The sequence below is a fragment of the Streptantibioticus ferralitis genome, from assembly GCF_029223525.1.
In the GTDB taxonomy this organism is placed as follows: domain Bacteria; phylum Actinomycetota; class Actinomycetes; order Streptomycetales; family Streptomycetaceae; genus Streptantibioticus_A; species Streptantibioticus_A ferralitis.
The window spans coordinates 1-48,550 of the sequence record NZ_JARHTQ010000045.1; the positions used below are offsets into that span (position 1 = coordinate 1).

The window sequence follows — 48,550 nt, forward strand, 5'->3', positions numbered from 1 at the left end:
GACCGGCTCGACAGCCGGGGTTTCCTTGTCTGCCATGTCCGTCCGTCCCGGCTGGTCAAGGCCCCAGAGCTGGGCCTCGGCCAGCCTGTCACATCACGGACTTACACGATCTTTCAGACACGCTCCTGACGGTCGCCTCAAGTCGCCGCAACTACCGCGGTTGTGAGTCAGGTGGTGGTTCGTGCTGCTGCTTGGGTGAGGGTGGTTGCGGTGTGTACGGCGCTGTCGACGGCCTCGTCGGGGGTGAGGCGGCACAGATCGGTGAGCGTGAAGAGCGCCTCTGCGCTTACGACCACGGCGAGGTCTCGCTTGAGCTGGGCGAACGCTTGCGGATCCGTTGCTCCCAGGGTGCTTTGGAGCGGCTGGAGGGCGTGGTCGATCAGGCTGAAGCGGATGCCTGGACGTGCGGTCACGTTCTCGGGCCGGGTGATGGTGGCGGCGATCATCGCCCGGACCGCGCCTTGGTGGACGAGGATGCCGCGGAGCAGGAACTTGCAGGCGAAGGCGACGCGCTCGACGGGGTCGGTGGACTCGGCGACCGGCGCCAGCGCCTTTGCCGGAGGTGGCCAGACGCCGGAGAGTGCCTCGCTGATCAGCGAGGGGAGATCGGGGAAGTACCGGTAGGCGGTGGCTTCGGAAACCAGGGCCGCGCGGGCGATCAGGGGCATGGTCACCTCTGTGCCGGTGCCGATCAGTTCCCGTGCGGCCGCCAGGATCGCCGTGCGGGTGCGCTGCTTCTGGTTCGTGCGACCGCTTGCGGCCTGTGCTGCCGTCATCGTGAAGCCCTTCTGCTGTAGGTACCGCCATCATCGTAGGCCTGACTCTCTTTATGGGAGAGTACTTGCGTGACGGGGGTCGGCTAATCTACTCTCCTGAGAGTCCGCTCTCATGAAGGAGTCAGTCATGACAAGGGTTTCCGTGGTCGGTCCTGACGATGGTGAAGCCATCCAGTTGGGTCCCACGCGCATGCGCATCCTGGAGGACGGCACCACGACCGGGCACCGCCTGGGCATCGGCGAGATCACCATCGCTCCCCACACCGAGGGCCCGCCCCAGCACCGGCACGCCCAGCATGATGAGGGCTTCTATGTCGTGTCCGGCACCGTGCACTTCACCGTCGGCGAGACGACGCATGTGGCGCCCGCCGGCACCCTGGCGATGATCCCGCCCGGCGCACCGCACACCTTCGCCAACCTCGGTGACACGCCCGCGGTGATGCTGAACACCTTCACGCCCGACCTGTACGTGCAGTACTTCCGCGACCTGCGGGACATGATCGCCGCCGGTCAGGAGCTGACCCCCGAGTCGACCGTCACGGTGATGAGCCACTACGCCACCGAGCCCGCGACCGACTACGCCTGACCCACGCCCCGTCCATGCGGTCGGCGACGACGGCCCTCATGGGCAGCCCTCGTGGCGACAACCAGCCTGAAACACAGCCCACTTGAGGAGCAGCAGATGACCAGCACCCACGCTCTCACGCTCGAACAGGGCACCCTCGGCGTCACCGTCGAGCAGTCCGGTGACCGGGGGCACCCCTTCCTCCTCCTGCACGGAGGCGGCGGCCCGCAGACGGTGCTGCCGTTCGCCGGGCTGCTCGCCGAGCAGCGGCCGGCCAGGGTGTTCACTCCCTTCCACCCCGGCTTCGGCGGCAGCGCACGTCCCGAATGGCTGACCGACGTCGCGACGCTAGCCCAGGTCTACGCGCGGCTGCTCGACGTCCTCGATCTGCGGGATGTCGCCGTCGTGGGCAACTCCATCGGTGGCTGGATCGCCGCCGAACTGGCGGCACTCGGCAGCGACCGGATCAGCAGTGTCACTCTCGTCAACGCTGTCGGTATCCGGGTCGGCGGCCACCCGATAGCCGACACCTTCTCGCTGACGCCCGTCGAGCTGTCCCGGCTCTCGTTCCACGACCCCGCCAAGTTCCGCTTCGACCCCGGCGCGCTGGACGACGGGCAGCGCGCGGTCCTGGCCGCGAACCGTGCTGCTCTGGAGGTCTACGCGGGTGCGTACGCCATGGCCGATCCCACCCTGAGCGGGCGCCTTGCCAAGGTCGACCACCCGACCCTTGTCGCGTGGGGCGCGAGCGACCAGGTGGTCGACGCCGACTACGGGCGGGCGTACGCGCGGGCGATACCCGGCGCCGAGTTCCGGCTGCTGGAGGGCACCGGCCACATGCCGCAGGTGGAGACCCCCGATCAATTCCTGCCCGTGGTATGGGACTTCGCCGACGCCCACGCCACGGACCGGCTCGACCGGCCGCGGCACTGACGGCCCGGGACCGGTCCACATGCCCGAACCCGGCCGCCGCAGAAGGGCGTTGGTCCTCGCCGTCTGCTGTATGAGCGTGCTGCTGGTCAGCCTCGACACCACGATCCTCAACGTCGCCCTGCCGGCCGTCCAGCACGACCTGCACTGCTCGGTACCCGGCCTGCAGTGGACCCTCGACGCCTACACCATCGTGCTCGCCTCGCTGCTGATCCTGGCCGGCTCCACGGCCGACCGCCTCGGGCGCAGGCGCGTCTTCCTGGCTGGGCTTGTGCTGTTCACCGGCGGTTCGGCCCTGTGCAGCCTGGCGCCGGGCCTTGGCTGGCTGATCGCTTTCCGTATGGTGCAGGCGCTGGGCGGCTGCATGCTCACACCGGTCGCCATGGCCATCCTCGCCAACTCCTTCCCCGAGCCGCGGGAGCGGGCACGTGCCATCGGCGTGTGGGGCGGTGTGGTCGGCATCAGCATGGCGTGCGGACCGATCCTCGGCGGTGTGCTGGTGCAGACGGCCGGGTGGCGGTCGGTGTTCTGGCTGAACGTGCCGATCGGACTGGCCGCGCTGCTGCTCACCGTCGCCTTCGTCCCGGAGTCCCGCGCACCACAGCCCCGCCGGATCGACCCGGTGGGCCAGCTGCTGGTGATCGCGGCGCTCGGTCTGCTGACCTACGCCATCATCGAAGCGCCCGGCCGCGGTTGGACGGCGCCGGTCATCGTGGCCTGCCTCGCCGCCGCGGCGGGCGCCCTCGTCTGGCTCGTACCGTACGAGAACCGGCGCGCCGAACCGCTCATTGATCCCCGGCTCTTTCGCAGCCCGTCCTTCAGCGGCGCCACGGTGATGGCGGTGTGCGCATTCAGCGCGCTCGGCGGTTTCCTCTTCGCCAACTCCCTGTATCTCCAACAGGTACTGGGGCTCAGCGCCCTGGAATCGGGCGTGCGCCTGCTGCCGATGGCCGTGCCGTGCCTGGTGTGTCCGCCGCTGGCCGGACGGATCGTGGGCAGTCACGGCACCCGCATCCCGCTGCTGCTCGCCGGGCTGGGCATCACCGCGGGTGGCGCCCTCGCCGTGCCGGCCACCCACTCCGCGGACCACGCCGGCCCGCTCCTCTGGGTGGCGTACGCGCTCTTCGGGCTTGGCTTCGGGTTCGTCAACGCGCCCATCACCGACACAGCCGTCGCGGGCCTGCCGCGCGACCAGGCAGGCGTGGCCGCGGCGATCGCCGCGACCAGCCGCCAGGTCGGCGCCGCACTCGGCATCGCGGTGATCGGCGCCCTGATCGCCGCCGGAGCGCGGCAGGCCGCCTGGTGGACCATCACCGGCTGCGGGCTTGCCATCCTCGCCCTCGGCGCGCTCTCCACACGCCCCCGGCCGGGCACCGGTGAACCGGGTCCACACATGTCCCATGGACATCACAAGCCCCGACCCATCGGGCCGGACCGCGCCACGAGCGTCCACGAACGTACCGTCTCGCGCCGAAGCCCGAGCGCGCACGGACGGCACGAAGCACCAGACGGCACGAAGCGCCACCCGACACATCAACTGTCAAAAGTCACCATTCAACAGTCAACAGGAGTCAACACAGCATGAGTTCGTCATGAGGCAGAACCCCGGGACGGGGCAGGACACTGTGGACATTGCTGTCCGCCCTGGTGCTGGCCATAGCGGGCCTGGTCGTCTGGTGACGGATTTATGGCGTGCTGGGCGAGTGCGCGAGCCGCAGGCGTGGAGCCGGCGGCAGCGGTGCGGGCGCTTCCTTCTCTGGTGCGGCGCGGAACGCTTCGATCACGTAGGCGGCGAAGCGGCGGGAAGCCGTGAGCCGGGCGGCACGCGGCACGTCCTGGACGCCCCGGTGGGCCATGAGCATCAGGTCGTCGATGACGAAGCCAGGTCGCAGCTGGCCGCTCTCCTGGGCACGGCGGGCAAGTTCGGCAACCGCGCGTGTAGTCCGCTCTCGGTCGGCGGCGAAGTCCATGGCCTCGGGGAAGGTCGTCATGAAGGCGTCGGCGAATCCCCGGCTGTGCGCGTGGAGTTCGCAGATCCACTCGATCAGGCTGCGGAATCCGTACCACGGGTCCGAGTCCGCGAGAGCGTCGCGGACGGCTGCTTGGCAGGCTCGCCGCTGCTCGGCGAAAGTCTCCACGATCAGTGCCTGCTTGGTCGGGAAGTGCCGGTACAGCGTGGCGGGGCCGACACCTGCGTGCCGGGCGACCTCGCGCATAGGCGCACTCAAGCCCTCCTCGCCGAACACCGCGCGGGCGGCTTCCAGGATGCGGGCCCGGTTGTCGCGGGCGTCGGAGCGCACAGCGTGAGGCAAGGGGTCGGTCATGGCCTCTCATTTCAGCCAAGCGGACGGGGGCGTCCGTTACGGTCCGATGGCGGTGCCCCCGCCCCGTCCCGCCATCCTGCTGGTGGTGCCTCGGGCCGTGGGGCCGGCTCGCCGCCCATGGTCGCAGCGCTGTGACCTGTCCGTTCACCGACCCAAAGAGCAGAGATGAAAGCCGTCGTGATCAGGGAGTTCGGAAACGCCGATGGTCTGGAAGTCGTCGACTTGCCCGTGCCCGTACCTGCCCCGGGGCAGGTACGGATCGCCACGGAGGCGATCGGGGTAGGCGGTGTAGACGCCGTGATCCGCCGGGGAACGCTCGCCCAGTACGGCTTCCGGGAGGGCCATCTCCTTGGCAGCGAGGTAGCGGGAAGCGTCACCGCGCTGGGAGAGGGCGTGGACGCCTCGTGGATGGGGCGCCGGGTGTGGGCCTTCACCGGCCTGGCCGGTGGGTATGCCGAGCAGGCCGTCGCCTCGGTCGAGGACGTCCTTCCGCTGCCTGACGGCCTGACCGGTGCCGATGCGGTGACTCTGGGCGGCTCCGGTGTGGTCGCCCACTTCGCCCTGGACCGAGCCCGTTTCGCGCCCGGCGAGACGGTGCTCGTGCGCGGTGCGGCGGGCAGCATCGGGATCACGGTGGTCCAGCTTGCAGCCAGGGGCGGTGCGGGCGCGGTGGCGGTCACCACCTCGTCGGCGGAGCGTGGCGCCCGCCTGCGGGACCTGGGCGCGACCCATGTCCTCGACCGCTCCGGCGAGGGCGGCTCTGACGCGCCGTCGGGTTTCGACGTGGTGATCGATGTCGTGGCAGGTCCGCAGCTTTCCCTTTTCCTGGACAGGCTGAACTCCAACGGGCGGTACGTGGCTGTCGGTGTGGCCGGTGGGCGGCCGTCGGCAGACTTCGGCATGCGGCTGATGGACGCCTTCCGCAGGTCACTGTCGTTCGCCACCTTCAGCGCGGACACCGTGCCCGGCCCCGACAGGCAGGCCGTGCGGTCGTCCCAGTTCGTGGATGCCGCACACGGGGAACTGCGCACGGTCACGCACGAAGTGCTACCGCTGGACCAGGCGGTGCTGGCCCACCGCGAGATGGACGCGGGCAAGGTGTTCGGCAGGGTCGTGCTGACTCCCTGAGCCAGGCAGCAACTGCTGAGCATGGCCAGAACAACGAGTCGCCGGCCGAAGGGGCACCCTTTCACACGGCCGAGACAGCGGCTTGCACTTCACTGAGGGTCTGACGGGCGATGTCACGGTATTCATCGGTGTTGTCCACGTCGCTCCACCGCTCGTAGGTGACTTTCAGGGCGAGTGTGCTCAGCTCTGCGGTTACTCGGGCGGTGAGGACGGGGATTCCGCGGCGCGCAATGGCCTGGGCTACCGAAGCGGTGAGGCTGATGCCTTTCAGGGCTTCGCGTTCCTGGAGGTCGGGATGGGCCTCGATCACCGCTCGCCTTCGGATGCTGAATGCGCGGTGAGCGGGTGTGAAGACGTTCTGTCCGAGCGCGTCGATGCCGCGCGCCACCGTTTCGAGGGGGGTGGCGCCGGTGGGCGCCGCCGCAATTGCGGTGACGAGCTGCTCGGTCAGCGCATCCTCACCGAAGAGCACCTCCCGCTTGTTCTGGAAGTGCCGGAAGAAGGTGCTCTTGCCAAGTCCGGCGCGTTGCGCGATGTCGAGCACGGTCGTGTTGTCGTAACCGCGCTCCGCGAACAGTTCGAGGGCGGCGTCAGCGAGCCGTTGCGATGCATTGGGTTCCCAACGAGCCATGCGCACAGCTTACGGGACTTCGTCTCGTCACCGTGTACAGTGATAGGACAAAGTCCCATCACTCGCTGTGGAGGCACGTCATGAGCCGAGCCGTTGTGTACGACACGTTCGGAGGACCTGAGGTACTGGAGCTGCGCGAAGTCCCGGAGCCGCACGCGGGAGTGGGCGAGGTCCGCGTACGTGTGGCCGCCGTCGGCCTCAACCCCATGGACTGGGTCCTCACCTCAATGCCGGAGATGGCGCAGCAGTTCGGCATCACCCTGCCGTCCGGCTTCGCCACCGACTTCGCCGGCACCGTGGACGAGGTCGGTGAAGGAATCTCCGACTTCGCCGTGGGCGACCGCGTCTACGGAGCCGCGACGGGCCGGGCCGCCGCTGACTTCGTGGTGGTCGACCCCTCCGGGGCGGATACGCTCCGTCGCACTCCGGCAGGGATCAGCGACGCGGTGGCCAGCACGCTCGCGGTGGCGGGAATGACCGCCTCGGCGGCGTTGGCGGCGGTTGGCGTGAAGGCAGGCGACACCGTTTTGATCGGGGGTGCCGCCGGCGGCGTGGGCGTGTTCGCCATCCAGCTCGCCAAGCTCGCAGGTGCTCGGGTGATCGGAACTTCCTCCGAAGGCACTTTCGACTTCCTGCGGCAGTTCGGGGTGGACCCGGTCGCCTACGGTCCCGGCCTGGAGGACCGCGTGCGGGCGATGACCTCCGACGGCGTCAGCGCGGCGGCTGACCTGTTCGGTACGGAAACAGCCGAGGCGGCGCTCGCGCTTGGCGTCCTCCCGGAGAGGATCTCCACGATCGCCGCCCCCAACCCTCCCGAGGGCGTGCGCGCGACCGGCGGCATCAACGCGCAGCCGCAGGACCTGAAGCGGATCACCGACGCCGCCGTTGCCGGGGAGCTCACCGTGCCGATCGCCGCCACCTTCCCCATTGAGCAGATCCGGGAAGCCGTGCAGCTGCAAGCAGGGCGCCGCGTCCACGGAAAGATCGTGGTCAACCTCTGACTACGACAGTCACCGGCCGCGTGCGGACAGCCAGTCGACGAACCCGTGTGTGCCTCCGCCGGAGTCACAGCCGATCAGTGTCCGGCGTCCGCGCCGGTACGTCCTCGGCAGCTGTGCGGGAGCCAGGGCTCCTTGTTGCGCGCCGCTCCCTCCACCGACGACCTTGTCAAACGGAACAGTGTTCCGTATCGTTCCGGAACGAGGTTCCGCTTGTCCATGGTGTCAGAGCAGGAACCCGACAACCAAGCCATGCATCGCCACCACGCTTCACCCGCAATGGAGGAACACGGTCATGCAGTACCGCACCTTGGGCCGCACCGGTGTGCAGGTCAGCTCCCTCGCGCTCGGCGCGATGAACTTCGGCAAGATCGGGCGCACCACCCAGGACGAGGTCACCGCTATCGTCGACGCCGCTCTCGAGGGCGGGATCAACGTCATCGACACCGCCGACGCGTACAGCGGTGGCGAGTCGGAAGAGATGGTCGGCAAGGCCATCGCCGGCCGCCGCGACGACATCGTCCTGGCCACGAAGGCGAGCCTGCCGATGGGCGACGAGCGCAACCATCAGGGCAGTTCGCGCCGCTGGCTGGTCACCGAGCTGGACAACAGCCTGCGCCGTCTGGGTGTCGATCACGTCGACCTCTACCAGATCCACCGGTGGGACCCGAGCACCAGCGACGAGGAGACGCTGTCGGCGTTGACCGACCTGCAGCGCGCGGGAAAGATCCGTTACTTCGGCTCCTCGACCTTCCCGGCATACCGCATCGTGCAGGCACAGTGGGCCGCCCGCGAGCACCGCCTGGGCCGTTACGTCACCGAACAGCCCAGCTATTCGATCCTGCAGCGCGGGATCGAGACCCACGTCCTGCCCGTGACCGAGGAATACGGGCTCGGTGTGCTGGTGTGGAGCCCGTTGGCCTCGGGCTGGCTGTCGGGTGCGATCCGCGAGGGCCGGGAGATCACCAGCAACCGCTCAGCGTTCATGCCGCAGCGTTTCGATACCACCGTCCCCTCCAACCGGGCCAGGCTCGACGCCGTCGAGCGGTTGGTCAAGCTCGCCGACGAGGCCGGCCTGACCATGATCCAGCTCGCGCTCGGTTTCGTGACCGCGCATCCCGCCGTGACCAGCGCGCTCATCGGCCCCCGCACGCTGGACCACCTGCGCTCGCAGCTCGCCGCCGCCGACACCGTGCTCTCCGCCGACGTGCTCGACGCCATCGACACCATCGTCGCCCCCGGTGTCGACCTGGCCGCGCACGAGAAGAACGACACTCCGCCCGCCCTGCTCGACCCGGCGCTGCGGCGCCGCTGACCGCCGGGCCCGCCCCGCCAACCACCCAAAGAAGCCGGGGCGCCTTACACCCTCGCGGGGGTCCAGGCGTGATGCGTGCTCGGATCCTGGATGTCTCGGATGATCTGGTCTGGTGCCGCCGTACCTGCTCGCGGCGCAACTGCTCTCGGCCGATATGACAAGCCCTGACCCCGTACCGAAGTTGCGCTGACACGCTTTCTCGTCCTGCACGGCTACGGCATGGGCGGTGTGTGGTGTTGGCAACCCGTCCACGGGGGCCGGGCTGCCTGGGCCGGCCGTGTGGCGGTCCAGGCAGCCCGGTGGGGTTTCAGGGGTTTACCACGCTCCAGCGTTCGGCGGGGAGTCCTCGCATTTGTAGAGGGTGACGTTGCCGTGGTCGGCGTCGGGGGTCGGCCGGCCAGGTCACCCGCGTGAGCCCCCTGCGGTGTGCTGGTGGGCACGGATAGAGGTGGAGTCGATGTTGATGTTCCAGTCGACATCGCCCCTTGCGTCGGTGAGGGCCTGGACGTGCTGGAGCAGCCGCTCCCAGGTGCCGTCGGCCGACCACAGCATGTGCTGTTTGTGAATGGTCTGCCAGGGGCCGAATCGTGCGGGTAACTGGTGCCACTGGCAACCGGTCCCGAGCTGATGGATGATCCCGTTGATCACTTGGCGGCGGTCCCGCCATCGGCATCGGCCGCACCGGTTGCTACTCCTGGGGAGTAGCGGCTCAAGCACTGACTACTCGTCATCTGTGAGATCCCCCCTGCTGGGCATGACCAGATCGCTCCTCTAGGCGGCGATGCTGTCCGCGAGCTGGTCGGCGACGCTGCGCGGCTCACGGCCGAGCAGTTCCGCCAGCAGAGGGTCGACGCCGGCGAAGCGACCCTCGCGGGCCGCCTGGAATGTGGTGGGCGCCATCCGTGCCATCGTCTCCGGCGTGCCGGTTGCGACCTTGTCCGCGATCCACTCCTCATCGTCCATCACGATGCGCTTGACCTCACGGTCACTGATCTTGGATGCCATGGCGGCGATGTCGTCGAACGTCACGGCCTGGCGTGCGGTGAGCGTGACCGGACCGTCGAACGTCCCGTCACCGGCCAGGATGACCGCTGCCGCTTCGGCGGCGTCGGCGCGGTCGGTCCAGGAAATGGGCCCGTCGGCCGGGGCCGTGATCGTGCCGGTCTGCTGCCAGGGGCCAAGCAGCCAGCCCAGGCTGTGGGCGTAGAAGCCGTTGCGCAGCGAGGTCCAGGCGACGCCGGAGTCGGCGAGGAGCTTTTCGGTGGCGGCGTGGTCGCGCGCCGGGTGGAAGGGGCTGTCGGCGCCGGCACCCTGGTGGCTGGTGTAGAGGATGCGCCGGGCTCCCGCTGCGACGGCGGCCTCGATGCCGACGCGGTGCAGGGCGACCGCGTCGGCGTACGGGTCGTTGGAGGAGACGAGCAGGACCTGCTCGGCGCCCTCGAAGGAGTGGCGCAGCGCGGCCGGGTCCTCGTAGGAGCCCTGGCGTACCCGTACTCCGCGGTCGGCGAAGTGCGGTGCCTTGGCGGCGTCACGGACGCTGACACCGATCTGCTCCGCGGGGACTCGTTTGAGGAGGTGCTCGACGGTGGCGCCGTTCAGTGCACCGGTTGCACCAGTGACAACGATCATGATCGCTCCTTTCGTACCCGCTCCGCGCTCAGCGCGTGCGGGTTTGTCCCATTAGCCGCGCAGGAGCGGCAGGAGGATGTCGTCGACGAGGTGCTCGACGAAGCGTTCGTCGCACCGCTCGCCGGCGACGACGACGCGGTGCACGATCACGGCCGGTGCGACCTCGGCAAAGAGCTCGGCGGCCTGGGGCGCCAGTTGTTCACCGTGCCCGATCGCTTGGCGCAGCGGCTGCTCGGTCGCGGCCTCGTCACGGCGCAGAATGCGGCGCATCTCCTCGGCGAGCCTGGGGTCGCTGCGCATACCGGCGAACAGCGCCCCGAGCAGTCCGATCTCCTGCTCGGCGATCTGTTGCGCCAGCCACGCGACGAGCGAGAGCAGGTTCTCGCGAAGGTCGCCCTCAGCGAGCCCGGGCGGAGTGGCGTGCGAGCGGTACTCGACCGCGGCGGCGACGAGAGCGGCCTTGTCACGGTAGCGGCGGTAGATCGTCGTCTTCGCCGCCCCGGAGCGGCCAGCGACCGCCTCCATGGACAACTGCTCGTAACCACATTCAGTCAGCAGGGACAGTGTCGCGTCGAGGATCGCCACGTCACGGCCAACTCGGTGGACTCATCCACGAATACTCGCAGTCGCATAGGGTGACACAATTTCCGACACTCACACCCTCACCGCGGCTTGGATCTGCGGGCGCCACAGGACGATCCGAACACCCTCCCCCCTCCTCGCCGCCACAATCAGATGGCGTCGAGTGCTCGGCGGATCCCTGAACGAATACCATCCCGCACCACCGGGCCGTCCAACCACACACCGAAAACCCGCAGTTCAGCTGCCTGAACGGAGTTTTTCACCCTTCAGCAAGCATCAGTACCGGGCGCTGCGAAGGTTCTGCCACGCCTGTTCCGGATGAGCGTCCCAGTGCTGACGGAGAGCTTCTTCCCGGGCCGAGTACCGGCCCTGGTGGCACAGGCCGCTGTGGAAGATGTTGATGTTCATGCTCAGCGGAGTGTCACCGGTCACCCAGTGCGGCGTCAGGGCGTGGCTCCACAGCATGTCGCCCGGCTCCATTTTGGCGGACAGTCGTTCGGCGGGGTCATGGGCCGGAGGTACCTCGGCCGCGATCTCGGCGTTGACTACAGCCGAGGCCGGCGCCATCCGGTCAGGGTCTCTGTAGCTATTGAAGATCTTGGTGCCCTCCACCTGCCACACCAGTCCGTTCGGGTTGTCCACGTGGTAGGTGGAGCTGCACCTGTGGCCCGATATGAAAAGTGCGGGGGCGCACCGTTGCCAGGTGAAGCCCTGGGCGGCCAGGAACGTTCGCCACGGGATCATGACCTTGGTCTGGAAGTCGTGAAGCCAGTTGCCGTAGAACCGGCTGAGGTTGAAGTGGACGAGTCTGAAGGGCCAGGTTGCGATCTCTTCGACGGGCGCGGTGCGGACGGCCAGGACCCTGGCCGTCCGCACCGCGGGTTCGCCGTCGCCCAGAATCGTGATCTTCGTTTCCGGGTCCTTTCGGAGGAGATCAAGCACCTCCTGTGCCGGGGGGAACGTGTACGCGAACGGGATCATGGTGGGGGCGATCCTGAAGTTCGGCGGAGTCCGCCAGCTCGCGGTGAATTCCTCACGTGTCGTCACTAGTCGTAGCATCAGGCGGGCTCCAAGGATTCGGGCAGCACAGTGGAGGCGTCATCTTGTCGACCGGATGAGTAATGGGTGACGGCGCTGCCGGCCGCAGGCGGACCGGCCGCTGCGGCGACCACGGTGATGGGACGGTTCACCGTCCACAGGTCCCCGTCGCATACGACGGCGGCACTCAGGTAATAAACACCCACAGGTGTCTCCCGATCCACCGCTACGGTCAATTCGAACGACGGCATCGAATGCTGGCCCGGCAGAAGGCAGATTTCGGCCTCCGGACCGCCCGAACCCATATTCCACGGGACATGGGCGAATACCAGCCGGGCGGCGAGTTGACGGACCTCACCGGTCGGGGACTGCTCGAAAACACCGTCCAACCTGTACGTGGTGCTCTCACCGGCCCGGCAGGTCGCAGGCCCCCGCAGGGAGAGCAGCCGAATTCCGTCGGAGGTGTCCGCCACCGGGCCGCAGCCGGAACAGGTTGTTCTGCGCCGCCGGTGCCCCGAACCTGGCAGGAAGACCTCGGAACTGTCCTGTGGGGAACCGCAGTAGGGACACCTGCCCTCCTCGTCCCACTGCGCGAGCAGCACGGCCTCGCGCTCGTAGAGGAAGCTGAGGACGGGGCCGCGATCCCGGCAGTAACGGGTGGTGAAGTCAAGTAGTGCCCGGTGCAGTCCAGTCCAGCGCTGCGCCTCGTCGACGGCGAGCCCGGTCAGATGCGACACCGTACCGTTGAGCAGTGGTGCCCCCTTCGACGAGGCGGCCAGAGCCGCCGCGTGGTATCGCAGTTCCCAGGACAATTCCGCTTCCAGGGCTTCTGCCCGGCCCGGATCGGTAGCACCGTCCTCACGGGCGAGTTCGACCATGCGCAGCGACGAGCGCAGACCGGCGAGCCGACTCCAGACGGACTCGACCATGCGTACCGCCGCCGGGGCCTGCGCCCGGTCGTCCGCCCGCAGGGTGACCTCGACCGACTCGGCACCCGTGTACAGGAGGACGCCTCGCTCCGAACCACGGATGCCGCGCAGCAGCAACCGCTCCTGTTCGACCGGTCGGCCCGCACCGGGGGCGGCGGTGAGGTAGCAGGCGGTTCCGTCGGGAAGTGCCAGTACCCGCAGGTCGCCGGGGGCCAGGGTAATCCGGGCAGGTGGGCCCCCGCCCCTGCCTGTGTTCCGGAGGTCGACCGGTCCTTCGTGTCCTGCGTCGTCAGGGGACCGCCAGTCCGGGTCGCCGTAGAGCATCCAGGGCGCACCAGCACCATTGCGCAAGGTGGCCCGGTTCAGTTCGAGGCAGACGTCACCGAGCCGGTGGCCGGCGCGGTTCAGCGCGAGCGCGTACAGCAACAGCGAATCGTCGGCCTCCACACTCCTGAACGGCGTGAGGACGTTGTGGACGTTGTCTCTGGCGAGGAGCTGGTGGATAAGGGCGTACTCGACGTCGAACATCCAGCCGTCGCCGGGCCCGCCGAAGCAGGTCTGCCATACCAGGACTTCGGCGGCGAGACGGCGCGGGTGAACGAGCGGTGGATCAACGAGCACACTGCCGTTCCGGTGGGCTCGTGCGCAGGGGCCTCCGGCGACGCAGGTCGGGTGCCGCCCGTCGAGCACCGGAACACTGTGGCTGGTCGGCCGGCGTCGGTCGTCAGCCAGTGGGCAAAGGACGCCAGTGCCGAGAGGTGCGTCCAGGCCGTTGCTGTGGGTGGCCAGTCCGAGGAGCCGGTACCCGCGAGTGGCTTCGTCCGCGCTGCGTGGATCGTCGAAGGCCCGGATACGCAACCACTCGCCCGCACCGGGCTCGGTCCCGGAGAAGCCGAACTGACTGGTAGCCGTCGCGCCGGAAAGAAATTCCCGCCCAGTGACCCCGGCCAGCCGGTCGAGTCGGCGCCGCACCGCACGCCGTCCGCCGGTCGTGGCGATGAAGCCGATACGGCGGTCCATGCTCGTCGCGGCTACCAGGAATTCGTGCAGTCGGCCCGTCGGGGTGTCTGGGGAGAGCGCGAGAAGGACGACGTCCTCCTCCTTGCCGTGCTTCAGCGGCAGGTTGCGGATATCGCCGGATGGGCAGGCCACCACACGGTGGATGTTCGGGTCGGCTGCCTCCCTCACGGAGTCCAGCGCGGCGCCCATCACGTGAATGGTCTTGCGTTGGTTGTCGATCTCGGTCTCCAGGACGAGTGGACGGCGGCACGAAGCCACGACTATGGGCTTTCCCGGCCGACTCCCGTCGGCCGGGAAAGCCCTTGTCGGGTGGGCGGTGGTCCCGGATCAGGTCGTCGTGATGCTCACGACGCAACCTGACGCGGAAACCGGGGGCTTACCAGAAGCACAGGGGCGTGACGATTTCGGCCTTCTGCGAAGCGCTGGCCGACACCTGCTGGCCCTGCTGCGGGTGGGGCGTGGCGGCGCGCGCCGTGGCCACCGGGATCGCGGCCAGCGCGGCCACACCCGCAGCGATCGCTGTGGCGCGGGTAACAGATTTCTTGAGCTGAGAAATATTCATGTCAACCGGACTCCTTGGTGATCCGTTTCGACGGTTTTCGTCGAGAGACCCGATAATCATTCGCCGCAGATGGATATGGCGCCCGAATAATCAGGGCCACTCGACGGAATTTACATTAGCCATCGACTTTGCATTACGCAAGCCGAATTCTCGGAAAAGCGGGCAGCGCGTTTCCTGTCCTCGGGTTTCTGACTTCTTTACTGAATTCCGCTTCCAGAATCTCCGGGGCTTATTCCATGGCTGCCTCCGAGGCTTGACGTGCCCCGCCGGACCTGAACACCACTGCGGCGTTCCCGGAGAGCGCGGCGCGTGCCACGGCGTACGGAGCGCCAAGGGAGCCGGATCCCACAGCGGTGCGGTCAGCCACGATAAATTCGGCGATCTCCCGCTTTGCGGCGGGTCCGACCGGTTCCGCGGCAAAAGTGACGGCCACCTGTCGGCGTACTCGGCCGCCGATTGCCGCGCGCTGGAGCCGGGGTTCAAGGGCGATCACGTCCCCGGGGCCGGTCTCGATCGCCCAGCCGGGTACCTCCGCTTCAGGGAAATCGTCGATCCGGTAGCTTCCGGGTGACCGGTGCGACCCGGGCAGGACCAGCACTGCCCCGTCCCGCGCGCCGAGGGGGCGATCGTGTAGTACGAACGTGACCAGCCGAGCGCTCCGGAGCAAGGTGCCGCCGTGCCAGGAGATGTCACCGCGGTATTCGCTCGCCTCTCCGAAAAGGCAGAGGACGGAGGAATCGAGAAGGCCGGCGGCAATATCGGCGAGACCCGATGCCGAGACGGCCCTGGTCAGAGCCGGGGAGGCGCCCGGATGATCCACGATGGACCGGTGTTCGGTGTTTTTGCTCAACCGATTCCCCACCGGGGAACCCTCCTCGATCTCGCGGAAGACATCTCCGGCGAAATCACCGAGCAGCCCCGGGAAGACCTCGAATCCGAAGAGCTCGTACCGCGCGCGGCGCCGAGTGACCTCTTCCGCCGATTCGTTTGCTTCGGCCATGTCAGGAGAACCTCACAGAGCCGCTCACGAAGCGGTTGAGGATGTACCGGGCAGTGGCCCTGCGTTCGGGTTCGCTCCGGGGCGGTCGGGTGAAGTTCCAGGCCCATTGGCGCCGTGCCGCGCCGCCCCAAGCGGAGTGGAGGATGTTGGTGTTGAAGACGATGACATCGCCCGGCTCGCAGTCGATGACAGTGGCGGGAATCTCCTCGCCGGCGAGGCCGAGTTCGCTGTCGTGCCGCATCAGCGTGCGGACGGCGGCTCCCTGCCAGCCCGAGCCAGGCAGATGGGATCCCGGGATGACTCGCAGCGCGCCGTTGCCGGCATGCAGCCTCTCTCCGTAGACCACGGCCCGCAGGTACAGGCCGTGGTCGTAGAAGCCGTCGGAGTGCCAGTACGAGTCTCCGACCAAGCGGTTCACATCGCTGGACACCATGGAGACGGCCTGCGCCGCCGTCAGGACCTCCCTCAGCGCGGGCGCGCGTCCGATGACGGCCATGCGCTCGTCACGCTCGACGGCATGGAAGCAGGTGGAGCGCCTGACCGGGCTGGGATCCGGCAGGAGTGTGCGGAACACCTCGTCCAGCGTCAGCAGGAGGGGGGTCGCGTCGCCCGGCAGTACGCAGAAGCCGAACCTTTCGAGCTGCCTGGTGCGCTGCCTGGCCGGAGTCGCAGTCGCGGCCGTGGTCACTGAGTCGCCTTTCCGGTCGCGTACCGCAGGACAGCGCTGTACTCGGCCATTTGCTGTGGGGTACGGGGCGCTATGACGACCGCCCACGGGTCGTATCTGGACACGGTGGCGTGGAATGCCTCGCCGATCAGGCGGATCCGGCGTTCGGGCGGAAGCCCGTCGAAGGCGGCACCGCCGGAGAACAGGCTCCGGACGATGAGGCGGTGTCCAGCGTTGGCAAGGCGCACTGCGAGCCCCCGCCGTCGGTCGAGCAGGGCGGCCTCGACCATCACAGGCATAGGCACCGGCACCGGCACGTCCAGCAGCAGCTCGACCTCTTCTCCGGTGAGGACCGAGGCGCCCAGTGCGTCGGCCGGTCCGTTCACGACCATCAGTTCGTACAACTGCCTCCAGTCCAACGACCGCAGGACCTCCGCCGTGGGGTTGTGGACGAAGACGCACTCAACCGACGTCCGTCGAAGCCGTCGGCAGGACCCCTGCAACGTCGCCAGCATGCCGGGAACGCTGTAGTCCAGCCGGGGCAGAACTCCGCCGATGTCCACCCCCACCTTGGTCCACACCCGGGAGGCGGCAGGGCCACCGGACCGGCCGAGATCCCACTCAGCCTGGCCGCGGGCGTAGACCGGCGCCGTGTCGAACAGGTCCACCCCCAGGTGACGGGCCGCGTCCAGCAACCGTGACGCCCCTACGGCGTCACGGTTCAGCACCATCAGGCCGTCGAAGTGCCCGGACATTCGCATCGTGCCGAGGGCTATGTGTGGCACTGTCCGTCCTCCCCGCAGACAAGCGCGCAGGTAGGTCCCACGGGCGCCGGCGATCGCCTCATGGCGGCCAGCGAGTCCCGGATGGAATCGCGCGGCCGTAGCACGGAGACCTCGTGTCGCCGGTCGTATGGGCACAGCCGCAGCATCCCCCTCGGCGAGACATAGCCGCGGGTGCTGACGCAGCTCCGGTGCTCGTTCTGCGATGGTCCGCCGCAGATGGCAACCGCCGGGCACCGCTCGCAGTCCTGGAAGGGATAGAGCGTCTTGGCGGCACGGCCCAGTTTTGCGTTGTCTGCTCGGATCTCATCCAGGGTGAATATGAACCGAGGATCACGCCAGTTCAGGTCCAGTACACTGATACGTCCCCCGGGCAGGAGCGCCACATTGACTCCGCCGTCCTCCTGGATGTGCTCGTACACCCGAGGCCGACGGGAGTCCAGGCTCTGGTAGATGCGGTCCAGGTGAGAGAAAAGCATGCCGCCCTGGGAGATTGCCCGCATCCGGGCCTCGAAGAGGTTGCGGGCAAGGTCGGGGCCGTGTGCTATCCAGGCCCCGTGAGAGGGGATGGGCGTATTGACGTAGATGAATCGGATGCCGAGGGACATCACGTAGTCGACGATCTCGGTGAGATTCCCCACGTTCCAGTCCGTGGGGGTGACATTGGCGCCGACGTGCACACCGGAGTCGATCATGCGCTTGATGTTGCGGTGGATTCGTTCGTCCGCCGGTTTTCCGGACAGCAGGACCCGCTCAAGACTGTTGGTGGCGGGTGGTCCATCGATGGAGACGCCGACACCGTATCCGTACTCAAGGAAATGGTCGATCAACTCGGGGCGTATCTGCGCACCATTGGTCACCACCGTGGGCTGGATCCTGGCGACACCCTTTTCCGCGGCGAGTTCGCGGGCGTAGGCGTCGCCGGCTCGCATGAGGTCGTGCCTGATCGTCGGCTCTCCGCCGAACCACTGGTATGTGACCTCCGCACGCCCCTGGTTGACCTCGAACAGCAGGTCGAGACCTTGACGGAGTTGCTCCTCCGTCATGTCCGGGTTGCCGGTGTTGGTGTCCACGAAGCAGTAGCTGCACTTCATGTTGCAGCGGTCGGTAACGACGATCCGGTATCCGGCGATATGGCTGGGAGCTGAGCGTATCCCCATGTCCTGAAGCCGGTTTGTGACGGATTCTGAGAAATTTGCGGGTGGGGCAGCCGAGTTGGGCGGGGCGAATCCGAAGCGGGCGAGATCCGCGACGATCGAGTCGCCGGACTCCCGGACTGCGGTGGTCTCGTCCTCCGTGAGGTAGACGGTTTCCAGGCGCACCGGATCGAACATCGCCGCGCCGTTGCCGAGGCCGATGAGAAAGTAGTTTCCCCACACCTGCTCGATCTCATGGGGTGCCGTGGTCATGGATGAACTCCCTCGCCGAAAAATTTCCTGCCACCGGACTGCCCTGGCGCCGGAGCCAGCCGGAGGACGCGCGAGGCCGGGCGACATCCCGGTCTCGCGCGGCGCGGTACCCCGCCGACTCCCGGCCACGTGCTGACGCAGGGTCAGCCCTGGGCTGCCTCTTCCTGGCCCTCGATCGACAGGCCGAGCCCGGATATGACCTCGGCGACCTTCTCGGTGTAACGGGACTTCAGGACCTCGCTGTTCTCCGGCGTGGCGCCGTCCGCGAGCACGATGATCCCCGGGAGAGAGGGGTTGGGCGCCATGACGACGATGCCCGGCGGATCGATGCTGACAGCCATGATGGCACCGTCCAGGGTGACCCAGTCGATGTTGTCCTTCAGCTTTTCCATGACGACGCTCTGGTGTGTTTGGAACGCCTCACGCTCCCCGAACCAGACGCCCGACTTCCCTCGCGAACCAACCGCGTCCGCGTAGAGCAGATGATTGTCCTTGTGCTGACGTGAAATCGCCATCTACCCACTCCTTAGTCGGTCCATTTCACCGGGGCGCGACTATTGTCTCCATCCGGTGCAGGAAACCGGGGAAGATGTGTTCCGCCGGCCCGAGAAACTCTGCGCATCCACCGGATCCCCGATAATGCAATCAAACCAATGGCACGCGAAGGGCGCCAGGAAGTTCACCCGGAGGTTTCACCGGAACCTCACGGTCGTGACTCGGCTCTGGAGTTGAGCGTGTCCTTGATGACCGCCGCGGTCTCCCGCACCGCCACGGTGTCCGGATGCCCCGGGCCGAGCAGCCGAGTCCGCCGCGCCAGAACGTCCTCGGCGAGCCGCAGCGCGTCCCGCTGCCGACCTGCCGTCGCCCAGCGCGAGGCCAGGCCGTGGGCTGCGAGCAGCGTGTCGGGGTGATCCGCGCCGAGCACCCGGCGGCGGCGCGCGAAGACGTCCTCAGCCAGGGAGCAGGCGCGGGTGGGGTCACCGGCGGCGTCGGCTGCGCGGGCCAGGTACGTCATGGTCCGCCAGGTGTCCGGGTGGTCGAGGCCGAGTTCCCGGCTCCAGATCCGGTGCAGTTCGTCGAGCCGACCCAGCGCGCGGCAGTGGTCACCGCGGTCCATGGCGTACCAGCATGCCTCACGGGCCACGTCGTGAGCGCGGCTGTCGCTCAGCACTGCGGGATCCACCGCCAGAAGATGCGGCAGCAGCCTGGCCCAGGTCGGCCATGTGGCGGGGTCGGACACCTGGCCGGGCGCGGCGGCGATCAGCAGCGCCCGCACCTCGGCGTCGGTCACGGACGGCACATGACTGTCGACGTATGAGCGCCGGCTCCGGCCTCGCAGCAGGACCCGGGTGAGCGGATAGAGGGTCAGCGAACCGTCGCGGGCCTGCGCGAGTGCGTATCGGTCGAGGGTGGCCAGCGCCTCCGCGACCGCAGCTCTGGTTCGCGGCAGGCGCCCCGACTTCCGTTCGGCCGGGAGGGCTGGCACGCACGCACGCAGCGGGAAAGGGTCGGGGGCCAGCATCGCGCAGGCACTTAGCACGGTTGCCGCGCTCGGGTGCCGTAGCGACAGTTGTCGCAGTGCCACCACGGTCCGAGCCGTCTCCAGGACGGAGTGGGCGTCGGGTCGGCCCTCGGTGCGGACCTCTTCGACCACCTTCGCCGGCAACTCCCGGTGCCGACGTGCCGTCAGCCCGTCGCCCCGCAGCGCGGCCACCTCCGCAACGCGCCAGGGGGTCGTGTCACCGGTCGGGGGCATCTGGCTGCTCCAACTCATAGAGGCGGACCAGATCGCGTACCCGGTACCGGGGCGCTCCGCCCTGCGTGGCGGCAGGCTCGACGGTGGCCAGCCAACGGTCGACCAGCCGTTCGGCGGCGGTTTCAGTCTGATGGTCGGCTAGGCCCAGTCTGGCGGCCACCTCGTCACTCGCCCAGGATCCACCGGGTATTCGACTCAAGGCCCGTAGCACGCGGCGCTCGATCGGAGAGAGACTGCCGTGGCTCAGGGCGAGACTGTCCCGTATGTTGAGATCCCCGATCTCCAGGCGGTCCAGTCGGTACCGCTCGTCGGCTAGCAGTGCGGCCAGCTCGGCGAGCGTACGGTGCGGCCGGACGGCGAGCCACTCGGCGGCGATCCGCAGGGCCAGCGGCAATCCCGCGCAGTGATGCGCGATACAACGCACGGCTGCCGGATCCTGGCCTGCCCGATCGCCGAGCAGCGTCCGCAGGAAACGGTCCGACGCCGCGCCGTCCAGTTCCCGTAGTTCGACGGTACGGCAGCCGAGGGCGACCAGTCGGCGGCGGCTGACCACGATGAGGGCGCTTCGCTGACTGTTCGTCAGCATAGGGCGGATCTGGGCTTCGGAAGCCGCATTGTCGACAACGAGCAGCACCTGACGGGCGGCCAGTTGGGACCGTACGGCGGCTGCTCGCTCTTCGAAACTGTCCGGGACCCCGGGCACGGCCAGCGAGCGCAGCACTCTGGCGAGGGCTTCGGCCGGCAGCATGCAGCCGCCCGCCGCATCGTGCAGGTCGAGATAGATCTGCCCGTCCGGGAACATTGTGCGCAGCCGGTGGGCGACATGTACCGCCAGCGTGGTGGCACCGACCGCGGAGGGACCGGACACCACCGCCACCCGCGGGACGCTGGCAGGCCGCCCCGTCGGCGGCCCCGGGGGGCCACCGAGCCAGCCGTACAGCTCGGCGGCCGGCTGGAGGTGCGCGTCCAGTCCGGGCACGCAGGCAGGCAACTCGCACCGTACGGCCGGGCCGGCCACGGCGGGGGGTGTCGCGGCCGGTCGGCCCCGCGCCGGTACGGACGCTGGATGCGGCTGCGCCGCCGACTCCTCCTCGGAGCCGGGGGGCCCGTCGGCAACGCAGTCCGGTGTCGGACCGGGAACGGGAACGTTCCGGGGACCGGCCAGCGGGCCGTGAAGTTCCGTGGAAACCGCCGGGGCCTGCGACGAGAACCCCGACGCGTGCAAGAATTGGGTGAAGTCGGAGCCGGTCAGTTTGAGGGCCTGCGCCAGCAGGACCACCGATCGCAGTCGCGGGCTGGTCCGCTCCCTCTCGAGGTCACTAATGGACCGGGTGCTCAGCGAGGATAATTCCGCGAGGTCGTCCTGAGTGAGCCTGGCGCGGAGCCGATTCCCGCGTAACAGAGAGCCAAAACGCTCCCCCCGCGCGATGGGAACGCTCGTCAAGGCGGAGAGTCCGGACGTCGTCTCCTCACGGCTCCGCGCCGCGGGCCGTCGATTGCCATTCGCCACGTCCCTCACCGGTGCCCACCGATCCCCCGGGAGCGCTTCTTCGGTGACACGGGCTCCACACAGGGCCGTGGATGCGATTCTGTGCCGTGCGCGGATCTGTCCGTGACGTCGGTGAACTTTCCGAACCGAATCGCGGTCCGAATAGTGGGAGAGAGGAAACTCTGTAGCCCAGTAGCGTCCATACAGCTACCCGATCCTTTATGTGGTTCGTGGAGGAGAACGTCAGTCAGGCACGCCTCCGTGCGCGGCGCGGTGGCGATTACCCGGGGCCGATCCGTCGTGCTCTTTGCCCTTTCCAGGAAATACGGGGCCGCCGAGCTACTGCGGCGATTTTTGGGCAGCCTGGTCGCACGCGCTCATGGCCGTACCCGTCGTGCCGGTCAGCGCCGGGGTGCCCGCCAGTACGACGGCCCCAGGGGCACCGCACCCAGCGTTCCTGCGGCGAGGGTCATATCCAGGGCCGAAAGGCCAGGTTTGTACGGCCTGTTGATGACGTCGTGGCACGGCGGCGCCGCAGCGGCTTCGGTGGCACGGCGGCGGCTTCGGCGCCCTTCGGCCCGTCGGCAGACGGTGAGTGGCGCCGCCCGCGCTCACGGTCGTGCCGCGAACACGATCTGGCCTAGCGAGCGCGGCGCCAACGCGCCGGCACCGCGTTCGATCAAGTCGGCCGCCCTCGGCCATCTCGTGCTTCGCACCCAGGCGCGCGGCCTTGCGGCGAAGCGGATGATGCTGTGGGAATAGCCCGCCAAGCGCAGGATGCGGGTGAACTCGTCAGCGGTGTACTCCCGCAGGTGGTCATACGTTCCGTAGGGCCGCACCTGGGGGAGCTCCATCGAGGTGCCACCGTGGGTAAGGAACAGGAGCCGGTTGAGCACGCAGGAGAAGTTCGGCATGGTGCCGACCAGGACACCGCCCGAGCATAGGATGCCGCGCCATGAGGCCAGCAGTGGGATGAGGCGGGACGGCTCGATGTGCTCAAGGATCTCGCAGGCGGCCACCACGTCGTACCTGTCCGGGAGTTCGCCTGCGGTCAGCGAGTCCCGCTCGATGACACGGTCGGCGTACCGCTTGCCCGCGTTCCGCCAGGCCGAGTGCTGCCACATCGGCGCCTGTGGATACTCCAGGCCGGTGATCTCCGCGGCGGGGTAGGCGCAGCGCAGCACGGCCGTCGAATACCAGAAGCCGACCCCGACGTCGAGCACTTCCCGGGCTGTCGGCTTCACGTCCAAGGTCAACTCGGCGAGCTTCCGCAGCCGCAGAAGGTTCTCCCGGGCCGCCACCGCTGGTGTGTCGCGCCTCTCGAACGTTTTTGCCAACTCGGTTATTTCGATGCCTAGTTGCACCATCCCGCCTCTCTTGTCGGTTTCTGGTCGGAGGCTGCGCCGACGCGGTGGAGGAGTTCGGCGCCGCGTTTTCTCGCCGGTGCCGGGAACGTGGGACCCCCCTTGGCAACCTGTAGGGCCCGCAGAGAATGCTGCTCCGCTCGATCGCGCCGCTGCCGATTCGTTGAATGGCTGCACTGAGGCTATGCGCGAACCAGTGCGAACTTCGTACACCGAGCGCTGTATCTCCGGGTGGAGAACGGCCTCCACCCGGAGGCGACCCCGCACTGGTCAGAGGGCCGGGCCGGAGCCGCGGCTCCTGGTGCATGCTCGCGCCGTGCACCAACCCGCCGTTGGGCGGGGACGCGCATGGAGGCGTCGGTGCCGGCGATGATGTCGACGCCTGCGCTACGCAGGGCGGCCACGTTCGCCAGCACTGGTTCCAGGCTGCCGTCCGGGTACTTGTTGAATCAGGGTGGGCCCCAAGCTGCCGCAGTAGTGGCTCGCATGCTGCGCGGGGGCCGACGGTCAGCGCCTGTCCGGTGCCTCCCATGACGGCCAGGCACGGGGTGACGAAGATGCCGGCGTCGGTGATCGCCGAGTCGATCTCCTCGGTGTGCGGTCGATCGGTGAACAGGCGCGCGAGGCCGTCCACTCCGACCTCGATGTCCTGCTCGGTGGCAGCGAGCGTCATCGCGTGCGCGATCACCTTCTTCCCCAGCAGATGCGCCTCTGCCACGCCGGCCTTGAGCGCGTCCGTGCTGATCATGGGCAGCCCGGGGTGGCTCATCACGGTGCCTTCTTCGATCATTACCTTTATGTAGTCGGCTCCCTGGGCGGCCATCGCCCGGACGTGGGCCACCGCCTCAGCTCGGGTTCGCGACCGACGGCGGTGTTCAGCCGCCCCCGCCAGGACGGTGCTCGGCCAACTCTGGCGATGAGCTCGTGGGTATGGCCGTCCTTCGCCATCAGGGCCAGCAGGGCCGAGCGCACGTCGGCATACCCGAGTGCGTCAACGGCACATCCCTGTCTTTCTGCCGGAACTCGTCCCGCGCGCAGGCCAGAGGGGTGGTGCCGTACCAGACCGGTACGTCGCGATTGCCTGCCATGGGTGCGACTTGGCCGCGGTGTCGCTGCCGGCGTTTGCCAGGATGTTCCGGGCCTTTCCGTATGCACAGGCGTGAATCGTCACCGGGTTCGCCGCCACGCGGGTGTCCAGTGCGGTAGCGCCCAGCGCACAGTACTCAGCCAACCCCTGTCGGTCTTGGCGCTGCTGGCGAGGGCGGGGCCCGTCCACCCGGTGCGGCGCAGCCAGTCCTCGAAGGTCATCAAGTCGGGGTGCAGGCGGCGCAGGAGGGTGATGTCCCGGTCGCGGGTGCAGAGGTCTCGGTCGGCGAAGAACTGGAACATCGCGGCGTAGTCGTGGCCGAAGTCGGGGATGGCGGCGCGCAGGTCGCCCTGCGGCATTGGGGTGTAGGTGCTGGGGGTGCCTGTGACTTGCGCGAAGGTTGCGGCGATCTCGTCGCCGGTAAGGCTGTCGCCGATCACCGCGAGGTCGCGGGCGCCCAGGACTGCCAGTTGTCGAACATGTGGCTGGCGAACCACTTGGCCGCCGTCTGACTGCCGGCGCCAGCCAGGATGCTCCGGGCCTTGTTGTACGCGGAGGCGTGGATCGTATTCGGGTTCACCGCTAGCGCACGCCGCACGGCAACCACCTCACGCAAGCGGGCGAGGTCTTCCTCCCGCTCGCCACCGCGCTGCTGCGCACTGCCGACCAGGCTGCGGCGCGCACGCGGGCCGCGGCCCGGCCCGGCGGCATCACCGTCGGCTACACGCCAGACATCATCATCACCCCGGCCGTACGCGAACTGCGCCACCAGCACCCCGATGCCGTAGTCGCGACCCTGCACCTGGCCGTGCACGAACGGCGCCAGGCCCTGCTGGACCGCCGCGTGGACGCCGTGGTCACCCGGCTGCCGTTTACAACCGACGGCCTGGAGGTGACCCCTCTCTACGACGAACCCCGTGTACTGGTGGTGTCGTTGGGCCACCGGCTGGCGGGCAAGGAATCCGTCCCCCTGGACGACATCGCCGACGAACTTATGCCGAAGGTGCGGGGGCCGACCCGCTTGCGAGCGCCTTCTGGCGCATCGACCCCCGCCCCGACGGACGCCCGGCCCCGGACGGCCCCCTCGTCGAAACTCTCAAGGACATGGTCGAACTCATCGCGGCCGGGCAGGCCGTGGCCCTCGCCGGCCACGTCCACACCCTGCGCCCGGACCTCACCACGGTCCCACTGGAAGGCGTCGAGCCCAGCCACGTCGTGCTCGCCACCCGCGCCCACGACCCCAACCCCCTCGTGACGGCCCTCCGCACCCACGCCCGAACCCACCTCTGGGCCAGCCGTCCTCGACGACGCAGCGGGCCAGGCGCAGACGGCCGGTCTCGGTCAGGGGTGCATTACGGTGGGGCACGAGGGCCTTTCTGTCGCTGGTCGTAGACGTCGCAATCCACACCAGGCCAGAAGGCCCTCACCTATTTCAAGGTCCCTCAGCCGAGACCTGCACCACCTGTCCACAACCTCCCGGGATAGAACACCTAGCACCCGTCATCACGATGCTGGCGCCAGGCGGTCGTCAGTGAATGTGGACGCCGCCTACGACGCGCTCGTGCGCACCCTCTTCGGATCCCTGGACTGGACAGGGCCCGGCGAGGGCGAAGCGACGAGCGCCTGACTCACTGCTTCCGGGTGGCGTCGTTGACGAGCTTGACCAGCACCCGCCGCCGCTCCTTCGGGCTTTCGTTGGCGACATCGCCGAGCATGAGCGTCACGGCCGAGGGTACGGCCAGCCACCACGCCGCCACCGCGCGGGCGACGTAGAGCAGGTGCGCCGGGGCGACATCGGTCCGTAGGAACCCGTCGGCCTGGGCCTTGGCGACCGCGCGGACGTTGTCCGCGTAGTGCCCGGACCGCTCGTGGGCCGCAGCGATCGACGCGCGGTCGGACTGCAGCGGATCCGGGTCGAGCCCTTCCCACAGCAGCAGCCGCAGGTAGTGCGGGTAGGTCCGGTGGTAGTCCCACACCCTGCCGGAGAACTCCCCGAGATCGGCGGCCTGCTCATCGGTCAGCGGGACTGCGGCCGCGAGCTTGATCATCTCCTGTTCCAGCACCGCGCTGAACAGTTTCTGCTTGCTGCCGAAGTACTGGTAGATCCGCTCCTTGTTGATCCCGGCGCGGGCTGCCACGCGGTCGACGCGCGCGCCCAGTGGGCCGTGCTCGCTGTACTCGAAGACAGCGGCGTCCAGCAGCCGCTGCCTGGTCCGTGCGGTGTCCCAGGCCATGACGCGATGTTACCAATATCCAACTCGACAGTTGCCTTCGTTCGGCCCGCATGCCACACTCCAACTCGTCAGTTGCAGTTTTGTCCACAGTGGAGCTGCCATGGACAGTGGATCGACCAGAGCGGCACTGGACGACGTCTTCTCCTCGGTCTCGGAATCCGGGTTCGGCAAGAAATTCCTCGACCGGCTTGCCCCCGACCTCGTGTTCACCGCCACCGGCACGTCACCGCTGGCCGGCCGGTACACCAGCAAGGCCGAGTACAGCGAGAAGGTTCTGGCACGCCTGCACGAGCGGCTGGCTACCCCGATCCGTCCGGCGATCGAGCAGATGCTCGTGGACGGGGAGTGGGCGACGGTGCGCTTCCGCAGCGAAGGTGTCCGCGGGCACAACGGGGCCGATTTCAGCATGCAGTACTGCTGGCTGATCCGGGTCATCGGCGATCGCATCGTCGAGATCATCGGTTTCTACGACACAAAGAAGATGATCGATCTGTTCGCCTGACGCCAATCCGTCCTTCCTGATTCGCGCGAGACCAAGGAGCGAGCGCGTGATCATCGACCGCGATGTGGCGGTGCCCATTGATGACGGTGCCGTATTGCGAGCCGACGTGTTCCGGCCGGACATCACCGAACCGGTACCCGTCATCATGACCCTGGGCCCCTACGGCAAGGGAGTGCGATACCAAGACGGCTACGCGCCCCAATGGAACTGGCTGCTCACGACCTATCCGCATATCCTGCCCGGCTCGACCCGCGAGTACATGGCGTGGGAAACCGCGGATCCGGAAACCTGGGTGCCGTGGGGCTACGCCGTCGTCCGGGTCGATTCGCGTGGCGCGGGCCGGTCCCCAGGGCGGCTGGACATCATGTCCCCGCGCGAGGTCCGCGACTACTACGACGCCATCGAATGGGCCGGGACCCAGCCCTGGAGCAACGGCAAGGTCGACCTCAATGGGATCTCCTACTACGCGATCAACCAGTGGCTGGTCGCGTCGCTGCAGCCGCCGCATCTGGCAGCCATGATCCCGTGGGAGGGCGCAGCGGACTTCTACCGCGACTGGGCCCGTCACGGCGGAATCATGAGCAACGCCTTCCTGGAATCGGTGTTCAGCGGCCGCACCACCATCCACACGGGCGGGGACACCGCTTCGTCCCTGCTGCTTCCTGTCGTTCCGGCCCCGGACGCAGGCCATGCGGCATGAACATCGACCTGAGCGGCAAGTCGATCCTGATCACCGGCGCAGGTCGCGGCCCGGCACCGTCCTCGCGCTGGTCGCCGCGATCGGGATCGGCCTGGCTCTGGGTGCCGAGGTGGACGTCATCGGGTATCTCACATCGCGGTACTACGGCCTGGCCAGCAGCCGGATGTTCGGGGTTTTCTATGCCGTTTTCACACGGGGAATCGGCGCCAGCCCACGGCTCATGGCTTGGTTGCGTGCCGCGACCGGGAGCTACTTCGCGGCACTCGTCGTGGCGGCCGGGCTGCTCGTCGGCGCGTCCGCCCTACTCACGGCACCCCGATTCCCGCGACGGCCCAGGAAAGCGTTCGCGACGTGACCACGGCCACCACAGAGCGAAGCAGCGCAACCTGAACGACCGTCGGCCCAACCAGCAGATCCCAACGTGAGAAAGGCCGCCGATGAACGACATCAAGACCCTGGAAGACCGGCTGCGGGCCGTCGAAGACCGCCTGGCGATCTACAACCTGCTCGCCTCGCACCCGCTCAGCGCGGACACCGGCGAGCCGGACTTCATCGAATCCATCTACACGCAGGACTTCGTGTTCGACCGCGGCGCCGGGTTGTCGGGCGCGCGCGGCCGGGACAAGATGGTCGACCTCGTCGAAAGCGACGCACACCGCACTGCGATCGCCGGCGGGCTCGCGCACTTCGGCAACTTCCCGCTCATCGAACTGCACGGCGACACCGCCGTCGCCACCTCCTACATCGCCCTCATCACGACGGACGAAAAGGGTGAAGAACGCGAACTGGCCAACCATGGAACATCGACCGGATTCCGCGTCCATCGCATCGTCGCCAACCGCTGGTCACTCGCCCGTGAAAACGGCCGGTGGTCGATCGCGTCGCGGACGGTCCTGCCCATGGACGGCAGCGGACCCGCACTGGAGATGGTCCGCAAGGCCGCCACCTACTACGCCGACCGCTGAAGGCTCCGTCGTGTACGACGACATCTACCGGGAGAGCCGGGAAGACCCCGAAAAATTCACGGCCGCGCAAGCGCTCGGCTGGTCCCGCCCGCCCACCCGGTGATGGCGCTCATTGAAAACAGAGATCCCCATCTCCGGGCGCTCGACGCCACCAACCCGCCGTTCCCCCAGTGGTTTCCCGACGGCGAACTGAACGTCGCCCGCAACACGCTGGACCGGCACGTCGCGGCCGGACGCGGTAAACAGGCAGCCCTCGTCTACGACCCATGTAGGTTCCGTAGCTCAGTGTCGAACGGCATGGCGCAACCAGAACGCCCGCCTCCCCGGCGTCTCGCAGCCCAACGACGCGAACGAGCCCGCATCCGCAGCGAGAAAGCCGTCCGCTGGGGAGGCCGTCCCACCAATACGGCGGCCTGAGCAACTACACCCGCTCCTGGTACACCCTGACCTCGGCCGGCTTGAGTCTGTGGGTCGCTGACCAGGCTGCCCGCTCGGTACGCCCCTTTGGGCCCACTCTTCGAGATCGCCTCCGGCATCGTGGAAGAACCAAGAGTTGATACTTTCCAGGGCCTCCAGGGCCTCCAGGGCCTCCAGGGCGGGCGGGAGCCGTATCGAAGCTCGCAGTGAACCTGCACGTAGTGGTCGTGATCATCGTCGCTGTCGGAAACCTCGAACTGTCGGCTGAGGTCCAGCGTGAACATCGCAGGACCGTCGAACGCGTAAGTGCCGTACTGGAACAGAAGACCGTCGGCATCTGGCGGTTTCGCCAGGTGATGATGTAGCGGCGGATCACGTTGCCATACTCGTTCGTCGCTCCGCTGGAAACCGGCCGCAAGTCTTGGACCGCGTTTCCTGGACGCGGTACGGCTCGGGCTGGCGCTGGCCGGTCGCGCCAGCTACGAGGCACGCCACGCCCAGACCGCTACCTGCTGCCGCGCAGCTCGGCTTACCGCATCACGGCCAGCGGCCTCAGCCCACCACAGCCCAATCAGTCGGCGACGTCGAGGCGTCGCCGACTGACCGATGCGGGATTCCAGACCGGAGTGACCGGCTTGAAGCTAGCTGCGCGTCGGGCTAGCCGAATCGGAAGCCTCGTGCGCGCCGTCGTCCTGCAGTGCGGCGAGGGTCAGTACGTGGTCGGCGATGCCCCAGCCGCCGTCGGCGACCTCCTCGACGAGCACCATCGTCCCGCCGCGGGCGCGCTCACCGTAGATCTCCACATAAAGCTCGGTTGTGCGGTGGACGATATTCTCCTTCTGCTCGGCGGTGAGCGTGCCGGCGGGGACCTTGAAGTTCGCGAACGGCATGATCTGACTCCCTTTTCAGCGGCTGGCCTGCTCGGGCAGCAGGTCGGCGATTCCGATGCGGTGGTAGAACTCGGACCTGATCCGGTCGTTGACGGTGGAGACGACGTCGCTGCCGTCCCGGCTCGGGTCAATGTGTGTGCGGAACGGGCGCTGCCCGGCGGGCAGGTCGACCACCCGTGCGATCTCCTGAGCGACCTCGTCCACGCCGCGGCCCTCGGGGAAGATCGAGGTGAGCCGCTCGGCCAGCTGCTCGCGCAGCTCGCCGTAGACGGCGTCGTACTCCGCGGCGCGCTCGGTGTCCGCCGGGACTCCGGCGTGCGCGAAGTGGTTGGTGCCGCTCGGGTAGGCGCCGGGCACGACGATCACCGTGTCGATGCCGTACCTGATGGTCTCGGCGGCGTAGCTCTCGGCGAGCGCGTCCATGCCGGCCTTGGCCGCGAAGTACGGGGCGAGGAACGGCGGGTGTCCGCCGCGCGTGCTCGAACTGGCGACCCACACCAGCACGCCGGAACCCTGCTTGCGCAGGATCGGCAGCGCGGCCCGGTTCACCCGCTGGGTACTGAGCACGTTGACGTCGTAGAGCTCCGCGAGCTGCTCGACGGTGAACGCCTCGGCCGGGCCGAGGACCATGTGCCCGGCGTTGTGCACGACCACGTCCAGCCGGCCCTGCTCGTCGACGATCCGGGCGACGGCGGCGTCCACCGAGCCCTGGTCCTGCACGTCCATCTCGATACCGCGCACGTCGATGTCCTCGGCGGCGGACAGCTCGGCCAGCGCGGTCACCCGCGGCGCGTTGCGGTCGGCGGTGGCGCGCATGCCCGCGTAGACGAGGTGCCCGGCCCGGGCCAGCGCCCGCGCGGTCAGGTCCCCGAAGCCGGAGGAGGCCCCGGTGACCACAATGACCTTCGGCTCGGCGGCTGCGGCCGTGTACTTACTCACGGTTCCCTCCTGTGCCCTTGCTCTGACTCGGAGATCTCAGACCAGTCCGCCATTGACACGGATGACCTGCCCGTTCACCCAGTGACCTCGCGGGCTCGCGAGAAACGCGACGACCTCGGCGATATCCGCGGGGGTGCCGAGCCGATTGAGCGGCGACTGGGCGGCGAGGCTGGCGATCAGCTCCTCGCTCTTGCCCTCGAAGAACATGTCGGTGCCCGTCGGGCCCGGGGCAACCGTGTTGACGGTGACGTCCCGACCGCGCAGCTCGCGGGCCAGGACCAGCGTCAGCGCCTCGACGGCGCCCTTGCTCGCGACGTAACCGCCGTAGGTGGGGAACTTCGTGCCCATGACCGAGGTCGAGAAGGTGATCAGGGCGCCGCCAGCCCGCAGCCGCCTGGCCGCCTGTTGCGCGACGACGAACGTGCCGCGGATGTTAGTACGGTGCATGTCGTCCAGGACCGCCAGGTCGAGGTCGACGATGGTCGAGAGCGACATCTTCCCCGCGGCGTTGACGACCACGTCGATGCCGCCGAAGCGCGCCTCAGCCTCGTCGAACAGCCGCGCCACGGCGTGCTCGTCGGCCACGTCCAACTGCACCGCCAGCGCCCGGCCGCCGGCAGCTTCGACCTCTGCGACGGCCTGCTCGGCGAGGTCCTTGCGCCCGGCGTAGGCGAGCGCGACAGCGTATCCCTCGGCGGCCAGGCGGCCCACGACCTGCCGGCCGATCCCGCGCGTACCGCCGGTGACGACCGCGACCCGCCCCGCTCCGGCGCCGGTCTCCGGGCCATCGGCGATGATTTCGTGCTCCACGCTCATGCTGTGCTCCGTTCTCGATGACCACACCACCCTTGCCGCTCGGCACGCGGGCAACCAGTGGCCGCTTACCCAGGGGACGCCATCCCCTGGCTCGGGCTCGTCGCGGGATGGGAAACTGTGGGCGTGGATCTCGCCGAGCTCGGAGCATTCCTCAAGTCGCGACGTGACCGGATCAGGCCGCCGGACGTCGGGCTGCCCGCCGGGCCACGCCGCCGCGTGCCCGGGCTGCGCCGGGACGAGGTGGCCCAGCTGGCCGGCGCCTCCGTCGACTACTACATCGAGCTCGAGCGCGGCAGCGGCGCGCAGCCCTCCGAGCAGATGCTCGCCTCGTTCGCCCGCGCGCTGCGACTCTCCCTCGACGAGCGCAACCACCTCTACCACCTGGCCGGACGACCGGTCCCGCCGTCCGGCAGCGGCGCGGCGCACGTGCATCCGGCCATGTTGGACCTGCTCGACCAGCTCTCCGGCACCCCGGCCCGGGTCATCACAGACCTGCACGTCATGCTGCTGCAGAACCGCCTCGGCGCCGCCCTGCTCGGCCCGGCGCCGCCCGGCACCGGAGTGCGGGCCAGCTTCGTCTACCGTTGGTTCACCGACCCGGCCGCCCGCGCGCTCTATCCGCCGGAGGACCACGCCCGGCACGCCGAGAGCTTCGTCGCCGACCTGCGCGCCGCCGTCGCGCAGCGCGGCGCGCGCGACGAGGAGTCCAGCGCCTTCATCGCCGACCTGCGGCGGCGCAGCCCCGAGTTCGCCGAGCTCTGGGACCGGCACGACGTGGCCGTGCGCCGCGTGGAGACCAAGCGCATCGTGCACCCGGCCCTCGGCCTCATCGACGTCAACTGCCTGAACCTGCTCAGCGAGGACGGGCGCCAACGGCTGCTCTGGTTCAGCCCCGTCGCGGGCACGGACGCGGTCGAGAAACTCGAACTGCTCTCCGTCCTCGGCACCCAGGACCTCGCCCCCGACCCTCGCTGACCTCTCCCGCTGCGTCCACCGGCAGGACGGGCCCTGGGCACGAACAGCTTCGCGCCCAGCCTTCTGGCGAACGCAGGTCAGGGCAGACCCCGGACGAGGGCGACCGCCAAGGTCGCTTGTTGATCTCCGGAGTCATCCGACCAGGCAGGGTGCACGATCAGACGGCAGTCAAGACCGAAGGCATCGCGGAGCAACTTCGTCAGCATCCGGCGGTGAAGGCCACGGACCAGTTTGAGGCCGGGTGCGTCAGCGGTGAAGTCACGGGCCACCAGGTCGGGCGTCTGCGGCGCCGCATCGTCGGCGACGGTGGTCACCCGCCAAGGGCGTGGCTGGCACGGGAACAGGCCCAACTCGCGCATCAGCGCATGGATCAACTCTGGCCCGGCCTGCACGTTCATCCGCTGGAGCGCGGCATGCACGCGCCGGTATCCGTAGGTCTCATGCGAGTCGGAGAAGACCTGGCGGATGATGGCTTTGAGTTCCGCACGGCGTCCGGCGGTGGACGACAACGGCCGGGAACGCCATTGGTGGAAACCCGACGTGGAGACACCCGCCCACACGCACATCCGCCGCACTGGATAGTTGCCGGCCTCGCCGTCGATGAACTCGTACTTCTCCGTCACCGGTATTCCTGGGCGAAGAAGGCCGCCGCTTTTCCCAGGAACTCGGTCTTCATCCGAAGTTCCCGGTTCTCCCGTTCCAGCTCACGCAAGCGAGCACGTTCACTGATGTTCAGGGGGCGGTTCCTCGCCAGCGTGCTCTTGACGGTACCGGCTAACCCAGGTGCCCAACGTTCCCTCGTTCACCTGGATTTCCCGCGCGACCTCGGCGATCGGGCGGGACTCCACGACCACCATCTTGACCGCCTCGTCCCTGAACTCAGGACTGAACTTCCTACCCTTCTGTGCCACGTGCTGAGTGGACACGCATCGGGACGCTCATGTGGCTGCTGTGCTCTCCCTGGTGGGGGCAGTGATCGGCACCGAGGTGTTCCCGGCCACCGCGGCTGGATACCGCGAGCTGCTGGAGTGGGTCAGGGGGCTGGGCACGGTGCGGCGGGCCGGAGTGGAGGGGACCGGCTCCTTCGGGGCGGCCCTGTACCGCTACCTGCTGGCCCAGGGCGTGGAAGTGTTCGATGTGAACCGGCCCGACCGGACCGACCGCCGTCAGCGCGGCAAGTCGGACCCGCTCGATGCGCAGAATGCGGCCCGGGCGGTGCTGAGCGGGCTGTCGCGCGCCCAGGCCAAGTCAGGCGATGGACCGGTGTAGATCGCCCGGATGTGCAAACTCACCAAGGGCTCGGCGGTCAAAGGCCCGCACCCAGGCGATCAATCAGCTCAAGGCTGTCCTCGTTGGTGCCGACCCGAACCTGCGGGAAGAACTGGCCGGGCTGAACAATTCAGAACTTTTCCGTACCTGTGCACGGCTCGCCGACGACAGCAAGAACGACAAGGACGGTGAAGAGGCGGTGCTGCGGGCCACCCCCATCACCCTGTGTCTGCTGGCCCGGCGCATCGGGCAGCTCACCGAGCAGATCCAGGACGTGGAAGGCCGTCTGGCCCGGCTCGTGGAACGCCACGCCCCGCAGCTGCTCACGGTGGTGGGCATCGGCCCGGACACGGCCGTCACTTTGCTGATCACGATGGGGGACAACCCGGAACGCCTGCGCAGTGAGGGGTCCTTCGCCGCGCTGTGCGGGGTCAGCCCTGTCGAGCGTTCCTCGGGCAGCCGACAGTACCGTCGACTCAACCGCGGCGGCGACCGGCAGGCCAACGCCGCCTTGCACCGGATCGTGCAGACCCGGGTGCGCTTCGACCGACGCACCCAGGACTACTATGAACGCCGCATCAAGGAGGGCAAGACCCCACGCGAAATCGTCCGATGCCTCAAACGCTACGCCGCCCGGGAGGTCCTCCACCTGGTCAGACAGCTACAGCCAAGGCCCCGCTCATAGGGGCTGTTGTGAGATGTGGGAGCGTGACCGGGTGAGCACGACGGCGACGAAACACCTGCAATACCGCCTTGACGGGCCAGAAGACGCCCCGTTCCTGATCCTGGGCCCCGCTCTCGGAACCACATGGCACATGTGGGACCGCCAGATACCCGAGTTGACCCCGCACTGGCGGGTGCTCCGCTTCGACCTGCCGGGACACGGCGGCGCTCCCGTCGACCCCGCGCCCTCCATACCCGAGCTCGCCGACCGGCTGCTCGCCACCCTCGACAGCCTGGGCATCGAGCGGTTCGGCTACGCGGGCTGCTCGATCGGCGGCGCCATCGGCCTCGACCTGGCGCTGCGCAGCCCGCAGCGGGTCAACTCCCTGGTACTGGTCTCCGCGTCAGCGCGCTTCGACACACCCGACGGCTGGCGGCAGCGCGGTGTCGTCGTCCGGTCCGGCGGACTCGCGCAGATCGCCCACACCACCCCGGAGCGCTGGTTCACCCCGGCCTTCCGCGCCGCGCAGGCGTCCATCGTCGAATGGGGCGTGCAGATGGTGCGCACCACCGACGCCGAGTGCTACATCGCCGCCTGCGAGGCGCTGGCCACCCATGACGTACGGGCCGAACTGGCCGGCATCGCCGTTCCCACGCTGGTCGTGGCCGGTGCGGAGGACCCCGCGACGCCGCCCGCCGAGGCCCGCGCGCTGGTCGCCGGTATCCACGACGCCCGGCTCGCCGTGGTCCCCGGCGCTTCGCACCTGGTCCCGGTCGAGCAGCCGCGAGCCTTCACCGACCTGGTGGTACGGCACTTCTCCACTGCCTGGCAGGAACGGGTCGGCCCGGCAGCGCTCACTCCGCCGCCGGTCCGGCTGCCAGTCGAGCCGCCCGCGCCGCCCGCGACCGCTGTCCAGGCACCGGGACCGGTCGTCACACCGCCGTCCGGCACCCCCGTACCCCCGCCGACCGCGGTACCCGAGCCGCCGTCCGCCGCGCCCGGGCCCGCGCAGCGCCCGGACCCGTACGACACCGGCATGAAGATCCGCCGTGAGGTGCTGGGCGACGCCCATGTGGACCGGGCGGCGGACAGCGCCGATGAACTCACTGCCGACTTCCAGGACTTCATCACCCGCTACGCCTGGGGCGAGATCTGGTCCCGGCCGGGACTCGACCGCAAGACCCGCAGCTGCGTCACGCTGACCGCGCTCGCTTCCGGCGGTCATCTCGACGAGCTCGCCTTCCATGTCCGGGCCGCGCTGCGCAACGGTCTGTCGCCCGCCGAGATCAAGGAGGTGCTGATGCAGACCGCCGTCTACTGCGGTGTCCCGGCCGCCAACTCGGCCTTCGCGGTGGCCCAGCGGGTCATCAGGGAGGTGGCCCAGCTGCCCCGCTGACAGGTTCGCCGGACACCGGTATCACTTCGCCCCCCGATGGCCGTGGTGTGACGCCGCCTCGGTGAAATGATGTTGGGGAAACGGTTCCCGGGACGGTTCGACAGGAGACAACCATGAAGCTGACCAAGAAGGGTCACGCCTGCGTCCGCTTGGAGAAGGCCGGCCGGACCCTGGTCATCGACCCCGGCACCTTCAGCGAGGAGGACGCCGCGGTCGGCGCGAACGCGGTCCTGGTCACCCATGAGCATCTGGACCACTTCGACGAGGGTCGGCTGCGGGCCGCCCTGGACGCCAACCCGGCCGCCGAGATCTGGACACTGCGCAGCGTCGCCGACCAGCTCACCGCCGCCTTCCCCGGCCGGGTGCACACGGTCGGCCACGGCGACACCTTCGGCGCGGCGGGCTTCGACATCGAGGTGCACGGCGAACTGCACGCCGTCATCCACCCCGACATCCCCCGGATCACCAACGTCGGCTTCCTGGTGGACGGTTCGCTGTTCCACCCCGGTGACGCGCTCACGGTGCCGGACAAGGAGGTGCGCACGCTCCTGCTGCCGATGCACGCTCCGTGGAACAAGTTCTCCGAGATCGTCGACTACCTGCGGGAGGTCGAGCCCCGGCAGGCCTACTCGATCCACGACGGGCTGCTCAACGACACCGGGCACGGGTTGTACAACCGCATCCTCGGCCCGGCGGGTCCCGGCATCGGCGCCGTCGAGCACCGCCGGATCGTGCCGGGGGAGAGCGTGGAACTGGCGTAGTCGTCCGGCTGTCAGTGGCGGACGGTAGATTGCGGGGCATGGCACTGCGCATCGCGACCTGGAACGTCAACTCGATCACCGCCCGCCTCCCGCGGCTGCTGGCCTGGCTGGAGAGCAGCGGCACGGACGTGCTGTGCATACAGGAGACCAAGTGCGCCGCGGAGCAGTTCCCGTACGACCAGCTGCGCGAGCTCGGCTACGAGGCGGCGGTGAACGCGACCGGCCGGTGGAACGGTGTCGCGGTGATCTCCAAGGCCGGACTGGAGGACGTGGTCACCGGCCTGCCCGGCGGCCCGGAGTACGAAGGCGTCCAGGAGCCGCGCGCGGTGGCGGCCACCTGCGGTCCGGTGCGCGTCTGGTCGGTGTATGTGCCCAACGGCCGGGAGGTCGGCCACGACCACTACCACTACAAGCTGCAGTGGTTCGAGGCGTTGCGGCAGGCCGTCGCCGAGGACGCCGCCGCGGAGCGGCCGTTCGCCGTCCTCGGTGACTACAACGTGGCGCCCACCGACGACGACGTATGGGATCCCACCGTCTTCCAGGGCCTGACCCATGTCACCCCCGCGGAGCGCGCCGCGCTGGCCGGGCTCCGGGACGCGGGCCTCGCCGATGTCGTACCGCGCCCGCTGAAGTACGACCAGCCGTTCACCTACTGGGACTACCGGGAGCTGGGCTTCCCCAAGAACAAGGGCATGCGCATCGACCTGGTCTACGGCAACGCGCCCTTCACCAAGGCGGTCGGTGACGCCTATGTGGACCGCGAGGAGCGCAAGGGCAAGGGCGCCTCGGACCACGCGCCGGTGGTGGTGGACCTGGAGCTGTAACCGCTTTACGACCTGTACGGACGGGCGCCGGAGCGCACACACTGTGCCGCCCCGCCACCGCGGCCGATGCGCGTACGCTCACCGGCCATGACCGTCAAAGACCCGGGCCGCCAGCTCATACCCAGCTTCGCCCTGCACATCGCCGACGCCGAGCTGTCGCCGGAACCGCTCGATGCCAGCCAGATCGTCTCCGGGACTCCCGAGGTGACCGGCGCGGTCCTGTGGGAGTCGCCGGACGGAACTCGGGCGCACGGCATCTGGCAGATCACCCCTGGTGTGGTCACCGACACCGAGGCCGACGAGATGTTCGTGGTGGTCAGCGGCCGGGCGACGATCGAGGTCGAGGGCGGCCCGGAGTTCGAGGTCGGACCGGGCGATGTCTGTGTGCTGCGCGAAGGCGACCGGACGACGTGGACGGTGCACGAGACGCTGCGCAAGGCCTACAGCGTCCGGATCTGATGGCCACGCCTGTCGTCACAGGACGGCCGAGCGGTGCCAGTCTGTCGGTATGGAGAACCCGCTTTTCGACAAGTGGCGCAAGCGGCACGGCCCAGCGCGCGGCGTGTCCGTGATGGGCCCGGCCGCCGTCGACGAGGAGGGGGTCGCGGAGCTGCTCGCGGAGTGCGAGCTGCTGCGCACCCATGCGTCGGCGGCCGGGATCGAACTCGACGACACCGCGGCCTCGTTGGAGGCCCTCGACCAGTTGCCGCCGCAGTGGCGGGACGATCCGGACAACCTGTCCTGGCTGGGCAACGACGCCGGGCTCTACCTCGGCACGGTCATCGTCCGCGGTGTGCCCGGCGCGGTCTGGCAGGTCTGGCCGAACGGCCATCCGGTGGTGCGGTTGGCCTCCGGCCGGGAGGTCGACGTGGTCGCCGCGGGCCACGCCTGGGCGGTCGGCGGTACCCCCGAACTCGCCCAGGTGCACGCGGAAGCCGCGGAGGGTCATTAGGCCGGGGGCCCGCCGTAGCGGCGCTGGTTTCTGCCGGAAGTGCAGATTCCGCCGGTATCCGAGGTGATCCACCCGTGTGCCGCGCGAAGCGTGCGGTCATAGCAGAACCCGGCGGCGGTGCTGCCCCGGTAGTGCTCGGTGGAGGTGCCGTCAGCGGTGAGCACCGCGCCGTTCTTGCGCGCGAGTTCACCGGTGGCGTTGAGCCGGTCGTCCGTGCTGGCCGTGGTGCGCCAGCCATCGCGGCCGGACCGTACCGCGTCCGTCTCCGTACGGCCCTGGGTGACCGCGGCCCTCAGGTCGTAGTTGTTGTAGTCGACGTTGGAGACCGCGTCACTGTCGACGTCGATCGGAGACGACCAGGAGTGCCGCTGGGCGCGCTGCGTGCGACCCGGGCCCGCGGTACGCACCGTGGTGTTCCCCGCGTCCCGCTGGCGCACCACCTGGTGCTGGCCGGTCTTCGACACCGTGTCGGTGTTGGTGTAGCCGAGGTGCTGTTCCACGGTGGTGGTCACCCGGCCACGGGATGTGTCGACATAGCCACTGATAGACCAGTCGCGGTGCACGCCCACGGCGACATCCGTACCGCCGTCGGCCCGCTTGGTCTCGGCGGTGGCGACCCGGGGAGCCGCGGTGAGCGAATCGCTGGTGACCGCGCCGCTGGTGCGGGCTCGTCCGTGATCGGTGTCGACGAACAGCGAACCGCCCACCGTCCAGGTGTCGTTGGCGGAGTACGGGGTGACGGTCAGTGAGTGCGGCCTGCCGTCGGCGAGTTCACCGGCGAAGGGGGTCAGGTCGATGTCGTACGCCTCGGTGCGGAACTGGTCGATCGCCGGGACCGGGCGCCACAGGGTGGGCACGATGCCGCCCGAGTAGACCACCGGATACGGCTGGGCCAGCCCGGCGGGACGGCCGTCGACCGAGACCAGGACCTCACGGTAGGGACCGCCACCGCACAGGTAGTCGGGCGCGCTCTTGGCCAGGTCGTCCGGTACGGCGGTGAACCACTGCTCGTCACAGCCGCCGCCGCGTGCGTACAGCTCCAGCCGGGCCCGGGTCAGATTCGTCGGGAACGCGACCGCGGTGCTCGCCGACTGGCCCTTGCCCAGTTCGAACCAGGGAGCGCTCTTCGGATCCTGGCGGGCGACCGGTATCACCTGGTCGGCGGTGCGGGCGGCGGGGTGCCGGGCGTCGGCCAGGTAGTAGGTGAAGCTCAACCGCGTGTGGTAGACGCCGGTGTAGGTGGCGTTGACAACGTTGCCGAGTTCGACCTGGAGCTGCTGAGGGTTTCTCAGCAGCGGGGCGAACTCGGTGATGTCCTTGTCGACGTGCCAGCTGATGCCGTCCTCGTCGGGCTCCGCCGTGCTGGTGCGGAAGATCTCCGCGCCGCCGAGCCACACCCCGGCGAGCCGGTCGTACTGGCGTCCCTTGACGCTGCCCGACCAGTCCATGACGACCTTGGTCCAGGGCCCGGCGCACCGGCTCGGCGGGGTGACCGTGGTGCTGTAGGGCGGATCGCTGAGGGTGTTGCCGAAGTCATGGCGCATCACCTCCACCGTGCAGTGCCGGGTGGCGGGGCGGCTCACCGCAGGCAGGGCGGAGAGCGGATTCTGGTAGTCCACCGCCGGGTTCGAGCCTGGTTTCGGTGCCGTGCCGGCCCAGGCCGGTGCGCTCAGCCCGCCGAGTGCGAGGGCCGCCGCGGCGCCGAGTGCGGCCAGTGGCCGGCGACCGGCGAGCGATCGCCATCGTCTGATCCGTGCCATCGGATCACCTCTCCTGATCATCCGTGACCATTCGTGATCACCTTCGCCCGTACGCTGCCGTACTCCCGGACTCCCGACAAGACCCCCGGATCGGACGCGAGGACGGCCCTGCGTCCACGGGATCGGGCCCGGAGCCGGGCATCATGGCGGAGGGGACCCCGCGACCACCCCAGACCGGGAGATACGACATGGAATCCCTGGAGAAACTCCCCAACATTGGTGCGATCCTTGCCGACCGGCTGCGCGAAGCCGGGGTGAGCGACGCGACGGAACTGCGCCGTCTCGGCGCGGAGGCGGCGTACGCCAAGATCAGCGCGGAACTCCCGGAGGACGCCCGCGGCCACACCCTCTTCGCCCTCGAAGGTGCCATCCGCGGCACCCGCTGGACCTCCATCCCCCAGGAGGAGCGCGCCACCCTCGCCTCGCGCGTCTTCGACTGACGCGGCGCGGGCGGCGCGCCCACGCCGCCTCAGTTCTGCCGTAGCGGCACCGAGAGCCAGGACGGATCGGCGGCCGACGCGGAGAACGAGAGCGTCGAGCCAACCGGGTTGTGCGTGATGTACAGCGGGTCGACGGTGTCGATCACCAGTGCCAGCCGATGCCCGGCCGGTACGTCGTAGGCGGTCGAGAACAGGCCGAGGTCCACGGACGTCGGCCGACCGGGGGTGCGGTCGATGGAGGTCTGCGGCGCATGGGTGATCAGCTTGCCGATGCCGAGCGCGTCCACGTCGTACAGGTACGCCACGATGCTCGCCCTGTCCCCGGTGCTGGTCAGTGTGGTGTGCAGACGCACCGTGCCGCGGACCCGCTGCGCCGTGGTACAGGCCTGCGACTGCCACACGGCGGCGACCGAGCGGGGCAGCAGCGGGATCGACGCGATCGGCGGCAACTTGACGAATTGATCGGCGAGTTGGCTCAAGAAGATGATTCCGCCGTCCGCGCCGGAGTCGATGTTGGTGCCGATCCGGGTGCTCCAGGCCGTCGCGCCGGCGTCGCCCAGCGATCCGGTGCCGAGGAAGTCCCGCGCCCCGAGCAGCAGTTTGCGTGTCGTGGACGGTACGGACCGCCAGCTGGCGTAGCTCTCGTATCCGCCGCCGGTGCGGGATGCCAGCCGCACCGGCGGTTCTCGGTCGATGCCGTTGTCCGCACCCTTGAGGTAGTGGTCGAGCCAGCGCCTGGCGTCGTTCCAGGTGTCGTTGGGCAGCCCGAACAGACCGGTTGCCTCGGGTGTCGCATGGTCGCCGGGCCGGAACTCCAGGCGCTTGGCCGTGCGCAACCGCTCGTAGAAGGCGGCGAGTTGGTTGGGGTTGAAGAGGCTGTCCCCCCAGGCGTTGCCGAGCATGATGGCGGCGCCGTTGGCGTTGATCTGGTCGACGTAGGTGGCCGGGGAGCGCTCCCTGCCCCACGCGATCATGTCGGCCTCCTTGTCGTAGCGGGAGGCGAGGAAGTCGGCGAGGGTCTGCTGGAGGCTCGCGCTGGGACGGCCGGTCAGATATCCCGACGCGCCGAGCAGCGCGGTGGCCTGGAGGTGCTGGGTGCGCCCACTGTAGATGGAGTCGATCAGATCGGCCCAGCCGCTCAGCGCCACCACGGCTCTGATCCGCTTGTCGTGCGCGGCGCCCATCAGACCGAGCCCGGCGCCGTAGGAGATCCCGGCCATGCCGATGTGCGCGGGATCCGCGGGGGTGTGGGCGAGCGTCCAGTCGACGACCTTCGAGATGTCGGCGACGTCTGGTGGCCCCGCCACCTCGATCCGTCCGCCGGAGAGCCAGAAGCCGCGCGGGGTGTAACTGACCACGACATAGCCGGAGTCGGCGAGGCTCTTCGCCTGGGCGGTGTACTCCAGGTCGTTCAGCGCCCAACTGCTGGGCAGGATGACGACCGGGTACTTCCGGGTGCCGTCGTCTCCGCTCGGGGTGAGGACATTGCCCTTCAGCGTGACACCGCCCGAGCCGGGGATGTCGACGAAGCGGAACGACGTGGTCGGCGCCGCTCCGGTGACCGCCGCGGTCGTGACGGGTGCGGCGGTCGCGGCGGGGGCCACAGCCAGCGCGGCGGTGGCGGCCAGTGCGACGCAGACCGCGCAGGCGATGGTCCGCCGAGGGGATGCGTGGGGGGTTGTCACCTGTGGCTCCTGAGGCCGGAAGGGCAGCGCTGAAAGGCACCTCAGCAGAGTGACTGGAGGGTAACCACGAGCGCTTACCGCCGGTAATAGGCGTGCTGGTTACGTGCGGGTAACGATCGGCGCCGTCGCCATCGCGGCGCGGATGCCCCCCGAACGGCCCATGCCCGGGGGCCGACTCCCCGTACCGGCCGGGATCATGACCCCATGGCGGTACTGGTCGCGGTGGGCGCGTTCCTGATGACCCTGGTCGGCGGCGCGGTCGCGCACCGCATCGGGGACCGCCGCCACCTCGTCCTCGGGCTCGCCGCCGGGCTCATGCTCGGCGTGGTCGGCTTCGATCTGCTGCCGGAAGCCCTCGACGCCGAACCGGCGGACGTCTTCGGGGTGCCCGCGGCGCTGCTGATGTTCGTCGCGGGCTTCCTCGCCATCCATGTCGTCGAGCGGGCGGTCGCCATCCACCGCGTCCACGAGGGCGAGTACGCCGCGCACACGCACCCGGCCGGCCATGCCCACCACCGGCACGGCGGGCCGCCGCCCCAGGGCCTCGGCATCGCCGCAGCCGGTGCACTGATCGGACACAGCGTGATGGACGGCTTCGCCATCGGCGCCGCCTTCCAGGCCGCGACCTCTGTCGGCGTGGTGGTCGCGCTCGCCGTCATCGCGCATGACTTCGCGGACGGCTTCAACACCTACACGGTCACCCGGCTGTACGGGAACAACCGGGTCCGGGCACTCGCACTGCTCGGCTGCGATGCCGTGGCGCCGGTCGCGGGCGCCGCCATCACGTCGGCGTTCACCGTTCCCGAGGGGGCACTCGGGCTGTATCTGGGCCTCTTCGCCGGGTTCCTGTTCTACCTGGCGACCTCCGACATCCTTCCCGAGGCGCACAGCCCGCATCCTTCGCTGTCCACCCTGCTGTGCACGCTCGCGGGCACCGGATTCATGTGGCTGGTCATCGGGATGGCGGGCTGATGCCGATGCCGGACGTTACAGCCGTACGAAACGTCACCGCGGCGGCGCGCTCCCCCTGTCGCCACCTCCCTCCCGCCGGTAGGCTCCCGCCCCTGTCGTTCGCTTGGAGGTACGCATGGGTCCTGCCGCAGGATCGACAACTCGCCGCCGAATAACGGCCCTTGCCGCCACCGCCGCCGTAGTGGCCACCCTCGCCGCGAGCTCACCGGCGGCGGTCGCCGGAACGCCCGACGCGGCCCCGGTGAAGTCACCGGTCGCGGTCGGCTACGGCGGCGCCGTCTCCAGCGTGGACGCCAACGCCTCGGCGGTGGGGATCGACGTGCTGCGGCGCGGCGGCAACGCGGTGGACGCGGCCGTCGCCACCGCCGCCGCGCTCGGCGTCACCGAGCCGTACTCGGCAGGTATCGGCGGTGGCGGCTACCTCGTCTACTACAACGCCAGAACTCATCGAATATCCACCATCGACGGCCGGGAGACCGCCCCGCACACCGCGACCGACGGCCTCTTCCTGGAGAACGGCAAGCCGCTCCCGTTCGACCAGGCGGTCACCAGCGGACTGTCCGTCGGGGCACCCGGCACCCCCGCCACCTGGCAGGCCGCCCTCGACCGCTGGGGGACGCGCTCGCTCGCCCAGTCGCTCGCCCCGGCCGAGCGACTCGCCGAACGCGGCTTCACCGTCGACCAGACGTTCCGCCAGCAGACCGCGGACAACCAGGCGCGGTTCGCCGACTTCCCGGCGACCGCCAAGCTCTTCCTGCCCGGCGGAAGGCTCCCGGTGGTCGGCTCCACCTTCGCCAACCCCGATCTGGCCCGCACCTACCAGGAGTTGGGCCGACGCGGCCTCGGCGCCCTGTACCGCGGCGACATCGGCACCGACATCATCGACACCGTCCACAAGCCGCCGGTGAGCCCGACCGCCACCCGCAAGGTCCGGCCCGGCAAGCTGAGCGCCGCCGACCTGGCCGGGTACGGGGTGAACTTCCGGTCGCCGACCCATGTCTCGTACCGCGGACTCGACGTGTACGGGATCGCGCCGTCCTCGTCGGGCGGCACCACGACGGGGGAAGCGCTCAACATCCTTCAGCGGTACGACCTGTCCACGATGAGTTCGGCGCAGTACCTGCACCACTTCATCGAGGCCAGCCGGATCGCCTTCGCCGACCGCGGGCGCTGGGTCGGCGACCCGGCGTACACGAACGTGCCCAGCCGCGGGCTGACCTCCCGGCAGTTCGCCGACTCACGCGCCTGCCTGATCAAGCCCGACGCGGTCCTCAGCAGCCCGCTCCCGCCCGGTGACCCCCGTCATCCGGTGAGCGGCTGCGACCATGGCGGCACGGCCGCACCCACCACGTACGAGGGCCAGAACACCACCAACCTGACGGTGGCCGACCGGTGGGGGAACGTCGTCGAGTACACCCTCACCATCGAACAGACCGGCGGCAGCGGCATCGTGGTACCCGGCCGCGGCTTCCTGCTCAACAACGAGCTGACGGACTTCGACTTCGCCCCGGCCAACCCCGCGGTCCCCGACCCCAACCTGCCAGGACCCGGCAAGCGTCCGCGCTCCTCGATCTCCCCGACCATCGTGCTCAAGGACGGCAGGCCCGACTTCGCGATCGGCTCGCCCGGCGGCGCCACGATCATCACCACCGTGCTCCAGGTGCTGCTCGGCCATGTGGACCGCGGGCTGCCGCTCGTCGACGCCATCGCCGCGCCGCGCGCCAGCCAGCGCAACGGCGCCAACACGGAGTTGGAGCCGGGGCTCTACAACAGCCCGCTACGCGGTGAGCTGGAGAGGATCGGTCACCACTTCGCCCTCAACCCGGAGATCGGCGCGGCCACCGGTGTGCAGCGGCTGCCGGACGGCCGGTGGGTCGCCGCCGCCGAGACCGTGCGCCGCGGCGGCGGCTCGGCCATGGTCGTGCACCCGTCCGGCAAGGAGTAGGTCAGGTCCGCCTGCTGAGTAAGGCCACCGCCGCGTCGAACGCGGAGTCGCGGCGATGGCCGAACTCACCGTCGGTGAAGACCGGTTCGCGGAGGTCCGGTGGGATGCCCGCGCCGTCGAAGGTCCGCCCGTCGCGGGTCAGGAACTCCTCGTTGGGCAGGCCGAACGTCCAGCCGTTGGGCAGTTCGCGGTCCATCACATCGGAGAACACCCCCTGGGTGTTCTCCCCGATCCGTACCGTCGTCCCCGGTCGGCCGAACAGCGCCTGGGTGAAGGTCTCCCCGGCGCTGACCGTCGATCCGCCGGTCAGCAGGGCCAGCGGACCGCTGTAGCGCGGGGCGTCGGCCGGGCGCACGGTGATCGGCTGCGGTCGGCTGAACCGGGCCGGGTCGCCGGGGTCGTCGCGATACCGCTTCGCGTACGCGAGGTACGGCCGGTCGGTCAGCCGGGACGCGATGCGCAGGCCCAGGTCGTCGTAGCCGCCGCCGTTGACCCGCAGATCGATGACCAGGCCCTTGAGCGCGGCGGTACGCCCAGGGGTGAGGATCGCGTCCAGCGTCTGGTCCAGCACCTTCTCGTCGGACGCATAGGGGTCGTTGCGGTCGGCGGTGTAGCCGCCGAAGCCGGAGATCCGCAGATAGCCCAGACCATCCGGAAGGTCGGCGTAGCTGATCCGGCCGCCCGCAAACTCCTGGAGCGGTCGCCCGCGCAGATCACGGCCCTTGATGTACGCCTTCACCTTGGCGTCGTAGTCGGGAGAGGGGGCCACGGTTCCCGGCCGCCCCTGTCCGAAGCGCCGCGAGGGCTCGCCACCGTCCAGGTGGACATGGGCGTCGTGCAGCGGGGCGACCATGTCCCGCAGGACGGAGAAGAGTTGGTCGTCCGAGGTGGTCGCGGTCACCCGCGGACGGTAGCGGTCGTGCACCGCCTGCCAGTTGACGCCCTTGGCCGCGAAGAACGGATAGTTCTCCGCGAACGTCCGCCAGAACGTCTCGAACACCGCCACCGGGTCCGACGGCGCCGTGCGGGTGCACGCCGCGGGCAGCGCGTCGATCCGCCGTAGCCCGCGGTCGTTCGGCGACCCGGCGATGTGCAGCACCGCGCGATCCGCCCGCGCCGCCGGACGAACGGTGAGGACGTCCTCGCCGAGCGTGGTGTACGTGGCCGTACCGTCCCCGGCGGTCGGGCCGGACTGCTCGGCCACCTCGCCCGGTAGACAGCTGACGGCCGTCGTCTGGAAGGTGCGCAGCCGGCCGTGGTCGACGGCGAGTACGGTGCCGTAACCGTTCATCCGCCACACACCGTCCAGCGGCCCCGCCCCGGACGCCGCCGTCTGCGGGGTCGCCGCGCTCGCCGCGCCCGCCGGGAGCAGCGCGCTACCGCCCACCGCCAGTAACGCCGCGGTCGCGGCCGCTCGCGTGTATCGGTTCCTGTGTGCCATGTGGACCATCGTGTCGGCCGCGTGCCTGTCCAGGGCATCCTGGCAGCGGGTGGTTTCGGGGTGGGGAAATCCGCACCCCGAAACCACCCGCTGGGCCTGTCCGGTGGCACCGAGCCCGCCGCGGCCCGACCAGGACCGGTCAGACGGACGCTAGCCCAGCAGCTTGACGATCGCGTCCGCGGTGTCCGTCTCGCCCAGCCGCGGGAAGATCTTCTCGATGCTGTTGCGGTGGGCGTCCGAGTCCAGATCGGTGACCGCGTCGGTCGCGATGGTCACGTGGTAGCCGTGCTCGTACGCGCTACGGGCCGTGGACTCCACCCCGATGCTGGTCGCGATGCCGGCCAGCACGATCTGGGTGACGCCGCGGCGGCGCAGCTCCAGATCGAGGTTGGTGCCGTAGAAGGCACCCCACTGCTGTTTGGTGACGGTGATGTCCTGCGGCTGCTGGTTCAGCTCCGGAACCAACTCCGCCCAGTCGGCGGGTAGTTGGCCGCCCGGCAGCGGTGCGTCGGTACGGCCCGGCGCCCGGCCCGCCACGTTCACCAGGACTACCGGCAGGCCCTTGGAGCGGAACCCCTCGGCGAGACGGGCGCCGCGCTCGATGATCTCGGCACTGGGGTGGACGGACGGCAGACCGACGATGCCCTTCTGCAGGTCGATCAGGACGAGGGCGGTTCGGGGGTCAAGTGTCGTTGCCGGCATGGCAGGTGCCTACTTCCGTTCGGTTGCGTTTGCGGTTGGGGTGACCGGATCAGCGGCGCTTGGCGCACAGCGCCCGGTCGGCGATGGTCAGTGTGAGGAGCACCAGGCTCAGCACGCTCACCGTGGCGGCCATCTCATGCAGTCCGGCATCGGTCGCCCGCGGTCCGTAGAACAGTCCGATGAGGCTGGCCGCGGTGATCGCGCCGAGGTACTGCGCGGTGCGCTGCAGTCCGGCGGCGGCGCCGGTGCCGCCGGGTGGCGCCTGGACGTAGACGGCGGCCTGGTTGCCGGTCGAGGTGAGTCCCTGCGGTAGACCGAACACCACGGCGATCAGCAGCAGGACCGCCAGCGGTGTGCTGCGCCCGGCCAGCAGCAGCGCCCCGCCGCCGATGGCGAGCAGCGCCGCGGCCAGCGTGAGCGGGGCCCGGATGCCCTTGGTGCGGGCGCCGAGCAGTGAGCAGACGGCGGCGGCCACCGACATCGGCAGCATGATCAGCCCGGTGTCGAACACCGAGACGCCATGGGCCTCTTCCAGCCACTGGGCGAATCCGTACATCACGCAGTAGATGACCAGGTAGGCGATGCCATGCCGTAGATATGTGGTGGCGAGCGCACGGTTGCGCGTCAGCATCCGCACATCGATGAACGGGGTGCCGCGGCGCAACTCCCACCAGGTGAGCACGGCACCGAGCGCCGTGAGCACCGGCAGCAGCAGCCACTGGGGGTGGTCGAGCCGCATCAGGAACACCATGGCGACCGTCAGCGCGCCGCCGAACAGGGCGATGCCCAGCGGATCGAGCGCCGCCGAGGCAGGCGGCGTTCCCGGGCCGGACGGCCTGCCGCTCGGCAGCCACAGCATCGCCAGTACCAGCGCGAGCAGCGCCAGCGGGATGTTGACCGCGAAGATCGCCCGCCAGCCCAGGGTCGCCGCGAGCACTCCACCGAGCACCGGACCGACCGCGGCGCTGGACAGCCCGGCCAGCGACAGCAACCCCAGCACGGTACGCGGGGTCTCGCGGCCCCGCCGCTCGGACTCCGTCCGCAGCAGCGCCATGGCCGCGGGATACGCCGCGGAGGTGCCGAAGCCCAGCAGGACGCGGGCGGCCACCAGCCAGCCGAGGGTGGGGGCTGAGGTGCCGACCACGCCCGCCGCGCACACCAGCACCAGACCGGCCAGGAAGACCCGGCGTGGCCCTAGTAGGGCTTGGTCATGTTGATCTTGGCGGTGCGTGTCCTTCGGCCGCTGCATGCGTTGAAGGTGTGTGACGCCGGAAGAAATCGCAGCCATCCGTGGCGAGTTGGAAGCATTCGCAGCTGATG

At 69.2% G+C, this 48,550-nt stretch carries 53 protein-coding genes and 2 pseudogenes; 25 read left to right on the top strand and 30 right to left on the bottom strand.

Translation table 11 applies throughout. From position 1 onward, the window contains the following. Positions 1-167 precede the first annotated feature (167 nt). Positions 168-776: a TetR/AcrR family transcriptional regulator gene (locus P2L57_RS36340; RefSeq protein ID WP_275822163.1), complete on the bottom strand. Its 609-nt coding sequence runs from the start codon at positions 774-776 to the stop codon at positions 168-170. Between the two features lie 127 nt (positions 777-903). On the opposite strand from P2L57_RS36340, the gene P2L57_RS36345 reads away from it, so the two are divergent. From P2L57_RS36345 to P2L57_RS36355, 3 genes are all read left to right on the top strand, one after another. Beyond that, positions 904-1,362 carry a cupin domain-containing protein gene (locus tag P2L57_RS36345; protein WP_275822165.1) on the top strand — a complete coding sequence of 153 codons (459 nt, stop codon included), beginning with the start codon at positions 904-906 and terminating at the stop codon, positions 1,360-1,362. A gap of 96 nt (positions 1,363-1,458) precedes the next feature. Continuing rightward, entirely contained in the window at positions 1,459-2,274 is an 816-nt protein-coding gene (locus tag P2L57_RS36350; protein WP_275822167.1) for an alpha/beta fold hydrolase, read from the top strand. A 19-nt stretch (positions 2,275-2,293) separates the two neighbouring features. Next, the gene (locus P2L57_RS36355; RefSeq protein WP_275822169.1) at positions 2,294-3,856 is read left to right on the top strand and encodes an MFS transporter; all 1,563 of its coding nucleotides are present in this window, start codon (positions 2,294-2,296) and stop codon (positions 3,854-3,856) included. A 100-nt stretch (positions 3,857-3,956) separates the two neighbouring features. Here the strand turns inward: P2L57_RS36355 and P2L57_RS36360 are convergent, their stop codons facing one another. Then, positions 3,957-4,595 (bottom strand): TetR/AcrR family transcriptional regulator, encoded by a 639-nt coding sequence (locus tag P2L57_RS36360; protein ID WP_275822171.1) that lies wholly within the window; start codon positions 4,593-4,595, stop codon positions 3,957-3,959. A gap of 165 nt (positions 4,596-4,760) precedes the next feature. On the opposite strand from P2L57_RS36360, the gene P2L57_RS36365 reads away from it, so the two are divergent. Then, positions 4,761-5,723 carry a zinc-dependent alcohol dehydrogenase family protein gene (locus P2L57_RS36365; protein ID WP_275822173.1) on the top strand — a complete coding sequence of 321 codons (963 nt, stop codon included), beginning with the start codon at positions 4,761-4,763 and terminating at the stop codon, positions 5,721-5,723. 61 nt (positions 5,724-5,784) lie between these two features. Here P2L57_RS36365 and P2L57_RS36370 read toward each other — a convergent pair whose 3' ends face one another. Beyond that, positions 5,785-6,354 (bottom strand): TetR/AcrR family transcriptional regulator, encoded by a 570-nt coding sequence (locus tag P2L57_RS36370; protein WP_275822175.1) that lies wholly within the window; start codon positions 6,352-6,354, stop codon positions 5,785-5,787. Positions 6,355-6,434: 80 nt separating this feature from the next. Between P2L57_RS36370 and P2L57_RS36375 the strand changes: the two genes are divergently transcribed. Together P2L57_RS36375 and P2L57_RS36380 are read left to right on the top strand one after the other, a co-directional pair. Next, positions 6,435-7,355, top strand: a complete 921-nt coding sequence (locus P2L57_RS36375; protein WP_275822177.1) for an NADP-dependent oxidoreductase — start codon at positions 6,435-6,437, stop codon at positions 7,353-7,355. 292 nt (positions 7,356-7,647) lie between these two features. Then, on the top strand, positions 7,648-8,667 hold the full coding sequence (locus tag P2L57_RS36380) for an aldo/keto reductase (protein ID WP_275822179.1): 1,020 nt from the start codon (positions 7,648-7,650) through the stop codon (positions 8,665-8,667). A gap of 402 nt (positions 8,668-9,069) precedes the next feature. Here P2L57_RS36380 and P2L57_RS36385 read toward each other — a convergent pair whose 3' ends face one another. The 15 genes and pseudogenes from P2L57_RS36385 to P2L57_RS36450 form a co-directional block, all read right to left on the bottom strand. Beyond that, positions 9,070-9,384 (bottom strand): transposase, encoded by a 315-nt coding sequence (locus P2L57_RS36385; RefSeq protein WP_275822181.1) that lies wholly within the window; start codon positions 9,382-9,384, stop codon positions 9,070-9,072. A 54-nt stretch (positions 9,385-9,438) separates the two neighbouring features. Then, complete coding sequence (locus P2L57_RS36390; RefSeq protein WP_275822183.1) at positions 9,439-10,296, bottom strand: SDR family oxidoreductase; 858 nt, start codon at positions 10,294-10,296, stop codon at positions 9,439-9,441. Positions 10,297-10,347: 51 nt separating this feature from the next. Further along, the gene (locus tag P2L57_RS36395; protein WP_275822185.1) at positions 10,348-10,881 is read right to left on the bottom strand and encodes a TetR/AcrR family transcriptional regulator; all 534 of its coding nucleotides are present in this window, start codon (positions 10,879-10,881) and stop codon (positions 10,348-10,350) included. A gap of 273 nt (positions 10,882-11,154) precedes the next feature. Beyond that, entirely contained in the window at positions 11,155-11,925 is a 771-nt protein-coding gene (locus P2L57_RS36400) for a hypothetical protein (protein ID WP_275822187.1), read from the bottom strand. A gap of 11 nt (positions 11,926-11,936) precedes the next feature. After that, positions 11,937-14,123 carry a hypothetical protein gene (locus P2L57_RS36405; RefSeq protein ID WP_275822189.1) on the bottom strand — a complete coding sequence of 729 codons (2,187 nt, stop codon included), beginning with the start codon at positions 14,121-14,123 and terminating at the stop codon, positions 11,937-11,939. 118 nt (positions 14,124-14,241) lie between these two features. Further along, entirely contained in the window at positions 14,242-14,427 is a 186-nt protein-coding gene (locus tag P2L57_RS36410) for a hypothetical protein (RefSeq protein ID WP_275822191.1), read from the bottom strand. A gap of 229 nt (positions 14,428-14,656) precedes the next feature. Further along, a complete protein-coding gene (locus P2L57_RS36415) occupies positions 14,657-15,427 on the bottom strand; it encodes a phytanoyl-CoA dioxygenase family protein (RefSeq protein ID WP_275822193.1) in 771 nt (256 codons plus the stop codon). 1 nt (position 15,428) lies between these two features. Then, positions 15,429-16,115 carry a phytanoyl-CoA dioxygenase family protein gene (locus P2L57_RS40470; protein ID WP_275822195.1) on the bottom strand — a complete coding sequence of 229 codons (687 nt, stop codon included), beginning with the start codon at positions 16,113-16,115 and terminating at the stop codon, positions 15,429-15,431. After that, the gene (locus P2L57_RS36425) at positions 16,112-16,879 is read right to left on the bottom strand and encodes an aldo/keto reductase (RefSeq protein WP_275822197.1); all 768 of its coding nucleotides are present in this window, start codon (positions 16,877-16,879) and stop codon (positions 16,112-16,114) included. Before P2L57_RS36425 ends, P2L57_RS40470 begins: the two co-directional genes overlap by 4 nt. Further along, positions 16,867-18,285, bottom strand: a complete 1,419-nt coding sequence (locus P2L57_RS36430; RefSeq protein WP_275822200.1) for a radical SAM protein — start codon at positions 18,283-18,285, stop codon at positions 16,867-16,869. Before P2L57_RS36430 ends, P2L57_RS36425 begins: the two co-directional genes overlap by 13 nt. Positions 18,286-18,428: 143 nt before the next feature. Further along, on the bottom strand, positions 18,429-18,800 hold the full coding sequence (locus P2L57_RS36435; RefSeq protein WP_275822202.1) for a hypothetical protein: 372 nt from the start codon (positions 18,798-18,800) through the stop codon (positions 18,429-18,431). A 188-nt stretch (positions 18,801-18,988) separates the two neighbouring features. Continuing rightward, complete coding sequence (locus P2L57_RS36440) at positions 18,989-20,041, bottom strand: tetratricopeptide repeat protein (protein WP_275822204.1); 1,053 nt, start codon at positions 20,039-20,041, stop codon at positions 18,989-18,991. Further along, positions 20,025-21,020 (bottom strand): hypothetical protein, encoded by a 996-nt coding sequence (locus P2L57_RS36445; protein WP_275822205.1) that lies wholly within the window; start codon positions 21,018-21,020, stop codon positions 20,025-20,027. Before P2L57_RS36445 ends, P2L57_RS36440 begins: the two co-directional genes overlap by 17 nt. Before the next feature lie 273 nt (positions 21,021-21,293). Beyond that, positions 21,294-21,560: pseudogene (locus P2L57_RS40990) on the bottom strand (helix-turn-helix transcriptional regulator); the annotation flags it as partial. A 581-nt stretch (positions 21,561-22,141) separates the two neighbouring features. Beyond that, positions 22,142-22,867 (bottom strand): class I SAM-dependent methyltransferase, encoded by a 726-nt coding sequence (locus tag P2L57_RS36450; protein ID WP_275822207.1) that lies wholly within the window; start codon positions 22,865-22,867, stop codon positions 22,142-22,144. A 557-nt stretch (positions 22,868-23,424) separates the two neighbouring features. On the opposite strand from P2L57_RS36450, the gene P2L57_RS36455 reads away from it, so the two are divergent. Further along, a complete protein-coding gene (locus P2L57_RS36455) occupies positions 23,425-23,697 on the top strand; it encodes a hypothetical protein (protein WP_275822209.1) in 273 nt (90 codons plus the stop codon). Between the two features lie 364 nt (positions 23,698-24,061). Here P2L57_RS36455 and P2L57_RS36460 read toward each other — a convergent pair whose 3' ends face one another. Next, positions 24,062-24,421 carry a hypothetical protein gene (locus tag P2L57_RS36460; RefSeq protein ID WP_275822211.1) on the bottom strand — a complete coding sequence of 120 codons (360 nt, stop codon included), beginning with the start codon at positions 24,419-24,421 and terminating at the stop codon, positions 24,062-24,064. Positions 24,422-24,567: 146 nt separating this feature from the next. Between P2L57_RS36460 and P2L57_RS36465 the strand changes: the two are divergent. Next, positions 24,568-25,283: pseudogene (locus P2L57_RS36465) on the top strand (LysR family substrate-binding domain-containing protein); the annotation flags it as partial. A 326-nt stretch (positions 25,284-25,609) separates the two neighbouring features. Here the strand turns inward: P2L57_RS36465 and P2L57_RS36475 are convergent. Continuing rightward, positions 25,610-26,215 (bottom strand): TetR family transcriptional regulator, encoded by a 606-nt coding sequence (locus P2L57_RS36475; RefSeq protein WP_275822212.1) that lies wholly within the window; start codon positions 26,213-26,215, stop codon positions 25,610-25,612. A gap of 100 nt (positions 26,216-26,315) precedes the next feature. Here P2L57_RS36475 and P2L57_RS36480 point away from each other — a divergent pair, with 100 nt between their 5' ends. The 6 genes from P2L57_RS36480 to P2L57_RS36505 all read left to right on the top strand — a co-directional run bounded on the left by P2L57_RS36480 (position 26,316) and on the right by P2L57_RS36505 (position 29,164). Further along, positions 26,316-26,717, top strand: a complete 402-nt coding sequence (locus tag P2L57_RS36480; RefSeq protein WP_275822213.1) for a nuclear transport factor 2 family protein — start codon at positions 26,316-26,318, stop codon at positions 26,715-26,717. Between the two features lie 46 nt (positions 26,718-26,763). After that, on the top strand, positions 26,764-27,417 hold the full coding sequence (locus P2L57_RS36485; RefSeq protein ID WP_275822215.1) for a CocE/NonD family hydrolase: 654 nt from the start codon (positions 26,764-26,766) through the stop codon (positions 27,415-27,417). Then, positions 27,407-27,772, top strand: a complete 366-nt coding sequence (locus P2L57_RS36490) for an MFS transporter (protein ID WP_275822217.1) — start codon at positions 27,407-27,409, stop codon at positions 27,770-27,772. The genes P2L57_RS36485 and P2L57_RS36490 overlap by 11 nt, the downstream gene beginning before the upstream one ends. Positions 27,773-27,854: 82 nt before the next feature. Next, positions 27,855-28,382 (top strand): nuclear transport factor 2 family protein, encoded by a 528-nt coding sequence (locus P2L57_RS36495; RefSeq protein WP_275822219.1) that lies wholly within the window; start codon positions 27,855-27,857, stop codon positions 28,380-28,382. A 102-nt stretch (positions 28,383-28,484) separates the two neighbouring features. Beyond that, the gene (locus tag P2L57_RS36500) at positions 28,485-28,799 is read left to right on the top strand and encodes an acetyl-coenzyme A synthetase N-terminal domain-containing protein (protein ID WP_275822221.1); all 315 of its coding nucleotides are present in this window, start codon (positions 28,485-28,487) and stop codon (positions 28,797-28,799) included. A 206-nt stretch (positions 28,800-29,005) separates the two neighbouring features. Continuing rightward, positions 29,006-29,164, top strand: coding sequence for a hypothetical protein (locus P2L57_RS36505; RefSeq protein WP_275822222.1), 159 nt, complete (start codon positions 29,006-29,008; stop codon positions 29,162-29,164). Positions 29,165-29,440: 276 nt separating this feature from the next. Here P2L57_RS36505 and P2L57_RS36510 read toward each other — a convergent pair whose 3' ends face one another. The 3 genes from P2L57_RS36510 to P2L57_RS36520 are packed head-to-tail and all read right to left on the bottom strand — an operon-like array spanning position 29,441 to position 31,444. Next, positions 29,441-29,689, bottom strand: a complete 249-nt coding sequence (locus tag P2L57_RS36510; RefSeq protein ID WP_275822223.1) for a tautomerase family protein — start codon at positions 29,687-29,689, stop codon at positions 29,441-29,443. A 15-nt stretch (positions 29,690-29,704) separates the two neighbouring features. Beyond that, positions 29,705-30,628, bottom strand: coding sequence for an SDR family oxidoreductase (locus tag P2L57_RS36515; RefSeq protein ID WP_275822225.1), 924 nt, complete (start codon positions 30,626-30,628; stop codon positions 29,705-29,707). A gap of 36 nt (positions 30,629-30,664) precedes the next feature. Beyond that, positions 30,665-31,444: an SDR family oxidoreductase gene (locus P2L57_RS36520; protein ID WP_275822227.1), complete on the bottom strand. Its 780-nt coding sequence runs from the start codon at positions 31,442-31,444 to the stop codon at positions 30,665-30,667. A 123-nt stretch (positions 31,445-31,567) separates the two neighbouring features. Here P2L57_RS36520 and P2L57_RS36525 point away from each other — a divergent pair, with 123 nt between their 5' ends. After that, complete coding sequence (locus P2L57_RS36525; RefSeq protein WP_275822229.1) at positions 31,568-32,419, top strand: helix-turn-helix transcriptional regulator; 852 nt, start codon at positions 31,568-31,570, stop codon at positions 32,417-32,419. Between the two features lie 77 nt (positions 32,420-32,496). Here the strand turns inward: P2L57_RS36525 and P2L57_RS36530 are convergent, their stop codons facing one another. Both P2L57_RS36530 and P2L57_RS40995 read right to left on the bottom strand, forming a co-directional pair. Further along, positions 32,497-33,042 carry an IS3 family transposase gene (locus P2L57_RS36530; protein ID WP_275822231.1) on the bottom strand — a complete coding sequence of 182 codons (546 nt, stop codon included), beginning with the start codon at positions 33,040-33,042 and terminating at the stop codon, positions 32,497-32,499. A 99-nt stretch (positions 33,043-33,141) separates the two neighbouring features. Next, a complete protein-coding gene (locus P2L57_RS40995) occupies positions 33,142-33,345 on the bottom strand; it encodes a transposase (RefSeq protein WP_372516069.1) in 204 nt (67 codons plus the stop codon). 16 nt (positions 33,346-33,361) lie between these two features. Between P2L57_RS40995 and P2L57_RS36535 the strand changes: the two genes are divergently transcribed. The 7 genes from P2L57_RS36535 to P2L57_RS36565 all read left to right on the top strand — a co-directional run bounded on the left by P2L57_RS36535 (position 33,362) and on the right by P2L57_RS36565 (position 38,285). Then, on the top strand, positions 33,362-33,688 hold the full coding sequence (locus tag P2L57_RS36535) for an IS110 family transposase (RefSeq protein WP_275822232.1): 327 nt from the start codon (positions 33,362-33,364) through the stop codon (positions 33,686-33,688). Further along, on the top strand, positions 33,675-34,373 hold the full coding sequence (locus tag P2L57_RS36540) for a transposase (RefSeq protein ID WP_275822234.1): 699 nt from the start codon (positions 33,675-33,677) through the stop codon (positions 34,371-34,373). The genes P2L57_RS36535 and P2L57_RS36540 overlap by 14 nt, the downstream gene beginning before the upstream one ends. 31 nt (positions 34,374-34,404) lie before the next feature. Next, the gene (pcaDC, locus tag P2L57_RS36545; protein ID WP_275822236.1) at positions 34,405-35,748 is read left to right on the top strand and encodes a bifunctional 3-oxoadipate enol-lactonase/4-carboxymuconolactone decarboxylase PcaDC; all 1,344 of its coding nucleotides are present in this window, start codon (positions 34,405-34,407) and stop codon (positions 35,746-35,748) included. A gap of 113 nt (positions 35,749-35,861) precedes the next feature. Beyond that, entirely contained in the window at positions 35,862-36,509 is a 648-nt protein-coding gene (locus P2L57_RS36550; protein WP_275822238.1) for an MBL fold metallo-hydrolase, read from the top strand. 44 nt (positions 36,510-36,553) lie between these two features. Continuing rightward, on the top strand, positions 36,554-37,333 hold the full coding sequence (locus P2L57_RS36555) for an exodeoxyribonuclease III (protein WP_275822261.1): 780 nt from the start codon (positions 36,554-36,556) through the stop codon (positions 37,331-37,333). Positions 37,334-37,420: 87 nt separating this feature from the next. Continuing rightward, positions 37,421-37,792 carry a cupin domain-containing protein gene (locus tag P2L57_RS36560; RefSeq protein ID WP_275822240.1) on the top strand — a complete coding sequence of 124 codons (372 nt, stop codon included), beginning with the start codon at positions 37,421-37,423 and terminating at the stop codon, positions 37,790-37,792. A 49-nt stretch (positions 37,793-37,841) separates the two neighbouring features. Then, positions 37,842-38,285 (top strand): DUF6278 family protein, encoded by a 444-nt coding sequence (locus P2L57_RS36565; RefSeq protein ID WP_275822242.1) that lies wholly within the window; start codon positions 37,842-37,844, stop codon positions 38,283-38,285. Here P2L57_RS36565 and P2L57_RS36570 read toward each other — a convergent pair. Then, positions 38,282-40,045 carry a peptide-N4-asparagine amidase gene (locus P2L57_RS36570; RefSeq protein ID WP_275822244.1) on the bottom strand — a complete coding sequence of 588 codons (1,764 nt, stop codon included), beginning with the start codon at positions 40,043-40,045 and terminating at the stop codon, positions 38,282-38,284. The two genes, P2L57_RS36565 and P2L57_RS36570, sit on opposite strands and share 4 nt — an antisense overlap. A 188-nt stretch (positions 40,046-40,233) precedes the next feature. Here P2L57_RS36570 and P2L57_RS36575 point away from each other — a divergent pair, with 188 nt between their 5' ends. After that, on the top strand, positions 40,234-40,485 hold the full coding sequence (locus P2L57_RS36575; protein WP_275822246.1) for a TfoX/Sxy family DNA transformation protein: 252 nt from the start codon (positions 40,234-40,236) through the stop codon (positions 40,483-40,485). Between the two features lie 29 nt (positions 40,486-40,514). On the opposite strand, the gene P2L57_RS36580 is transcribed toward P2L57_RS36575, so the two are convergent. Then, the gene (locus tag P2L57_RS36580) at positions 40,515-42,170 is read right to left on the bottom strand and encodes a CocE/NonD family hydrolase (protein WP_275822248.1); all 1,656 of its coding nucleotides are present in this window, start codon (positions 42,168-42,170) and stop codon (positions 40,515-40,517) included. 204 nt (positions 42,171-42,374) lie between these two features. Between P2L57_RS36580 and P2L57_RS36585 the strand changes: the two genes are divergently transcribed. Beyond that, positions 42,375-43,142 carry a ZIP family metal transporter gene (locus P2L57_RS36585; protein ID WP_275822250.1) on the top strand — a complete coding sequence of 256 codons (768 nt, stop codon included), beginning with the start codon at positions 42,375-42,377 and terminating at the stop codon, positions 43,140-43,142. A 115-nt stretch (positions 43,143-43,257) separates the two neighbouring features. Further along, the gene (ggt, locus tag P2L57_RS36590; RefSeq protein ID WP_275822253.1) at positions 43,258-45,087 is read left to right on the top strand and encodes a gamma-glutamyltransferase; all 1,830 of its coding nucleotides are present in this window, start codon (positions 43,258-43,260) and stop codon (positions 45,085-45,087) included. Position 45,088: 1 nt separating this feature from the next. Here ggt and P2L57_RS36595 read toward each other — a convergent pair whose 3' ends face one another. From P2L57_RS36595 to P2L57_RS36605, 3 genes are all read right to left on the bottom strand, one after another. Continuing rightward, a complete protein-coding gene (locus P2L57_RS36595; protein ID WP_275822255.1) occupies positions 45,089-46,528 on the bottom strand; it encodes a S41 family peptidase in 1,440 nt (479 codons plus the stop codon). A 150-nt stretch (positions 46,529-46,678) separates the two neighbouring features. Continuing rightward, the gene (locus tag P2L57_RS36600) at positions 46,679-47,230 is read right to left on the bottom strand and encodes an isochorismatase family protein (protein WP_275822257.1); all 552 of its coding nucleotides are present in this window, start codon (positions 47,228-47,230) and stop codon (positions 46,679-46,681) included. A 49-nt stretch (positions 47,231-47,279) separates the two neighbouring features. Beyond that, positions 47,280-48,479, bottom strand: coding sequence for an MFS transporter (locus P2L57_RS36605; protein WP_275822259.1), 1,200 nt, complete (start codon positions 48,477-48,479; stop codon positions 47,280-47,282). Between the last annotated feature and the right edge of the window lie 71 nt (positions 48,480-48,550).

Bases quoted from the DNA above. Each gene is read 5' to 3' on its own strand.
- P2L57_RS36410 (WP_275822191.1), bottom strand. From the start codon at position 14,427: ATGAATATTTCTCAGCTCAAGAAATCTGTTACCCGCGCCACAGCGATC.
- P2L57_RS36500 (WP_275822221.1), top strand. From the start codon at position 28,485: ATGGCGCTCATTGAAAACAGAGATCCCCATCTCCGGGCGCTCGACGCC.
- P2L57_RS36370 (WP_275822175.1), bottom strand. From the start codon at position 6,354: ATGGCTCGTTGGGAACCCAATGCATCGCAACGGCTCGCTGACGCCGCC.
- P2L57_RS36560 (WP_275822240.1), top strand. From the start codon at position 37,421: ATGACCGTCAAAGACCCGGGCCGCCAGCTCATACCCAGCTTCGCCCTG.
- P2L57_RS36595 (WP_275822255.1), bottom strand. From the start codon at position 46,528: ATGGCACACAGGAACCGATACACGCGAGCGGCCGCGACCGCGGCGTTA.
- P2L57_RS36510 (WP_275822223.1), bottom strand. From the start codon at position 29,689: ATGCCGTTCGCGAACTTCAAGGTCCCCGCCGGCACGCTCACCGCCGAG.
- P2L57_RS36355 (WP_275822169.1), top strand. From the start codon at position 2,294: ATGCCCGAACCCGGCCGCCGCAGAAGGGCGTTGGTCCTCGCCGTCTGC.
- P2L57_RS36475 (WP_275822212.1), bottom strand. From the start codon at position 26,215: ATGGCCTGGGACACCGCACGGACCAGGCAGCGGCTGCTGGACGCCGCT.
- P2L57_RS36565 (WP_275822242.1), top strand. From the start codon at position 37,842: ATGGAGAACCCGCTTTTCGACAAGTGGCGCAAGCGGCACGGCCCAGCG.
- P2L57_RS36600 (WP_275822257.1), bottom strand. From the start codon at position 47,230: ATGCCGGCAACGACACTTGACCCCCGAACCGCCCTCGTCCTGATCGAC.
- P2L57_RS36550 (WP_275822238.1), top strand. From the start codon at position 35,862: ATGAAGCTGACCAAGAAGGGTCACGCCTGCGTCCGCTTGGAGAAGGCC.
- P2L57_RS36495 (WP_275822219.1), top strand. From the start codon at position 27,855: ATGAACGACATCAAGACCCTGGAAGACCGGCTGCGGGCCGTCGAAGAC.
- ggt (WP_275822253.1), top strand. From the start codon at position 43,258: ATGGGTCCTGCCGCAGGATCGACAACTCGCCGCCGAATAACGGCCCTT.
- P2L57_RS36520 (WP_275822227.1), bottom strand. From the start codon at position 31,444: ATGAGCGTGGAGCACGAAATCATCGCCGATGGCCCGGAGACCGGCGCC.
- P2L57_RS36440 (WP_275822204.1), bottom strand. From the start codon at position 20,041: ATGCCCCCGACCGGTGACACGACCCCCTGGCGCGTTGCGGAGGTGGCC.
- P2L57_RS36435 (WP_275822202.1), bottom strand. From the start codon at position 18,800: ATGGCGATTTCACGTCAGCACAAGGACAATCATCTGCTCTACGCGGAC.
- P2L57_RS36340 (WP_275822163.1), bottom strand. From the start codon at position 776: ATGACGGCAGCACAGGCCGCAAGCGGTCGCACGAACCAGAAGCAGCGC.
- P2L57_RS36430 (WP_275822200.1), bottom strand. From the start codon at position 18,285: ATGACCACGGCACCCCATGAGATCGAGCAGGTGTGGGGAAACTACTTT.
- P2L57_RS36605 (WP_275822259.1), bottom strand. From the start codon at position 48,479: ATGCAGCGGCCGAAGGACACGCACCGCCAAGATCAACATGACCAAGCC.
- P2L57_RS36360 (WP_275822171.1), bottom strand. From the start codon at position 4,595: ATGACCGACCCCTTGCCTCACGCTGTGCGCTCCGACGCCCGCGACAAC.
- P2L57_RS36585 (WP_275822250.1), top strand. From the start codon at position 42,375: ATGGCGGTACTGGTCGCGGTGGGCGCGTTCCTGATGACCCTGGTCGGC.
- P2L57_RS36380 (WP_275822179.1), top strand. From the start codon at position 7,648: ATGCAGTACCGCACCTTGGGCCGCACCGGTGTGCAGGTCAGCTCCCTC.
- P2L57_RS36345 (WP_275822165.1), top strand. From the start codon at position 904: ATGACAAGGGTTTCCGTGGTCGGTCCTGACGATGGTGAAGCCATCCAG.
- P2L57_RS36490 (WP_275822217.1), top strand. From the start codon at position 27,407: ATGCGGCATGAACATCGACCTGAGCGGCAAGTCGATCCTGATCACCGG.
- P2L57_RS36480 (WP_275822213.1), top strand. From the start codon at position 26,316: ATGGACAGTGGATCGACCAGAGCGGCACTGGACGACGTCTTCTCCTCG.
- P2L57_RS36575 (WP_275822246.1), top strand. From the start codon at position 40,234: ATGGAATCCCTGGAGAAACTCCCCAACATTGGTGCGATCCTTGCCGAC.
- P2L57_RS36365 (WP_275822173.1), top strand. From the start codon at position 4,761: ATGAAAGCCGTCGTGATCAGGGAGTTCGGAAACGCCGATGGTCTGGAA.
- P2L57_RS36570 (WP_275822244.1), bottom strand. From the start codon at position 40,045: ATGGCACGGATCAGACGATGGCGATCGCTCGCCGGTCGCCGGCCACTG.
- P2L57_RS36390 (WP_275822183.1), bottom strand. From the start codon at position 10,296: ATGATCGTTGTCACTGGTGCAACCGGTGCACTGAACGGCGCCACCGTC.
- P2L57_RS36455 (WP_275822209.1), top strand. From the start codon at position 23,425: ATGACGGCCAGGCACGGGGTGACGAAGATGCCGGCGTCGGTGATCGCC.
- P2L57_RS36375 (WP_275822177.1), top strand. From the start codon at position 6,435: ATGAGCCGAGCCGTTGTGTACGACACGTTCGGAGGACCTGAGGTACTG.
- P2L57_RS36540 (WP_275822234.1), top strand. From the start codon at position 33,675: ATGGACCGGTGTAGATCGCCCGGATGTGCAAACTCACCAAGGGCTCGG.
- P2L57_RS36350 (WP_275822167.1), top strand. From the start codon at position 1,459: ATGACCAGCACCCACGCTCTCACGCTCGAACAGGGCACCCTCGGCGTC.
- P2L57_RS36415 (WP_275822193.1), bottom strand. From the start codon at position 15,427: ATGGCCGAAGCAAACGAATCGGCGGAAGAGGTCACTCGGCGCCGCGCG.